At 61.7% G+C, this 57,026-nt stretch carries 51 protein-coding genes; 32 read left to right on the forward strand and 19 right to left on the reverse strand.

Annotated elements, in window-relative coordinates:
• Positions 1-29: 29 nt before the first annotated feature.
• The 3 genes from dgcA to J3P76_RS23460 form a co-directional block, all read right to left on the reverse strand.
• Positions 30-2,090 (reverse strand): dimethylglycine demethylation protein DgcA, encoded by a 2,061-nt coding sequence (gene dgcA / locus J3P76_RS23450; RefSeq protein ID WP_434649814.1) that lies wholly within the window; start codon positions 2,088-2,090, stop codon positions 30-32.
• 15 nt (positions 2,091-2,105) lie between these two features.
• Positions 2,106-2,636 carry a DUF5943 domain-containing protein gene (locus tag J3P76_RS23455; RefSeq protein WP_018612374.1) on the reverse strand — a complete coding sequence of 177 codons (531 nt, stop codon included), beginning with the start codon at positions 2,634-2,636 and terminating at the stop codon, positions 2,106-2,108.
• A 79-nt stretch (positions 2,637-2,715) separates the two neighbouring features.
• The gene (locus tag J3P76_RS23460; RefSeq protein WP_305501166.1) at positions 2,716-3,693 is read right to left on the reverse strand and encodes a dipeptidase; all 978 of its coding nucleotides are present in this window, start codon (positions 3,691-3,693) and stop codon (positions 2,716-2,718) included.
• Positions 3,694-3,926: 233 nt separating this feature from the next.
• Here J3P76_RS23460 and J3P76_RS23465 point away from each other — a divergent pair, with 233 nt between their 5' ends.
• The 3 genes from J3P76_RS23465 to J3P76_RS23475 all read left to right on the forward strand — a co-directional run bounded on the left by J3P76_RS23465 (position 3,927) and on the right by J3P76_RS23475 (position 5,680).
• Positions 3,927-4,328: a lysozyme inhibitor LprI family protein gene (locus J3P76_RS23465; protein ID WP_434701296.1), complete on the forward strand. Its 402-nt coding sequence runs from the start codon at positions 3,927-3,929 to the stop codon at positions 4,326-4,328.
• Between the two features lie 109 nt (positions 4,329-4,437).
• Positions 4,438-5,214, forward strand: a complete 777-nt coding sequence (locus tag J3P76_RS23470; protein ID WP_434561901.1) for a DUF4239 domain-containing protein — start codon at positions 4,438-4,440, stop codon at positions 5,212-5,214.
• Positions 5,215-5,263: 49 nt separating this feature from the next.
• A complete protein-coding gene (locus J3P76_RS23475) occupies positions 5,264-5,680 on the forward strand; it encodes a DUF3010 family protein (protein ID WP_420764951.1) in 417 nt (138 codons plus the stop codon).
• A 130-nt stretch (positions 5,681-5,810) separates the two neighbouring features.
• Here J3P76_RS23475 and J3P76_RS23480 read toward each other — a convergent pair whose 3' ends face one another.
• The gene (locus tag J3P76_RS23480; RefSeq protein ID WP_434701297.1) at positions 5,811-6,770 is read right to left on the reverse strand and encodes a GlxA family transcriptional regulator; all 960 of its coding nucleotides are present in this window, start codon (positions 6,768-6,770) and stop codon (positions 5,811-5,813) included.
• Between the two features lie 187 nt (positions 6,771-6,957).
• On the opposite strand from J3P76_RS23480, the gene choX reads away from it, so the two are divergent.
• The 6 genes from choX (at position 6,958) to J3P76_RS23510 (ending at position 12,425) form a co-directional block, all read left to right on the forward strand.
• Entirely contained in the window at positions 6,958-7,902 is a 945-nt protein-coding gene (gene choX, locus J3P76_RS23485) for a choline ABC transporter substrate-binding protein (protein ID WP_420764953.1), read from the forward strand.
• A 71-nt stretch (positions 7,903-7,973) separates the two neighbouring features.
• Positions 7,974-8,861, forward strand: coding sequence for a 3-keto-5-aminohexanoate cleavage protein (locus J3P76_RS23490; RefSeq protein WP_045157164.1), 888 nt, complete (start codon positions 7,974-7,976; stop codon positions 8,859-8,861).
• A 143-nt stretch (positions 8,862-9,004) separates the two neighbouring features.
• The gene (locus J3P76_RS23495; RefSeq protein WP_420764954.1) at positions 9,005-9,970 is read left to right on the forward strand and encodes an L-carnitine dehydrogenase; all 966 of its coding nucleotides are present in this window, start codon (positions 9,005-9,007) and stop codon (positions 9,968-9,970) included.
• Positions 9,971-10,130: 160 nt separating this feature from the next.
• Entirely contained in the window at positions 10,131-10,607 is a 477-nt protein-coding gene (locus tag J3P76_RS23500) for a thioesterase family protein (protein WP_434609112.1), read from the forward strand.
• Between the two features lie 20 nt (positions 10,608-10,627).
• The gene (locus J3P76_RS23505; RefSeq protein WP_434649807.1) at positions 10,628-11,791 is read left to right on the forward strand and encodes a gamma-butyrobetaine dioxygenase; all 1,164 of its coding nucleotides are present in this window, start codon (positions 10,628-10,630) and stop codon (positions 11,789-11,791) included.
• Positions 11,792-12,161: 370 nt separating this feature from the next.
• A complete protein-coding gene (locus tag J3P76_RS23510; protein ID WP_434561889.1) occupies positions 12,162-12,425 on the forward strand; it encodes a hypothetical protein in 264 nt (87 codons plus the stop codon).
• Positions 12,426-12,519: 94 nt separating this feature from the next.
• Here J3P76_RS23510 and J3P76_RS23515 read toward each other — a convergent pair whose 3' ends face one another.
• Both J3P76_RS23515 and J3P76_RS23520 read right to left on the reverse strand, forming a co-directional pair.
• The gene (locus tag J3P76_RS23515) at positions 12,520-13,623 is read right to left on the reverse strand and encodes a GlxA family transcriptional regulator (RefSeq protein ID WP_013694424.1); all 1,104 of its coding nucleotides are present in this window, start codon (positions 13,621-13,623) and stop codon (positions 12,520-12,522) included.
• A 477-nt stretch (positions 13,624-14,100) separates the two neighbouring features.
• Positions 14,101-15,477, reverse strand: a complete 1,377-nt coding sequence (locus J3P76_RS23520) for an L-serine ammonia-lyase (RefSeq protein WP_434701298.1) — start codon at positions 15,475-15,477, stop codon at positions 14,101-14,103.
• 433 nt (positions 15,478-15,910) lie between these two features.
• Here J3P76_RS23520 and J3P76_RS23525 point away from each other — a divergent pair, with 433 nt between their 5' ends.
• The 3 genes from J3P76_RS23525 (at position 15,911) to choV (ending at position 18,945) form a co-directional block, all read left to right on the forward strand.
• Entirely contained in the window at positions 15,911-16,858 is a 948-nt protein-coding gene (locus J3P76_RS23525) for a choline ABC transporter substrate-binding protein (RefSeq protein ID WP_434701299.1), read from the forward strand.
• A gap of 66 nt (positions 16,859-16,924) precedes the next feature.
• Positions 16,925-17,770, forward strand: coding sequence for a choline ABC transporter permease subunit (gene choW, locus J3P76_RS23530; protein ID WP_420764960.1), 846 nt, complete (start codon positions 16,925-16,927; stop codon positions 17,768-17,770).
• On the forward strand, positions 17,767-18,945 hold the full coding sequence (gene choV / locus J3P76_RS23535; protein ID WP_420764961.1) for a choline ABC transporter ATP-binding protein: 1,179 nt from the start codon (positions 17,767-17,769) through the stop codon (positions 18,943-18,945). The genes choW and choV overlap by 4 nt, the downstream gene beginning before the upstream one ends.
• 130 nt (positions 18,946-19,075) lie before the next feature.
• On the opposite strand, the gene J3P76_RS23540 is transcribed toward choV, so the two are convergent.
• Positions 19,076-20,611, reverse strand: coding sequence for a BCCT family transporter (locus J3P76_RS23540; RefSeq protein ID WP_434564071.1), 1,536 nt, complete (start codon positions 20,609-20,611; stop codon positions 19,076-19,078).
• Between the two features lie 365 nt (positions 20,612-20,976).
• On the opposite strand from J3P76_RS23540, the gene betI reads away from it, so the two are divergent.
• The 9 genes from betI (at position 20,977) to yccS (ending at position 35,062) form a co-directional block, all read left to right on the forward strand.
• The gene (gene betI, locus J3P76_RS23545; RefSeq protein ID WP_434561885.1) at positions 20,977-21,597 is read left to right on the forward strand and encodes a transcriptional regulator BetI; all 621 of its coding nucleotides are present in this window, start codon (positions 20,977-20,979) and stop codon (positions 21,595-21,597) included.
• Positions 21,598-21,676: 79 nt separating this feature from the next.
• Entirely contained in the window at positions 21,677-23,149 is a 1,473-nt protein-coding gene (gene betB, locus J3P76_RS23550; protein WP_434701300.1) for a betaine-aldehyde dehydrogenase, read from the forward strand.
• A 218-nt stretch (positions 23,150-23,367) separates the two neighbouring features.
• Entirely contained in the window at positions 23,368-25,071 is a 1,704-nt protein-coding gene (gene betA, locus J3P76_RS23555) for a choline dehydrogenase (protein ID WP_434701301.1), read from the forward strand.
• Positions 25,072-25,326: 255 nt separating this feature from the next.
• Positions 25,327-26,769: a TldD/PmbA family protein gene (locus J3P76_RS23560; RefSeq protein ID WP_434701302.1), complete on the forward strand. Its 1,443-nt coding sequence runs from the start codon at positions 25,327-25,329 to the stop codon at positions 26,767-26,769.
• Positions 26,769-28,106, forward strand: a complete 1,338-nt coding sequence (locus J3P76_RS23565; protein WP_434701304.1) for a TldD/PmbA family protein — start codon at positions 26,769-26,771, stop codon at positions 28,104-28,106. The genes J3P76_RS23560 and J3P76_RS23565 overlap by 1 nt, the downstream gene beginning before the upstream one ends.
• A 174-nt stretch (positions 28,107-28,280) precedes the next feature.
• Positions 28,281-29,708: a multidrug transporter subunit MdtD gene (mdtD, locus tag J3P76_RS23570; protein ID WP_434701305.1), complete on the forward strand. Its 1,428-nt coding sequence runs from the start codon at positions 28,281-28,283 to the stop codon at positions 29,706-29,708.
• Positions 29,709-30,039: 331 nt separating this feature from the next.
• Entirely contained in the window at positions 30,040-31,377 is a 1,338-nt protein-coding gene (dbpA, locus tag J3P76_RS23575; RefSeq protein ID WP_420765169.1) for an ATP-dependent RNA helicase DbpA, read from the forward strand.
• Positions 31,378-31,523: 146 nt separating this feature from the next.
• Entirely contained in the window at positions 31,524-32,702 is a 1,179-nt protein-coding gene (locus J3P76_RS23580; protein WP_420764968.1) for an NAD(P)/FAD-dependent oxidoreductase, read from the forward strand.
• A 176-nt stretch (positions 32,703-32,878) separates the two neighbouring features.
• Positions 32,879-35,062 carry a YccS family putative transporter gene (gene yccS, locus J3P76_RS23585; protein WP_434701306.1) on the forward strand — a complete coding sequence of 728 codons (2,184 nt, stop codon included), beginning with the start codon at positions 32,879-32,881 and terminating at the stop codon, positions 35,060-35,062.
• Positions 35,063-35,129: 67 nt separating this feature from the next.
• Here yccS and J3P76_RS23590 read toward each other — a convergent pair whose 3' ends face one another.
• A complete protein-coding gene (locus J3P76_RS23590) occupies positions 35,130-35,867 on the reverse strand; it encodes a substrate-binding periplasmic protein (RefSeq protein ID WP_434561875.1) in 738 nt (245 codons plus the stop codon).
• 260 nt (positions 35,868-36,127) lie between these two features.
• Between J3P76_RS23590 and J3P76_RS23595 the strand changes: the two genes are divergently transcribed.
• Positions 36,128-36,580 (forward strand): GNAT family N-acetyltransferase, encoded by a 453-nt coding sequence (locus J3P76_RS23595; protein ID WP_420764971.1) that lies wholly within the window; start codon positions 36,128-36,130, stop codon positions 36,578-36,580.
• A gap of 99 nt (positions 36,581-36,679) precedes the next feature.
• Here J3P76_RS23595 and J3P76_RS23600 read toward each other — a convergent pair whose 3' ends face one another.
• The 3 genes from J3P76_RS23600 to J3P76_RS23610 are packed head-to-tail and all read right to left on the reverse strand — an operon-like array spanning position 36,680 to position 39,650.
• On the reverse strand, positions 36,680-36,976 hold the full coding sequence (locus tag J3P76_RS23600; RefSeq protein ID WP_420764972.1) for a winged helix-turn-helix domain-containing protein: 297 nt from the start codon (positions 36,974-36,976) through the stop codon (positions 36,680-36,682).
• A gap of 4 nt (positions 36,977-36,980) precedes the next feature.
• The gene (locus J3P76_RS23605; RefSeq protein ID WP_420764973.1) at positions 36,981-37,484 is read right to left on the reverse strand and encodes a M48 metallopeptidase family protein; all 504 of its coding nucleotides are present in this window, start codon (positions 37,482-37,484) and stop codon (positions 36,981-36,983) included.
• Positions 37,485-37,526: 42 nt separating this feature from the next.
• Positions 37,527-39,650, reverse strand: a complete 2,124-nt coding sequence (locus tag J3P76_RS23610) for a putative bifunctional diguanylate cyclase/phosphodiesterase (protein ID WP_420764974.1) — start codon at positions 39,648-39,650, stop codon at positions 37,527-37,529.
• Between the two features lie 323 nt (positions 39,651-39,973).
• On the opposite strand from J3P76_RS23610, the gene J3P76_RS23615 reads away from it, so the two are divergent.
• The 5 genes from J3P76_RS23615 to J3P76_RS23635 all read left to right on the forward strand — a co-directional run bounded on the left by J3P76_RS23615 (position 39,974) and on the right by J3P76_RS23635 (position 43,164).
• Positions 39,974-40,645 (forward strand): polysaccharide lyase family 7 protein, encoded by a 672-nt coding sequence (locus J3P76_RS23615; RefSeq protein WP_434561871.1) that lies wholly within the window; start codon positions 39,974-39,976, stop codon positions 40,643-40,645.
• 334 nt (positions 40,646-40,979) lie between these two features.
• Complete coding sequence (locus tag J3P76_RS23620; RefSeq protein WP_420764976.1) at positions 40,980-41,648, forward strand: polysaccharide lyase family 7 protein; 669 nt, start codon at positions 40,980-40,982, stop codon at positions 41,646-41,648.
• Positions 41,649-42,108: 460 nt separating this feature from the next.
• On the forward strand, positions 42,109-42,393 hold the full coding sequence (locus J3P76_RS23625; RefSeq protein WP_434609089.1) for a fructose-bisphosphate aldolase: 285 nt from the start codon (positions 42,109-42,111) through the stop codon (positions 42,391-42,393).
• Positions 42,394-42,570: 177 nt separating this feature from the next.
• Positions 42,571-42,849 carry a ribbon-helix-helix domain-containing protein gene (locus J3P76_RS23630; protein ID WP_420764978.1) on the forward strand — a complete coding sequence of 93 codons (279 nt, stop codon included), beginning with the start codon at positions 42,571-42,573 and terminating at the stop codon, positions 42,847-42,849.
• Positions 42,850-43,164, forward strand: a complete 315-nt coding sequence (locus J3P76_RS23635) for a type II toxin-antitoxin system RelE/ParE family toxin (RefSeq protein WP_434609084.1) — start codon at positions 42,850-42,852, stop codon at positions 43,162-43,164. It begins immediately after the preceding gene.
• A 106-nt stretch (positions 43,165-43,270) separates the two neighbouring features.
• On the opposite strand, the gene fba is transcribed toward J3P76_RS23635, so the two are convergent.
• The 6 genes from fba to tkt all read right to left on the reverse strand — a co-directional run bounded on the left by fba (position 43,271) and on the right by tkt (position 49,619).
• Positions 43,271-44,335 (reverse strand): class II fructose-bisphosphate aldolase, encoded by a 1,065-nt coding sequence (gene fba / locus J3P76_RS23640; protein WP_003177554.1) that lies wholly within the window; start codon positions 44,333-44,335, stop codon positions 43,271-43,273.
• A gap of 245 nt (positions 44,336-44,580) precedes the next feature.
• Positions 44,581-44,916, reverse strand: a complete 336-nt coding sequence (locus J3P76_RS23645) for an MliC family protein (RefSeq protein ID WP_434609082.1) — start codon at positions 44,914-44,916, stop codon at positions 44,581-44,583.
• Between the two features lie 56 nt (positions 44,917-44,972).
• Positions 44,973-45,197, reverse strand: a complete 225-nt coding sequence (locus J3P76_RS23650) for a hypothetical protein (protein ID WP_420764981.1) — start codon at positions 45,195-45,197, stop codon at positions 44,973-44,975.
• 31 nt (positions 45,198-45,228) lie between these two features.
• Complete coding sequence (locus J3P76_RS23655; RefSeq protein ID WP_420764982.1) at positions 45,229-46,392, reverse strand: phosphoglycerate kinase; 1,164 nt, start codon at positions 46,390-46,392, stop codon at positions 45,229-45,231.
• 24 nt (positions 46,393-46,416) lie between these two features.
• On the reverse strand, positions 46,417-47,472 hold the full coding sequence (epd, locus tag J3P76_RS23660; RefSeq protein WP_420764983.1) for an erythrose-4-phosphate dehydrogenase: 1,056 nt from the start codon (positions 47,470-47,472) through the stop codon (positions 46,417-46,419).
• 149 nt (positions 47,473-47,621) lie between these two features.
• Entirely contained in the window at positions 47,622-49,619 is a 1,998-nt protein-coding gene (gene tkt, locus J3P76_RS23665; RefSeq protein ID WP_420764984.1) for a transketolase, read from the reverse strand.
• Between the two features lie 254 nt (positions 49,620-49,873).
• Between tkt and J3P76_RS23670 the strand changes: the two genes are divergently transcribed.
• Both J3P76_RS23670 and metK read left to right on the forward strand, forming a co-directional pair.
• Entirely contained in the window at positions 49,874-50,869 is a 996-nt protein-coding gene (locus tag J3P76_RS23670; RefSeq protein ID WP_420764985.1) for an ArsR/SmtB family transcription factor, read from the forward strand.
• A 19-nt stretch (positions 50,870-50,888) separates the two neighbouring features.
• A complete protein-coding gene (gene metK / locus J3P76_RS23675; RefSeq protein ID WP_030137860.1) occupies positions 50,889-52,079 on the forward strand; it encodes a methionine adenosyltransferase in 1,191 nt (396 codons plus the stop codon).
• A 75-nt stretch (positions 52,080-52,154) separates the two neighbouring features.
• Here the strand turns inward: metK and J3P76_RS23680 are convergent, their stop codons facing one another.
• Positions 52,155-52,775 (reverse strand): LysE family translocator, encoded by a 621-nt coding sequence (locus J3P76_RS23680; RefSeq protein ID WP_434561859.1) that lies wholly within the window; start codon positions 52,773-52,775, stop codon positions 52,155-52,157.
• 207 nt (positions 52,776-52,982) lie between these two features.
• Between J3P76_RS23680 and ligB the strand changes: the two genes are divergently transcribed.
• Positions 52,983-54,656 (forward strand): NAD-dependent DNA ligase LigB, encoded by a 1,674-nt coding sequence (ligB, locus tag J3P76_RS23685; protein ID WP_434701307.1) that lies wholly within the window; start codon positions 52,983-52,985, stop codon positions 54,654-54,656.
• Positions 54,657-54,747: 91 nt separating this feature from the next.
• Positions 54,748-55,143, forward strand: coding sequence for a DUF1090 domain-containing protein (locus J3P76_RS23690; RefSeq protein WP_420764988.1), 396 nt, complete (start codon positions 54,748-54,750; stop codon positions 55,141-55,143).
• Between the two features lie 69 nt (positions 55,144-55,212).
• Here J3P76_RS23690 and J3P76_RS23695 read toward each other — a convergent pair whose 3' ends face one another.
• Complete coding sequence (locus J3P76_RS23695; RefSeq protein ID WP_420764989.1) at positions 55,213-55,662, reverse strand: c-type cytochrome; 450 nt, start codon at positions 55,660-55,662, stop codon at positions 55,213-55,215.
• Between the two features lie 123 nt (positions 55,663-55,785).
• Between J3P76_RS23695 and mltA the strand changes: the two genes are divergently transcribed.
• Positions 55,786-56,973, forward strand: a complete 1,188-nt coding sequence (mltA, locus tag J3P76_RS23700) for a murein transglycosylase A (RefSeq protein ID WP_434561853.1) — start codon at positions 55,786-55,788, stop codon at positions 56,971-56,973.
• Positions 56,974-57,026: the final 53 nt, after the last annotated feature.

A 57,026-nucleotide genomic window follows, 5' to 3' on the forward strand; every position in this document is an offset into this window, starting at 1 on the left:
CTCGCTCCCACAGGGTTATCCACAAGCCGTTAGAAATCCTTGCACAACCGCAGGGCGTCGTAGATGGCCGCGTGGGTATTACGCTGGGCCACGCAGTCGCCGATGCGGAACAGCAGGTAACCGTCGCCGCTCTGCTCCAGGCACGGCTGGGGTTTGATCGCGAACAGGGCTTCGACGTCGATCTGGCCCTTGTTGCGCGAACCTTCCTTGAGCGCGTAGTAGATTTCTTCGTCCGGCCGCACGCCGTTCTCCACCACCACTTGGTCGACCACGCGTTCTTCCTTGGCGCCGGTGTATTCGTTCTCCAGCACCGCCACCAGCTTGTCGCCTTCGCGGTAGACCTTTTCCAGCATCATGTCCCCGGTCATGATCACTTCCTTGGGGTACATGCTGCGGTAGTAGGTGGGGAACGAAGTCCCGCCAATGGCCACGCCCGGCTTGATGTCGTCGGTGACGATCTCGACCTGGCTGCCCTTGTCGGCGAGGAAGTCGGCCACCGACATGCCGGTGAATTCGCAAATGGTGTCGTAGACCAGCACGTTCTTGCCCGGCGCGACCTTGCCGTCGAGCACGTCCCAGCTGCTGACCACCAGCCCTTCGGCGGCGCCCCAGTGTTCGTTCTGCTCCACGTTCGGATGACCGCCGACGGCGAGCACCACCACGTCCGGACGCAGGTCCATGATGGTCGGCGCGTCCGCCGCCACGCCCAGGCGCAGGTCGACTTTCAACCGCGCGAGTTCCAGTTGGAACCAGCGGGTGATACCGGCGATCTGGTCCCTTTGCGGCGCTTTCGAGGCGGTGGTGATCTGTCCGCCGATGAATTCCTTCTTCTCGAACAGGGTCACGTCGTGTCCACGTTCGGCGGCCACGCGCGCCGCTTCCATCCCGGCCGGGCCGGCACCGACCACCACGACTTTGCGCTTGGGCCCGGTGGACTTCTCGATGATGTGCGGCACGCCCATGTATTCACGGGACGTCGCGGCGTTCTGGATGCACAGCACGTCCAGGCCCTGGTACTGGCGGTCGATGCAATAGTTGGCGCCGACGCACTGCTTGATCTGGTCGACCTGGCCCATTTTGATCTTGGCGATCAGGTGTGGGTCGGCAATGTGGGCGCGAGTCATGCCGACCATGTCGACGTAGCCGCCCTCCAGGATCCGCGTGGCCTGGTTCGGGTCCTTGATGTTCTGCGCGTGCAGCACCGGGACTTTGACCACTTCCTTGATACCGGCGGCCAGGTGCAGGAACGGCTCCGGTGGATAACTCATGTTCGGAATGACGTTCGCCAGGGTGTTGTGGGTGTCGCAACCCGAACCCACGACGCCGATGAAGTCGAGCATGCCGGTGTCGTCGTAGTACTTGGCGATCTGCTTCATGTCCTCGTGGGATAAGCCGTCCGGGTGGAACTCGTCACCGCACAGGCGCATGCCCACGCAGAAGTCGTCGCCCACTTCGGCGCGCACGGCCTTCAACACTTCCAGGCCGAACTTCATGCGGCCTTCGAAGCTGCCGCCCCATTCGTCGGTACGCTTGTTGACCCGCGGGCTCCAGAACTGGTCGATCATGTGCTGGTGCACGGCCGACAGCTCGACGCCGTCCAGGCCCCCGGCCTTGGCACGCCGCGCGGCCTGGGCGTAGTTGCCGATCACCCGCCAGATTTCTTCCGGCTCGATGGTCTTGCAGGTGGCACGGTGCACCGGCTCACGCACGCCGGACGGCGACATCAGGGTCGGCCAGTTGAAGCCGTCCCAACGCGAGCGACGGCCCATGTGGGTAATCTGGATCATGATCTTGGCGCCATGCTTGTGCATGGCGTCGGCCAGGTTCTGGAAATGCGGGATGATACGGTCGGTGGACAGGTTCACCGAGCTCCACCATTCCTGCGGGCTGTCGATGGCAACTACCGACGAGCCACCGCAAATCGCCAGGCCGATGCCGCCCTTGGCCTTCTCTTCGTAATATTTCACGTACCGGTCGGTGGTCATGCCGCCGTCGGTGGCGTAGACCTCCGCGTGCGCGGTGCTGAGCACGCGGTTGCGGATGGTCAGCTTGCCGATCTGGATCGGCTGGAACATTGCTTCAAAAGCCATGGCGCGATCCTCGACTTACAACGGCTTGACGATGAACAGGCCGTCGTCGTGGCCTTCTTCGGAACCGCCGTAGACCTGCTCGGCCACGGTGCGGATCTGGCTGCCGCGCGCGGCGAGGATCTGGTCCATGGCCCCGGCGAACCAGCCGGTGAACATGTAGTCGACCTTGCGCCCGACCTTGCCGTACACATAGACGAACGCCGAGTGTTCGAGCTTGACGCTGGCGGTGCCTTTGTCCAGGTCAATGTCCTGGATCTTGAACAGGCCCCAGCCACGCTGCGACAGGCGCTTCATGTAGTGCTCGAACACCGCGACGCCTTCCAGGCCGTGGCATTCGGCTTCTTTTTCACACCAGTGCCAGGCGGATTTGTAGCCAGCCTTGTAGAGAATCTCGGCGTAGGCGTCGGCGCCCAGCACTTCCTCGATGCCCATGTGGTTGTTGACGAAAAAGTGGCGCGGCACGTACAGCATCGGCAGGGCGTCGGAGGTCCAGACACCGGTTTCGCTGTCGACTTCGATAGGCAGTTGCGGGGCGATCTTGGCCATGAAAACTTGACTCCGGAAATTCGTGATGTGCCTGCGGCGCGAGTGGCCGCAGGTAAAGGATTCAGTGACGCGACGGCGTTTATTCGCCCCAGACATCTTTCAAAATGTTGACCCAGTTCTCGCCCATGATCTTGCGCACCACCCGCTCCGGGTGACCGCGCTTGAGCAGCGTTTCGGTGAGGTTCGGAAACTCGCCCACGGTGCGGATGCCCAGGGGGTTGATGATCTTGCCGAAGCTGGTCAGACGACGGGCGTAGCCCTTGTCGTGGGTCAGCATTTCGAAGAAGTCCTGGCCGTGACCCTGGGTGAAGTCGGTGCCGATGCCGATGGCGTCCTCGCCGACGATGTTCATGGTGTACTCGATGGCTTCGGCGTAGTCGTCGATGGTCGAATCGATGCCCTTGGCCAGGAACGGCGCGAACATGGTCACGCCGACGAAACCGCCGTGATCGGCGATGAACTTCAGCTCTTCATCGGATTTGTTGCGCGGGTGTTCTTTGAGGCCGGACGGCAGGCAGTGGGAGTAGCAGACCGGTTTCTTCGATTCGAGGATGACTTCCTCGGAGGTCTTGGAGCCAACGTGGGACAGGTCGCACATGATGCCGACGCGGTTCATCTCGGCGACGATTTCGCGACCGAAGCCCGACAGGCCGCCGTCGCGCTCGTAGCAACCGGTGCCCACCAGGTTCTGGGTGTTGTAGCACATCTGCACCACACCGACGCCGAGCTGCTTGAAGATCTCGACGTAGCCGAGCTGGTCTTCGAAGGCATGGGCGTTCTGGAAGCCAAAGATAATGCCGGTCTTGCCCTGTTCCTTGGCGCGGCGGATGTCGGCGGTGGTTTTCACCGGGATCACCAGGTCGCTGTTCTCGCGGATCAGTTTCTGGCTGGCAACGATGTTGTTGATGGTGGCCTGGAAACCTTCCCACACCGACACCGTGCAGTTGGCTGCGGTCAGGCCGCCCTTGCGCATGTCTTCGAACAGGTCGCGGTTCCACTTGGCAATGATCAGCCCGTCGATAACGATGCTGTCGGCGTGCAATTCGGCTGGGCTCATCAGGCAGTCCCCTTGTTGGCGATTCATGCGCCGAATCGTGTGCCGGCGCTTTGGGGCCAGCATATGCCGGAGGGCCGTGGCGACCGGGTGCAAAAACGACAGGGGAATTGCCGAAAGCGTCAATCCACGATAATGGGCTGCGACGAGCCCCCTCTGTCCATCTGTTATTTACCCGGCGCTTGGGCCAGAATCCGCGGCACCACTGGCTTTCACTGGATTTGAGCGACAACCCGATGAAATCGATCTTCCTTGCCCTGGCACTGATCAGCACCGTCGCCCACGCGACCGAAGACACCGAGCCCAACCCCTGCGACGAAGTTGAAAACGACGTCCAGACCCTTGCCTGTTCCGCCTATGGCAAAGCCGCCGCCGAGCAGTTGCTCAGCGAAAACCTGCAGAGCCTCAACGAACGCCTGCAAACCCGCTACGCCAGCGACAAGGCCCAGCTCAACGACATCACCGCCAAGATCAAGGCCGCTCAACAACTCTGGCAAAAACAGCGCGAAGCCGACTGCGCCATCGCCGCCTTCCCGGCCAAGCCCGGCAGCGACGCCTACAAAATCGCCGAAAACGACTGCATGGCCCAGGTGAGCGATGACCGGTCGGAGTTCTTGGAATCGATTGGGCAGGAGTGAACGAACAGCGGTTATAGGAAGAACTGCGCAACGCCGTCTACACTGGTTGCATACCCGTCCGAGCCGGGCTGTACAGACGAGTCACACACGACGATCAGTGGATTTTCGTATGCACTCTCTTACAGCCTTGCCCTTCTACGGGTTAGCCATCTTTATCGCCATCGTGCTGGGCATCGAGGCCGGTCGCCAAGTCGGCAACCGTCACCTGGCCCAGGACCCGGACGGCGCTCGCCAGGGCATCGGGGCCATCGAAGGCGCGGTGTTTGGCCTGCTAGCACTGCTGATTGCCTTCACCTTTTCCGGGGCGGCCTCGCGCCTGGACCAGCGCCGCGCGTTGATCGTTGCCGAAACCAATGCCATGGGCACCGCCTGGTTGCGCCTGGACCTTCTGCCCGCCAGCGAACAACCGGACATCCGCCAGGCATTCCGAGAGTATGTCGACGCCCGTATCGAGTATTACCGCGACTTGCGCGAAGACGAAGTCGACGAAGCGGCCCATGACCGAGCCAATGATCTGCAGCAAACCATCTGGAAACGTACCGTCGCCGCCCTGCAACAGATGCCCACCCCAACCTTGGGAACGCCTGTGCTGCAGGCGCAAAACGAAATGATCGACATCACCACGACGCGCGCCGTGGCTCACGAAACCCACCCACCCCTGACCATTTACCTGATGCTCGTGACCATGACCCTGATCAGCGCCATGCTGATCGGCTACGGCATGGCCGGCACCCGGCAGCGCAACTGGCTGCACAGCCTGGGCTATGCGGCGGTGATGGTCTGCGTGTTGTATGTGATCCTGGATTTCGAGTACCCGCGCTTTGGGGTGATCCGGGTCGACTATTTCGACAAGATCATGCTGGACCTGCGGGCGAGCATGAATTGAGCAAGGCGGATAGACTGGCGTTCCAGACCTCCGGAATCCAAGGCCAAGCATGATCATCTGCGGCATCGAAATCAAAGGCAGCGAAGCGATCATCGCCGTTGCCTCGCTGGACCAGCAGGCGTTGAGCCACGTCGCGCTGAACACCAAGAAAATCGCCCTGGACGATGACGACGAAGCCGCCAACGTCAAAGCCTTCGCCGCGCAAGTGCGGGCTTTCGTGGCGGACAATGGCATCGACCGCATCGCCATCAAGAAGCGCAGCAAGAAAGGTGAGTTCGCGGGCGGCCCGACCACCTTCAAGATCGAAGGCGTTTTCCAATTGCTCGAAGGCTGCGAAGTGACACTGCTGTCGCCACAGACCATCAACGCACAGAGCAAAAAACATGACTTCGCCCTGCCGACGACGCTGAACAAGTATCAGCATGAGGCATACAAGGCGGCGTGCTCGGCGTTGATGAAGAAGTAGCCCTTTCCAAACACAGTAACCGTGGCGAGGGAGCTTGCTCCCGCTCGGCTGCGCAGCAGTCGTGAACCGGTTTACAGAGGTTACCTGTTGCACCGCGGTGTCTGGTTTTGGGGGCGGCCGGGCCAGCCTGTCAAACCACTTCCCGCTCATCCCCCTGCCGCCGCCGGTCTTCCCGCGGACACCGGGCAAACCGTGCCCTGTAGCTGCGGGTGAAATACGACGGCGATTCGAATCCACAGGCAATGCTGACTTCCAGCACACTCATGTCGGTCTGGCGCAGCAGTTGCCGGGCCTTTTCCAAGCGCAGGCGCAGGTAGAAATTACTCGGCGTGTCGTTCAGGTGCAGGCGGAACAGGCGTTCAAGCTGGCGGCGCGTGACGTTGATCGATTCGGCCAGCGCCAGGGTGCTCAGTGGCGGTTCGCTGTTGGCTTCCATTTCTCCAATCACATGCACCAGCTTCTTGTTGCGAATGCCGTAGCGGGTGGCGATTTCCATGCGCTGGTGATCTTTGCGTGGACGAATGCGACCGAGCACGAACTGCTCGCTGACCTGGATTGCGAGTTCCGGGCCGTGGGCCTGCGCGATCAGGTCGAGCATGAGGTCAATCGAGGCAGTGCCGCCGGCGCAAGTGATGCGGCGGCGGTCGATTTCGAAGAGCTCCTGGGTCACGGCGAGCTGGGAATAGGACTCCTTGAACGCCTCGATCGCCTCCCAGTGCAGGGTGACGCGATGGCCATCCAGCAATCCCGCTTCCGCGAGCACCACGCTGCCGGTGTCGATTCCGCCGAGGATGACACCGTCGTTATCCAGCCGGTGCAACCACCTCTCAAGCACCGGGCTGACGAACTTCAACGGCTCGAAGCCCGCCACGATCCAGAGCGTCGCGCCCTTCTTCAGCGGCTCCAGCGCAGCATCGGCGTTGACCGACATGCCATTGCTCGCCAGCACCGCTCCGCCATCGGCACTCAGGACATGCCAGCGGTAAAGCTCGCCACGAAACCGATTGGCGACCCGTAACGGCTCGATGGCCGAAATGAAACCGATGGCCGAGAAACCCGGCATCAACAAGAAATAGAAATCCTGGGACATGAAACGCTCTCGGTTGGCGGGCAGCGTGCGGACCTTGATACGCCAGTTGCAACAACCGTTCAAGAGTCGCTGTAGTGCAAGAGCACGTCGCCGCTGTGCGTTTTGCCCCGCCCGGGCCTGCGTAACGTGGCATCACCGGCGCACAGACACCGGGCCCCATAACAATAAGCTGCCGAGGAACCCGACAATGAAACGACTGATCAGCTGCTGCGTTATTGCACTCAGCACCACTTCTTTACTGAACCAGGCCGCCCTCGCAGCCGAACCCGCCGCCTGCCAGAATGTGCGCCTGGGCGTGGTCAACTGGACGGACGTCATTGCCACCAGCGCCCTGACCCAAGTGATGCTCGACGGCCTCGGCTACAAGACCAAGCAGACCAGCGCCTCCCAGCAGATCATTTTCGCCGGCATCCGCGATCAGCGCCTGGACATGTTCCTGGGCTACTGGAACCCGCTGATGACCCAGACCATCACCCCGTTCGTCGAAGCCAAGCAGGTCAAGGTGCTTGAGCAGCCCAGCCTGAAGGACGCCCGCGCCACCCTGGCCGTGCCGACTTACCTGGCCGACAAGGGTCTGAAGACGTTCGCCGACATCGCCAAATTCGAGAAGGAGCTGGGCGGCAAGATCTACGGCATCGAGCCCGGCTCCGGCGCCAACACCCAGATCAAGGCGATGATTGCCAAGAATCAGTTCGGCCTGGGCAAATTTCAACTGGTCGAGTCCAGCGAGGCCGGCATGCTCGCCGCCGTGGACCGCGCCGTGCGACGCAAGGAAGCCGTGGTGTTCTTCGGCTGGGCGCCGCACCCGATGAACGTCAACGTGCAAATGACCTACCTCACCGGCAGCGAAGACGCCCTCGGTCCGAACGAAGGCATGGCCACCGTGTGGACCGTCACCGCGCCGAACTACGCCGAGCAATGCCCGAACGTCAGCCGTCTGCTGAGCAACCTGACCTTCACCGCCGAAGACGAGAGCCGGATGATGCAGCCGCTGCTTGATCACAAGGATCCGCTCGAATCAGCCCGGCAATGGCTCAAGGACCATCCACAGGACAAACAGCGCTGGCTCGAAGGCGTGACCACCTTCGATGGCAAGCCGGCCGCCGACAACCTGAAACTCACCAGTAACTGACTGAACGTTATCCCTCTGCGCGATCTTCAAGGGCTGCGCAGTGACTCACCACGCCTGAAGGAATCCGCACCATGAACCACGACGTCATCATCACCTGCGCACTCACCGGTGCTGGCGACACGACCGCCAAGAGCCCTCACGTGCCGGTCACTCCGAAACAGATCGCCGCCGCTGCCGTCGAGGCCGCCAAGGCCGGCGCCACCGTTGTCCACTGCCACGTTCGCGATCCGCAAACCGGCAAGTTCAGCCGTGATGTGGCGCTGTATCGCGAAGTGATGGAGCGCATCCGTGAGGCGGACGTCGACATCATCGTCAACCTCACCGCTGGCATGGGCGGCGACCTGGAGATCGGTGCCGGCGAACGTCCGATGGAGTTCGGCCCCAACACTGACCTGGTGGGTCCACTGACCCGCCTGGCCCACGTTGAAGAGCTGCTGCCGGAAATCTGCACCCTGGATTGCGGCACCCTGAACTTCGGCGACGGCGACACCATTTACGTCTCCACTCCGGCGCAACTGCGGGCCGGCGCCAAGCGCATCACCGAGCTCGGCGTGAAGGCCGAGCTGGAGATCTTCGACACCGGCCACCTGTGGTTCGCCAAGCAACTGATCAAGGAAGGCCTGCTGGACAATCCGCTGTTCCAACTCTGCCTGGGCATTCCATGGGGCGCGCCGGCCGACACCACCACAATGAAAGCCATGGTCGACAACCTGCCCGCCGACGCGGTGTGGGCCGGCTTCGGCATCGGCCGCATGCAAATGCCAATGGCGGCCCAAGCCGTGCTGCTGGGTGGCAACGTACGGGTCGGGCTGGAAGACAACCTCTGGCTGGACAAAGGCGTGCTCGCCACCAATGGCCAACTGGTGGAGCGCGCCGGCGAAATCCTCAGCCGCCTCGGCGCACGGGTGCTTACGCCTGCCGAAGGTCGCAAGAAAATGGGCCTGGTCCAGCGCGGCTAAACCCGAGTCCACATCTTCCCCTTGTGGGAGCGAGCCTGCTCGCGATAGCGGTGCAAGAGCCTACACATTCGTCGACTGACACTCCGTCATCGCGAGCAGGCTCGCTCCCACATTTGGATCACCGCACTATTCAGGAAACCACCATGAGCTTTATCACCGACATCAAGACCTTCGCCGCCCTGGGCAGTGGCGTCATCGGCAGCGGCTGGGTCAGCCGCGCCCTGGCCCATGGCCTCGACGTGGTCGCCTGGGACCCGGCGCCCGGCGCCGAAGCCGCGTTGCGCAAGCGCGTCGCCAATGCTTGGGGCGCCCTGGAGAAACAAGGCCTGGCCCCTGGCGCTTCGCAGGATCGGCTGCGTTTTGTCGCGACCATCGAGGAATGCGTGCGCGACGCCGACTTCATCCAGGAAAGTGCCCCCGAGCGCCTGGAGCTCAAATTGCAGCTGCACAGCCAGATCAGCGCCGCCGCCAAGCCGAACGCATTGATCGGGTCGAGCACCTCCGGGCTGCTGCCGAGCGAATTCTATGAAAGCTCGACCCATCCGGAACGGTGCGTGGTCGGTCACCCGTTCAATCCGGTCTACCTGCTGCCCCTGGTGGAAGTGGTCGGCGGCAAAAACACCGCACCCGAGGCCGTGCAAGCGGCGATTCAAGTCTACGAATCCCTCGGCATGCGGCCGCTGCACGTGCGCAAGGAAGTGCCCGGTTTCATTGCCGACCGCTTGCTTGAAGCGCTCTGGCGCGAGGCGTTGCACCTGGTCAATGACGGCGTGGCAACCACCGGCGAAATCGACGATGCCATCCGTTTTGGCGCCGGCCTGCGCTGGTCATTCATGGGCACATTCCTGACCTACACCCTGGCCGGCGGCGACGCTGGGATGCGTCACTTCATGGCTCAGTTCGGCCCGGCGTTGCAACTGCCCTGGACCTACCTGCCGGCACCGGAACTGACCGAGAAACTGATCGACGATGTGGTGGACGGGACGAGCGAACAGTTGGGGCAGCACAGCATTTCAGCTTTGGAACGCTATCGTGATGATTGCCTGTTGGCGGTGCTGGAGGCGGTGAAGGCCACCAAGCAAAAGCACGGAATGATTTTTAGCGAATAACACCATTCCTGTGGCGAGGGAGCTTGCTCCCGCTCGGCCGCGCAGCGGTCGCAAAACCAGCGAATGCCATTTGGCTGATACACCGCGTACAACCGGTTTGGGGCTGCTTCACAGCCCAGCGGGAGCAAGCTCCCTCGCCACGATTGCATTGGAGTCCAACATGCCCACCCTCACTACCTACCAAACCCGCATCCTCCCAGAATGGGTCGACTACAACGGCCACCTGCGCGACGCCTTCTACTTGCTGATCTTCAGCTACGCCACCGATGCGTTGATGGACCGGCTCGGCCTTGACAGCCAGAGCCGCGAAGCCAGCGGCCATTCGCTGTTCACCCTCGAGCTGCACCTGAACTACCTGCACGAAGTGAAGCTCGGCGCCGATGTCGAGGTGCATACGCACATCATCGGCAACGATGCCAAACGCCTGCACCTCTACCACAGCCTGCACTTGGCGGGCGGCGACAAAGAGCTGGCCGGCAATGAGCAGATGCTACTGCACGTCGATCTGGCGGGGCCACGTTCGGCGCCGTTTAGCGAACAGACCCTGGGCCAACTCAAAGCCCTGCTCGACAGCCAGTCCGACCTGCCGGCGCCATCCTGCATCGGGCGTGTCATCGCCCTGCCACCCGCCCGATAAGCCTCCTATAGGAGACCGACATGCACACCGCCGCCGCAATTGCCGACTTCCGCAGCTACCCTCTGGTCCACGCCTTGACTGCCGCAATCCCCTTGGCCGACCGGGTTCACGTCACGTGGGCCGATGGTCGGATCAGTCCTTTTCATCACCAGTGGCTGCGGGACAACTGCCCTTGCCAGGCATGCGTCTACAGCGTGACCCGTGAGCAGGTCCTGGAGATTGTCGATGTGCCCGAAGATCTGGCGCCGGATGAAATCCGCGTTGATGGTGAAGGCCGCCTGCGCGTTGCCTGGCGGGACGGCCACCAAAGCCAATTCGACCCGGGCTGGCTGCGCGCTCACGCCTATGACGAAGTCTCCAGGGCCGAACGACTCGACGGCAGGCCGCAACGCCAGCTATGGCAGTGCGACTTGCAGCTGCCAGTGTTCGAATACCAGGCGCTGATGGAGGATGCCGACGCGCTGCTGCAATGGCTGCTGGCGGTACGCGACATCGGCCTGACCCAAGTGCGGGGCGTGCCCACCGAGCCCGGCTCGCTGAAACAGATTGCCCAACGCATTTCCTTCGTTCGCGAGAGCAATTTCGGCGTGCTCTTCAACGTGCAATCCAAGGCCGACGCCGACAGCAACGCCTACACCGCTTTTAACCTGCCGTTGCACAGCGACTTGCCGACGCGGGAATTGCAGCCGGGGTTGCAGTTCCTGCATTGCCTGGTGAACGAGGCCGTGGGTGGCGAGAGTATCTTCGTCGACGGTTTCGCCATTGCCCAGGCGCTGCGCCAGGAAGATCCCGATGCCTTCGAGGCGCTGTGCCAGATCCCGGTGGAATTTCGCAACAAGGACCGCCACAGCGACTACCGCTGCCTGGCGCCGATCATTGCGTTGGACGCCCTTGGGCAAGTCTCGGAGATCCGCATGGCGAACTTTCTGCGCGGCCCCTTTGATACCTCGGTGGAGCAGATGCCCAGGCTCTACCGCGCCTACCGCCGCTTCATCGCGCTGACCCGCGAGCCTCGCTTTCGCCTGGTGCAACGACTCGAACCCGGGCAGCTCTGGTGCTTCGACAACCGCCGCACGCTCCACGCGCGCAACGCCTTCGACCCTGCTACCGGGGCGCGGCATTTCCAAGGGTGTTATGTGGATCGGGATGAATTGCTGTCGCGCATTCTGGTGTTGCAACGTTAGACCGCGTCATCGTTCATCGCGAGCAAGCTCGCTGCCACAGGTGAAAGCATTTCCCTGTGGGAGCGAGCTTGCTCGCGATAGCGGCCTGCCAGACAACCGATTATTTGCGGATTCACACAGGCAAAAAAATCCCCGATCAAGCCGTGACAGGATCGGGGCAGGAGCGTTACTGGAGGAGCTGTGGCGCGAGGGTGACCAAACCATCGTGATGCAGCTTGGGGCCAGTGTGCCCAGTCCCGGACCCAGCGAGTTAGCCGAAAACGACGCGTTCATAGTCAATCATGACAGAACGACGATTTGCCCTTGCCGCCGATTCGGGTGGCTACCAGAATCCAGGCACGACCCCAATCCCTGAACAAGGAAAAGCGTCATGATGTACGCCGATTTGATCGACCAGGAAGACCTGCTGGGCCATCTGAAGGCCCTGGGGTTGCAGATACCCAGTGGCGCGACTGCCGAGCAGGCGTGCGAGTGCGCCGTACGAGGCCTGGACAGGGCTCGCGCCAATGAGCTGCGCAGGCTGGTCAAGGAAATGTACACCAGCAGCGCGACCATCCTGCCGGCGGTGCGCCAGGCAATCGATCAGCAACTGTTGCCGGCGTTGGCGCAGTACCAGCAGAACCATAACGCCTGATAAAACCCATCGCGAGCAAGCTCGCTCCCACAGGATTTGTGAACGACACAAAACCTGTGGGAGCGAGCCTGCTCGCGATGAACGCGCTGAAGTCTTAGAGCCTCACACTCGCAAACGTCGACTCATTGCGCGCCTGGCTCAGCGCCGACAGCGGGCCGGACAGCGGCGACAGCACCAACGCCTGCGGCAGCGGCATCATCGCCACTTGTTGCGTGGTGTTGGAGCCGACGCGCTCGTCCCGTGGCGGAATGCCGAAGTATTCGCGGTAGCACTTGGAGAAATGCGGCGTGGAGACGAAGCCGCACACCGAGGCCACTTCGATGATCGACATCGGCGTCTGCTTGAGCAGTTGCCGCGCACGAATCAGTCGCAGCTTGAGGTAATAGCGCGACGGCGAACAATGCAGGTATTTCTGGAACAGGCGCTCCAGCTGACGGCGGGACACAGCGACGTACACCGCCAACTCGTCCAGGTCGATCGGCTCCTCGAGATTGGCCTCCATCAGCGCGACGATTTCCTGCAACTTCGGCTGGTTGGTGCCAAGCATGTGCTTGAGCGGCACACGTTGGTGATCCTGCTCGTTGCGGATACGCTCGTAGACAAACATTTCCGAAATCGCCGCCGACAACTCGCGACCGTGATCACGGCTGATCAAGTGCAGCATCATGTCCAGCGGCGCGGTGCCGCCGGAGCTTGTGAAGCGGTTGCGGTCAAGCGTGAACAGGCGCGTGCTCATCGAAACCCGTGGGAAAGCTTCCTGCATCGCGGCCAGGCATTCCCAGTGCACGCTGCAATCGAAACCGTCCAGCAGGCCGGCGCACGCCAGGGCCCAACTGCCGGTGCAGACTGCGCCAAGACGACGGGATTGACGGGCCTGGCCTTGCAGCCATGAGACATGTTCGCGGGTTACGGTGCGCTGGATGCCGATGCCGCCGCACACGATGACGGTGTCCAGGGCCGGGGCTTTGTGCATGGAGGCGTCCGGGGTGATCTGCAAACCGTCACTGGCCCAGACCTGGCCGCCATCGACGGTCAGGGTGGTCCAGCGGTACAGCTCGCGCCCCGACAGCTGGTTGGCCATGCGTAGCGGTTCCACCGCGGACGCCAGGGAAATCAGCGTGAAATTGTCCAGCAGCAGAAAGCCGATGGATTGAGGCGCACGGTTCTGGGGTTGGGCCCCGGAGTTGGACGTCGTCATCGCGGTATCTCCTCACACAAAGCGGGTGATGGCCTCAGGCGGAGGCTCTTGTTATTGCCCTCATTCTCTTGCGTGAGAGGGGCTTTATCGGGACAGAGCAATTGCCATGCCTAAATTTGAATGCGCGTTCAATAACTCCTGAAAACGACATGCCGGCGTGTCTATATAAGGGCCCCGTCGAGGCCGGGTTCCAAGTGCCATCATGGGCTGCGGGCGAACGCCAGGGCGGGCTGTGAGCAGATCGGTAGCACTTGTGGTCACTGGCCCGCGCCGTTTGCGCGATGGTTGTCACCGCAAGCGCGGGGACGGACGGTAGGGCGGCGTACAAAGGCGTGACCGCCAAGTCACGCCTTATCTGTTTGCGACGCGCCAAAACGTGGCGTGTTTTTCCTGCGGTGTGCGTTTTACGAGCGATTTTTCAACACCCGTGGCGAGGGAGCCTGCTCCCTCGCCACGGGATTATCTTGCAGTGCTGAATCAGCATTCCACCGCGCTTACCGCCAGCCCGCCCCGTGAAGTCTCTTTATATTTGTCGTGCATGTCGGCGCCGGTATCGCGCATGGTGCGGATCACACGGTCCAGGGAGATGAAATGCTGACCATCACCCCGAAGGGCCATCTGCGCGGCATTGATTGCTTTCACCGCGGCGATGGCGTTGCGCTCGATACACGGCACCTGGACCAGGCCGCCCACCGGATCGCAGGTCAGGCCGAGGTTGTGCTCCAGGCCGATTTCCGCCGCGTTGCACAGTTGCTCCGGCGTGGCTCCGAGGATTTCCGCCAGGCCTGCCGCCGCCATGGCGCAGGCCGAGCCGACTTCACCCTGGCAGCCGACTTCGGCGCCCGAGATCGAGGCGTTCTTCTTGCACAGGATGCCCACCGCCGCCGCGCCGAGGAAATAATCCACGACGTTGGCGTCAGTAACGGCCTCGCTGAATTTCATGAAGTAATGCAGCACCGCCGGAATGATCCCCGCCGCGCCGTTGGTCGGCGCCGTGACCATGCGCCCGCCAGCGGCGTTTTCCTCGTTGACGGCCAAGGCGTACAAGTTGACCCACTCCATGGCGCTCAGGGTCGAGCCGATCACGTTCGGTTTGTTCAGCTCTTGCAGGCTGCGGTACAACTTGGCCGCGCGCCGACGGACATTCAAGCCACCGGGCAGAATGCCTTCGTGCTTGAGGCCCTGCTCGACGCAGTCCTGCATGGCCCGCCAGAGTCTCATCAGGCCGCTGCGAATCTCTTCTTCCGAACGCCAGACCTTCTCGTTGGCCATCATCAGCTCAGCCACTCGCAGGTTATGCGTGCGACACAGCCCGAGCAGTTCCTCGGCGCTGGAGAAATCGTAAGGCAACTCGGTGGTGTCCAGGTCCATCACGCCGCTGGACGCCTGGGCCTGGTCGACGACAAAGCCGCCACCGACCGAATAATAGGTGTCGCGGTGCAGGTCGCCGTTTTCACCCTCCGCCACCAGCGTCATCGCGTTGGGGTGGAACGGCAGGTTTTCGTCGAGCAGGCGCATATCGCGGGACCAGACGAAAGGCACCGGCAGGCGGCTATCGAGCAGCAGGGTCTGGGTCTCGCGCAGCAGCTCGATGCGCGTACCGATTTGCGACGGATCGATCAAGTCAGGCCATTCGCCCATCAAGCCCATGATCGTGGCGGTATCGCTGCCGTGACCGATGCCGGTGGCCGACAGCGAACCAAACAATTGCACCTCGACCCGCCGCACGTCATTTAAAAGCGACTTGGCCCGCAACGCTTCGACAAACAGCGCCGCTGCGCGCATGGGCCCCACGGTGTGGGAACTGGACGGGCCGATACCAATCTTGAACAGGTCGAACACGCTGATGGCCATTGCCTTGACTCTCCAGAACGGACACATCCGGGCGCGGGAGCGTCCGGTGGCGCAGCTGCTACGCTCAACGCCGGGATGGCCGCATCATCCGGCTTTTGAATGGGCTTTCGACGTCTGACACCGACGCAATCATGCCCACCAACGCCGCGTCTTTGTCGCCCAGGTTTTACGACGTTTTTTACGTATCAGAAGCCAGCCGAGGGCCGAAAAAATCTGTAAACGACGTCACCAACACTGGATGCGACCCTCCCTGTACTGGATACGACGCGCCCTGTAGGCGTCGGATTTGCACTGGTACATGATCGGTTACGGCTCGTTTGCAAGGCCGCGTGCCACGAAGAGTGCCCACGCGCCGCCAACCGCAACTTAAAAAAAGCAAAAAAGCGCGGTTGTCCCGACCGGACACTGCCGATAAAACACCAGGAGTCCACCCATGAAAGGTTCCACGCCGTTGTTGTTGGCCGCCATGCTGAGTCTTCCGATGCTGGCCAACGCTGCAGAACCCGCCCAATGCAGTACCGTCAACTTCTCCGATGTCGGCTGGACGGACATCACCGTGACCACCGCCACCACCAGCGTCGTGCTCGACGCCCTCGGCTACAAGACCAAGACCACGATGATCTCCGTGCCGGTGACCTACAAGTCCCTGGCCGATGGCAAGAACATGGACGTGTTCCTCGGCAACTGGATGCCGACCATGGAAAACGACATCAAGGCCTATCGTGAAGCGGGCACCGTGGAAACCGTGCGCGCCAACCTGGAAAACGCCAAGTACACCCTGGCGGTCCCCGAAGAGCTGTACAACAAAGGCCTCAAGGATTTTGCCGACATCGCCAAGTTCAAGAAGGAACTGGACGGCAAGATCTACGGCATCGAACCGGGCAACGACGGCAACCGCTTGATCCAGAGCATGATCGACAAGAACGCCTTCGGCCTCAAGGACGCCGGCTTCAAGGTGGTCGAATCCAGCGAAGCCGGCATGCTGTCGCAGGTCGATCGCGCCCAGCGCCGTAACACCGCCGTGGTGTTCCTGGGCTGGGAACCGCACCCGATGAACACCCGCTTCAAGATGAAATACCTCACCGGTGGCGATGAATTCTTCGGTCCGAACTTCGGCCAGGCAACCATCTACACCAACACGCGCAAGGGCTATGTCCAGGAATGCGGCAACGTCGGCCAACTGTTGAAAAACCTGGTCTTCACCCTCGACATGGAAAGCACGCTGATGGGCAACGTGCTGGACGACAAGATGAAGCCTGAAGCCGCCGCCAAGGCCTGGTTGAAGAAAAACCCACAAGTACTCGATACCTGGCTCGCCGGCGTCACCACCGTTGACGGTAAACCTGGCCTGGAGGCCGTGAAAGCCAAGCTCGCGCAGTAAAAAGCTTATGCCGGGCGAGTTCGCTCGCCCGGGCTGTTTATTCCTTGCATGCGGACGTTCACTACCATGCTTATTGATCAGAAAATACCCTTGGGCCAGTACATCGCGGGCTTTGTCGAATGGTTGACGCAAAACGGCGCCGACACCTTCGATGCAATCGCAATGTTTCTGGAAACGATGATTCACGGCGTGACGTTTGCGCTGACCTGGTTCAATCCCCTGGTGCTTATCGGCCTCATCGCGCTACTGGCGCACTTCATCCAGCGCAAATGGGGCCTGACCGTTTTTGTTATCGCGTCCTTCTTGTTGATCCTCAACCTGGGTTACTGGCAAGAGACCATGGAAACCCTCGCCCAGGTGCTGTTCGCGACCCTGGTCTGCGTGCTTATCGGTGTGCCGCTGGGCATTGTTGCCGCGCACAAGCCGATGTTCTACACCATGATGCGTCCGGTGCTCGATCTGATGCAGACCGTACCGACCTTCGTCTACCTCATTCCTACCCTGACCCTGTTCGGTCTGGGTGTGGTCCCGGGCCTGATCTCCACGGTGGTATTCGCGATCGCCGCGCCCATCCGCCTGACCTACCTGGGCATCCGCGACGTTCCGGACGAACTGATGGACGCCGGTAAAGCCTTCGGCTGCTCCCGGCGCCAGCTCCTGTCGCGCATCGAACTGCCTCACGCCATGCCGAGCATCGCCGCCGGAATCACCCAATGCATCATGTTGTCGCTGTCGATGGTGGTCATCGCGGCACTGGTCGGTGCCGACGGCCTGGGCAAACCCGTGGTCAACGCATTGAACACCGCTGATATCGCCCTGGGCTTCGAAGCCGGCCTGGCGATCGTATTGCTGGCGATCATGCTCGACCGAATCTGCAAACAACCCGACGCCAAAGTAGGGGGTGACGCATGAGCATAATCCGCTTCGAAGAGGTCGACGTGATCTTCTCCAAAGATCCACGCGAAGCCCTCAAATTGCTCGACAAGGGCATGACGCGCAACGAAATCCTGAAGAAGACCGGGCAGATCGTCGGCGTGGAAAAAGCCAGCCTCGACATCGAAAAAGGCGAGATCTGCGTGCTGATGGGCCTTTCCGGCTCCGGCAAATCCAGCTTGCTGCGTTGCATCAACGGTTTGAACACCGTGAGTCGCGGCAAATTGTTCGTCGAGCACGAAGGCCGGCAGATCGATATCGCCTCCTGCACTCCCGCCGAACTGAAGATGATGCGCACCAAGCGCATCGCCATGGTGTTCCAGAAGTTCGCCCTGATGCCTTGGCTGACGGTGCGCGAAAACATCAGCTTCGGCCTGGAAATGCAGGGCCGGCCGGAGAAGGAACGCAAGAAGCTGGTGGATGAAAAACTCGAGCTGGTGGGCCTGACGCAGTGGCGCAACAAGAAGCCCGACGAGCTGTCTGGCGGCATGCAGCAACGGGTCGGCCTGGCCCGGGCCCTGGCGATGGACGCCGACATCCTGTTGATGGACGAACCATTCTCTGCCCTCGACCCGCTGATCCGCCAAGGCCTGCAGGACGAACTGCTGGAACTGCAACGCAAGCTGAGCAAGACCATCGTGTTCGTCAGCCACGACCTGGACGAAGCCCTGAAGCTGGGCAGCCGTATCGCGATCATGAAAGACGGCCGCATCATCCAGTACAGCAAGCCGGAACAGATCGTGTTGAACCCGGCGGACGACTATGTGCGCACGTTCGTCGCCCATACCAATCCGCTCAATGTGCTCTGCGGCCGCAGCCTGATGCGCACCCTGGACAACTGCAAGCGCATCAACGGCTCGGTGTGCCTGGATCCGGGCGGCGACTCCTGGCTTGACCTGGCCGAAGGCAACACCATCAAGGGCGCCCGGCAGAACGGCGCCGCCTTGGACCTGCAGAACTGGGCGCCAGGGCAGTCCGTCGAAGGCTTGGGGCGTTTCCCGACCTTGGTCGACTCCAGCATCGGCATGCGCGACGCGTTGCAGATCCGCTACCAGACCGGCAACAAACTGGTGCTTCACGATAATCAGCAAGTCGTCGGCATCCTCGGCGACAGCGAGCTGTATCACGCCCTGCTCGGCAAGAACCTGGGCTAAAGCCAATGCACACAAAAACGCCGCGAGATGATCGCGGCGTTTTTGTGTGCGCAGAAACAAGAATTGGAATGCTGTTGTGGCGAGGGGATTTATCCCCTCGCCACAACAGTGTTCACAACTATCGAACGGGTCAGCTAAAGACCCGACCCAGCGCCGCCAACTCCGCCCGTTCCTGCTCAACCCGCACATCCTCGCGCATGGCCTTGTGCAGCCCGAACATGAAGCATACCAGCACCACCGAGAACGGCAGGCCAGCCAACACCACCATGGTTTGCATCGCCTCGAAGTTGCCCGCGAACAACAGGCCGATGGTCACCAGCGTGATCACCACCGACCAGAAGATCCGCAGCCAATGCGGCGCGTCTTCGTCAACGTTGCCGCCCTGGCACGAAAGGTTCGCCATCATCACCGCGCCGGAGTCAGCCGGGGTCAGGAACAGGACGAAACCAACGAAGATCGACACGCCGATCACGACCTTCGACGCCGGATAGTATTCGAGCAGCTGATAGATCGACATCGACGGCTGCGTCAACGCCGTCTTGCCCAGCTCGACCGCGCCGTGGTTCATCACCAGGTCCAGGGCCGAGTTACCGAAGATCGACAACCAGGCCAGGGTGAAGCCCAGGGGAATCAGCAACACGCCCGCCACCAACTCACGCACGGTGCGGCCACGGGAAATGCGCGCGATGAACATGCCGACAAAAGGCGCCCAGGAGATCCACCAGGCCCAGTAGAACAGGGTCCACAAGCCCATCCAACGGCCCGATTTCGCGGTGTCGTCGGCATAGACGTACAGGTCGAATGTCTTGAGCACCACGCCGTTGAGGTAGTCGCCGATGTTCTGCACGAAACCGTTGAGCAGGTGCAGGGTCGGACCGAACAGCAACACGAAAATCAGCAAGCCGCTGAACAACACGATGTTCAGGTTGGACAACCGGCGGATGCCGTTTTCCACGCCGGACACGGCGGCGATAGTCGCCACGGTGCTCATCACGATGATCACGATCAGCAAATTGGTGTTGCTGTGCTCGATGCCAAACAGGTTTTCCAAACCGGACGCGACTTGCAGCGAACCGATCCCCAGGTTGGTCACCAGCCCCAGCAACGTCACGAACATGCCGAAACCGTCCACCGCATGGCCGGCCGCGCCCTTGACCCAGCGCTCGCCCACCAATGGATACAGGGCCGAGCGCAGCGCCAGCGGCTGGTTGTGCCGATAGGCGAAATACGCCACGGCCAAGCCCACCAGGGCATAGATCGCCCAACCATGCAGGCCCCAGTGCAAGAACGTCAATTGCACGGCCTGGCGCGCGGCCATCTGGCTGCCGGCCACGCCTTCAGGGGGGTTGAAGAAATGGTCCAGCGGCTCGGATGCGCCGAAGTACAGCAATGAAATGCCGATGCCCGACGAAAACAGCATCCCGGCCCAGGCGCCGTAGCTGAAGTCCGGCGTATCGTCCTTGCCGCCCAGCTTGAGCTTGCCATAGGAGGAAAATGCCAGGCCGACCACAAACACCAGATAGGCAGCGATGACCACCATGTAGTACCAGCCGAAGCTGCGGGACAACCACGCCTGGGCAATGCCGAGCAGACGGCCGGCCTCCTGCGGGGCGATGATCAGAATGGCGGTCAGCAACAGAATCAGCGCGGTGGAGGTGTAGAACACCCAACCGTTGACCGTCACCTTCTGCGGCGGGGTCTTTATTAGCAAGGCAGAACTCATTGCACGGATGCTCCAGGCAGTGCGAGAGAAGGACAAGGCAACGCGATACCCGGCCAATCGGTGGGTTGGCAGCCGACCGGCGGGTGTTATAAAGACACCCGGAAAGCCCTTGCCCCGCGATTGCGCGGGTCTCTGGGCTCTTGATGTCTCGTTTCTGCGCCATTTACCCCGTAGGAAAACCGGTAAATCGCGACGAATTGTCGCAGAGCTTATTCTTTGTTGATTGAACGTTCAATCAAAACAAAATAGACTGGCCCTCATGACGGCGGACCTTACTCATCCGCCCGATGGCCTAAGGAGATTTGCAGATGCCCAAGGTCGGTATGCAACCCATCCGCCGCCAGCAATTGATCGAAGCCACTTTGCAGGCTGTCGATCAGGTCGGGATGGGGGACGCCAGCATTGCGCTGATCGCCCGTTTGGCCGGTGTTTCGAACGGCATCATCAGTCACTACTTTCAGGACAAGAATGGCCTGATCGCGGCTACGGCCCAGTACCTGATGACTGTCCTGAGCGAGAACGTCACCGCGCGTCGTCAAGCGCTGACGGACCCGAGCCCGCGAGCTCACCTGAAGGTGATCATCGAGGGCAACTTCGACGCCAGCCAGGTCAACGGCCCGGCAATGAAAACCTGGCTGGCCTTCTGGGCCACCAGCATGCATCACCCGTCATTGCACAGGTTGCAGCGGATCAACGATCACCGTCTGTATTCCAACCTGTGTTGCCAGTTCCGCCGCGTGTTGCCTGTCGACCAGGCACGCAGCGCGGCCCGGGGCCTGGCCGCTCTGATTGACGGTTTGTGGCTGCGCGGAGCGCTGTCGGGAGACGCGTTCGACACCGCCCAGGCACATCGGATCGCGTACGAATACATGGATTTCCAACTGGCCAAGGCAGGAGCGCCAGAGCACACAGAACCGCTCGACTCCTGAACCCCCACCGCAGCGCGTAGTCAGCTGTAAACGACACGCTCGGTGGTCAGCCAACCACTTATGCACTTGCGAGGACTTTATGGCCCGTTTCGAACTGCAAAAACTCTACATCGATGGCGCGTACAGCGATGCCAGCGGCGACGCCACTTTCGAAGCCATCAACCCGGCGAACGGTGAAGTACTCGCCCTGGTGCAGCGCGCAACGAAAGAAGACGTCGAGCGTGCCGTGGTCAGCGCCGAAAAAGGCCAGAAAGTCTGGGCGGCGATGACCGCCATGCAGCGCTCGCGCATCCTGCGTCGCGCCGTGGACATCCTGCGCGAACGCAACGATGAGCTCGCGGCCCTGGAAACCCTGGACACCGGCAAGGCCTATTCCGAAACCCGCTACGTCGACATCGTCACCGGCGCCGACGTGCTGGAATATTACGCAGGCCTGGTGCCCGCTATCGAAGGCGAACAGGTTCCGCTGCGCACCACGTCGTTCGTCTACACCCGCCGCGAGCCCCTGGGCGTCGTCGCCGGTATCGGCGCATGGAACTACCCGATCCAGATCGCCCTGTGGAAATCTGCCCCGGCCCTGGCCGCTGGCAACGCGATGATCTTCAAGCCCAGCGAAGTCACCTCGCTGACCACCCTGAAACTGGCCGAGATCTACACCGAAGCCGGCGTTCCAGCAGGCGTGTTCAACGTGCTGACCGGCAGCGGCCTTGAAGTCGGCACCTGGCTGACCGAGCACCCGCGCATCGAGAAAATCTCCTTCACCGGCGGCACCGACACCGGCAAGAAGGTCATGGCCAGTGCCTCGAGCTCTTCGCTCAAGGACGTGACCATGGAGCTGGGCGGCAAGTCGCCGCTGATCATCTTCGACGACGCCGACCTGGACCGCGCCGCCGACACCGCGATGATGGCCAACTTCTACAGCTCCGGCCAAGTCTGCACCAACGGCACCCGGGTGTTCGTGCCGAGCCACCTGAAGGCTGCCTTCGAAGCCAAGATCGCCGAGCGCGTGGCGCGCATCCGCATCGGCAACCCGGAAGACGAGAACACCAACTTCGGCCCGCTGGTGAGCTTCGCCCACATGGAAAACGTGCTGGGCTACATCGATAAAGGCAAGGCCGAAGGCGCGCGCCTGCTGTGCGGCGGCGGTCGCCTGACGGAAGGCGAACTGGCCAAGGGCGCGTTCGTGGCCCCGACCGTGTTCACCGATTGCACCGATGACATGACCATCGTGCGTGAAGAAATCTTCGGCCCGGTGATGAGCATCCTCACCTTTGATACCGAAGAAGAAGTGATCCGCCGCGCCAACGACACCGACTTCGGCCTGGCCGCCGGTGTCGTGACCCGCGACCTGAACCGTGCGCACCGCGTGATCCACCAGCTCGAAGCGGGCATCTGCTGGATCAACGCCTGGGGCGAATCGGCGGCCGAAATGCCGGTCGGTGGCTACAAGCAATCGGGCGTGGGCCGGGAGAATGGGATCAGCTCGCTGACCAACTACACGCGCATCAAGTCGGTGCAGGTCGAAATGGGCGATTACACGTCGGTGTTCTGATCTGAGACCGAGCCTGAGGCCGGGGCCCTTGTGGCGAGGGAGCTTGCTCCCGCTGGGCCGCGAAGCGGCCTCGACCCAGCTCCCAGGTTCATCCAGACAGAACACGGTCGCCCTGTTTGCGACTGCTGCGCAGCCGAGCGGGAGCAAGCTCCCTCGCCACAGAGAATGTGGCACTCGATGACCGCGACCTGAACCAACTCCAAAAGAGGGTGCATTTCATGTCCCAAGAATTCGATTACATCATCATCGGTGCCGGCTCGGCCGGTAACACCCTGGCCACCCGCCTGACCGAAGACGAAGGCGTTACCGTCTTGCTGCTCGAAGCCGGCGGCCCGGACTATCGCCTCGACTTCCGTACCCAGATGCCCGCCGCCCTGGCATTTCCTCTCCAGGGTCGCCGCTACAACTGGGCCTACCAGACCGATCCGGAGCCGCACATGAACGGCCGTCGCATGGAATGCGGTCGCGGCAAGGGCCTGGGTGGTTCTTCGCTGATCAACGGCATGTGCTACATCCGCGGTAACGCGCTGGACTACGACAACTGGGCCAAGCTGCCCGGCCTGGAAGACTGGACCTACCTCGATTGCCTACCGTATTTCCGTAAAGCCGAAACCCGAGACATCGGCCCGAACGACTACCATGGCGGCGACGGCCCGGTCAGTGTGACCACGCCCAAGCCTGGCAACAATCCGCTGTTCCACGCCATGGTCGAAGCCGGCGTTCAGGCCGGTTACCCGCGTACCGAGGACCTCAACGGCTTCCAGCAGGAAGGTTTCGGCCCGATGGACCGTACCGTCACGCCCAATGGCCGTCGCGCCAGTACCGCGCGCGGTTACCTGGACGTCGCCAAGAAGCGCTCGACGCTGACCATCGTCAGCCACGCGCTGGCCGACAAGATCCTCTTCGAAGGCAAACGCGCGGTCGGCGTGCGTTACCTGGTGGGCGCCGCCGAAGAACGCGTCGAGGCCCGGGCGCGCAAGGAAGTGCTGCTGTGCTCCGGCGCCATCGCCTCGCCGCAGATCCTGCAACGCTCCGGCGTCGGCCCTGCCAAGCTGCTGGAAAACCTCGACATCCCGGTGGTCCACGACCTGCCTGGCGTCGGTGAAAACCTGCAGGACCACCTTGAGCTGTACCTGCAGTACGCCTGCACTCAACCGGTCTCGCTGTACCCGTCGCTGCTCTGGTACAACCAGCCGGCGATCGGTGCCGAGTGGCTGTTCAACGGCACTGGTATCGGCGCCAGCAACCAGTTCGAGGCCGGCGGCTTCATTCGTACGCGCCCCGAGTTCGATTGGCCGAACATCCAGTACCACTTCCTGCCGGTGGCGATTAACTACAACGGCAGCAACGGCGTGAAAGAGCACGGTTTCCAGGCGCACATGGGCTCCATGCGTTCGCCAAGCCGTGGCCGGATCCAGGCCAAGTCCAAGGACCCGCGCCAGCACCCGAGCATCCTGTTCAACTACATGGCCACCGAGCAGGACTGGCAGGAATTTCGCGACGGCATCCGCCTGACCCGCGAGATCATGCAGCAGCCGGCGCTCGATCCGTTCCGTGGTCGCGAAATCAGCCCGGGCATCGAGGTGCAGACGGACGAGCAATTGGACCAGTTCATCCGTGAGCACGCCGAAACCGCGTTCCACCCATCCTGCTCGTGCAAGATGGGCACCGATGATATGGCCGTGGTGGATGGCGAAGGCCGCGTGCACGGCATGGAAGGGTTGCGCGTGGTCGACGCCTCGATCATGCCGATCATCACCACCGGCAACCTGAACGCGCCGACGATCATGATCGCCGAGAAAATCGCCGACAAGATCCGTGGCCGCAAGCCTTTGCCGCGCAGCACCGCACCTTACTACGTCGCCGGCGACGCGCCGGTGCGCGGCAAGCCGTTGCGTGAAGTGGCGACGGCCGCGCAGTAAGACTCCAGATCGCGGCGCGGCCTTCGTCGGATCGCCGCCCGGAGCAAGCTCGCTCCCACAGGGGATTGGCGGTGAACACAGATTTTGTGACTACCAAAGATCCACTGTGGGAGCGAGCTTGCTCGCGATGACGTCCGACCTGACACCGCAAATCCCCATCTGCCTTGATCCCTCCCCCGCCCCAGGCCTACTCTAGAGCCGCCCGCGCCAATGCGCCGCACCTCGCTGCATCGCCACTCCAGACAAGGAGGTTCCATGTTCGACTTCCAACCCCAGCTCAAGCAGCGTTTCGCTGCCTTGCGCACGGGCGCTGAGTTCTTTTCCCTGCGTTACGTACGCGAGTCCGGCCAACATTTGTCGGTGCGCAAGAACGTCGCCGAACCTCCGAGCCTGAGCCACGACGAAGGCGCCATGCTCACCGTGCGGGTCAATGGCGTCGAAACCTATGCGGCCACTAACGACCTTTCCCTGGCCGGCCTGCAAGCGGCGCTGGAGCGGGCCGAGCAATACGCTCGCCAGCTCAAGCCCCACGCCCTGCTGGACCTGCGCGACCAACCGGTGTCCAGCGACCGCGCCGACTACTTCTCGCCGCATTTCGACCAGGCCTTCCCGCCCCTGAGCGATTGCTACCAATTGCTCGGCGACGAATCGGCCGCGGTGCCCGCCGACGAGCGCCTGGTGAACTGGCAGGCCAGCATCGGCCTGACCCAGGTCGAGCAGATCTACCTCAACAGCGCCGGCGCTGAACTGCGCCAGGCCCAACGCTTCATCTACCCGGCCCTGGACGTCACCGCCTTCGACGGCAACGACAGCCAGACCCGCACCCTGGGCCGGGAAAATTTCGGCCAGCAAGGCGGTTTCGATGTGATCAGCCGTTGCGGCCTGATCGGCGCCGGTCCAAGGATCGCCGACCAGGCCCTGCAATTGCTCATGGCGCCCAACACGCCCCAAGGTCCCCGCGACCTGCTGCTGATGCCCGACCAGATGATGTTGCAGATCCACGAGTCCATCGGCCATCCGCTGGAACTGGACCGCATCCTCGGCGACGAGCGCAATTACGCCGGCACCAGCTTCGTCAAGACCGAGGATTTCGGCCACCTGCAGTACGGCTCCAGCCTGTTGAACGTGACCTTCGATCCGGACATTCCCGAGGAGTTGGCCAGTTACAGCCATGACGACGACGGCACGGCCGCCAGCAAGCAGTTCCTGATTCGCGAAGGCCTGTTGCTGCGCCCATTGGGCGGCGCGCTGTCGCAGTTCCGCGCCGGCCTCGACGGTGTTGCCAACAGCCGCGCCTGCGGTTGGAATCGTCCGCCCATCGACCGCATGGCAAACCTGAACATCGAGCCCGGCGACCAATCCCTGGAGCAGTTGATCCAAGGCATCGAGCATGGCGTGCTGATGCGCACCAACCGCTCCTGGTCCATTGACGACGCCCGCAACAAATTCCAGTTCGGCTGCGAATGGGGCCAGTTGATCGAGAACGGTGAGCTCAAGGGCGTAGTGAAGAACCCCAACTACCGGGGCATCTCCGCGCAGTTCTGGAAGAGCCTGCGGGCCGTGGGCGACGCCAGCACGTCCCAAGTGCTTGGCACACCGAATTGCGGCAAGGGCGAACCGAACCAGGTCATCCGCGTTGGCCATGCGTCGCCGGCCTGTGTGTTCAGCAAAGTGGATGTGTTTGGGGGAGACGCCTGATGAGCACCGTCGATAATCAAGCTGGAGCGTTCAAGGCGCTGGTCGATTGGCTGCGCGACGCGTTGCGCGAACCTGAGCAATTCACCCTCGGCTACGCCGCCGAGTCGTCGGCCTTCGTGCGCTTCAACCACGGCAAGGTCCGTCAGGCCGGCCAGGTGCAACAGGCCAACGTCAGTTTCAAGTTGATCAATGACGGCCGTCATGCCGATCTGCAGATCACCTTGTCCGGCGACACCGAGACCGACCTGCGACGCTTGGCCGACGGGTTGCAACAGTTGCGCGAGACGTTGCCGCTGCTGCCAGCCGATCCCTACCTGCTGCTCAACCACAACCATTGGCAGAGCAGCAACGTGCAGGACCATCCCCTGCCGGACACCGAGCAAGCCGTCGCTGAAATCAGCCGTGCCGCCGAGGGCCTGGACTTGGTCGGCTTTTACGCCGCAGGCCCCATCAGCCGTGGCTTCGCCAGTTCCTCGGGAGCGTTCGGCTGGCATCAGGCCAACAGTTTCAACTTCGACTTCAGCTTGTTCCATGAAAACGGCCAGGCCGTGAAGGCCAGCTACGCGGGACACGCCTGGAGCAGCGAAGGATTCGCCCAACGTTTCGAGCAGGCACGCCAGCAGCTGCAATTCCTCGGCCTGCCCCTACGTACGCTGCCGCCGGGCGAATACCGCGCCTACCTGGCGCCGGCCGCGCTGGAAGAAATCATGGGCATGCTCAGTTGGGGCGGATTCTCGGCCCGGGCGATCGCCAGCAAGCAAAGCCCGTTGCAGAAATTCTACGCCGGCGAAGCCCACTTCAGTCCCAACGTGTGGTTGACGGAGCAGGTCAGCGGCTCATTGAGCCCGGCATTTTCCGACGAAGGTTATCCCCGCGATGACCTGGGGCTGATCGCCAAGGGCATGGCCAACGCGCAACTGGTCAACTCCCGCAGCGCCGCCGAATACGGCCTCGCCGCCAACGGCGCCAGCAGCTATGAATACCCCACGGCGCTGGACATGCAGGGCGGGCAATTGGAACAGAAGTACATCCTCGAGCAGCTCGGCACCGGGCTGTACATCAGCAATCTCTGGTACCTGAACTACTCCGACCAACCGGCGGCGCGTCTGACCGGCATGACCCGCTTCGCCACGTTCTGGGTCGAGAACGGTCAGATCCAGGCGCCGGTGAGCACGATGCGCTTCGACGACAGCGTCTACAGTTTGCTCGGCTCGCAACTCGAAGCGCTGACCCGGGAGCGGGAACTTCTGCTTTCGGCCAGCACCTACAGCCAGCGGGCCACGGCCTCGATGTTGCTGCCGGGGGCGTTGGTCAAGAAGCTCACGTTGACGCTATAACACGCAGTGCCCCGTGGCGAGGGAGCTTGCTCCCGCTCGACTGCGAAGCAGTCGTAATCCAGGCGACGCTATCTGTCAGGCACACCGTGTTCACCGGTTTGGGGGTGCTCCGCACCCCAGCGGGAGCAAGCTCCCTCGCCACAGGTAATTGTTTTATTTCACACAAGAGGTCCCATGCCCAACCGCGCTCCCCTCGACGCCGTCACCGCCCGCTGGCTTCCGTGGGTGGTGGCGATTGCCTTCTTCATGCAGTCCCTGGATGGCACCATCCTCAACACCGCCCTGCCCGCCATGGCCAGCGACCTGGCGGAAAACCCGCTGCGCATGCAAGGCGTGATCATTGCCTACATGCTCACCGTGGCCTTGCTGATCCCGGCCTCGGGCTGGATCGCCGACCGCTTCGGCACCAAGAAGATTTTCTTCGGCGCGATCCTGCTGTTCAGCTTCGGCTCGCTGCTGTGCGCCTTGTCTAACTCGTTGAGCATGTTGATCGGCGCACGGGTCGTCCAAGGCTTGGGCGGTGCGCTGATGTTGCCGGTGGGCCGGCTGGTGGTACTGCGGGCTTACCCGCGCTCGGAGTTGGTGCGAATCATGGGCTTCATCACCATCCCCGGGCTGCTCGGCCCGCTGATCGGCCCGACCATGGGCGGCTGGATGGTGGAGTACATGACCTGGCACTGGATTTTCCTCATCAATCTGCCGGTGGGCGTGGTCGGTTGTTACGCGGTATGGAAATTCATCCCGGACCTGCGCGGCACTGAGCGCACGCGCTTCGATGGCGTGGGCTTTCTGTTGTTCGGCGCGGCGATGGTGCTGATCACCGTCGCCATGGAGGGGCTGGGTGAACTGCACCTGCCGCACCTGCGGGTGATGCTGCTGCTGTTTGGCGGCATGGCTTGCCTGGCGGCTTACTGGGTGCGCGCCGGGCACGTCGAGAACGCGCTGTTTCCACCGTCGCTGTTCAAGACCCGGACCTTCGCGGTGGGCATCCTCGGCAACCTGTTCGCGCGCCTGGGCAGCGGTGCCCTGCCGTTCCTGGTGCCGTTGCTGTTGCAAGTCGCCCTGGGTTATTCACCGTCCCAGGCGGGGATGAGCATGCTGCCCCTGGCGGCCGCCGCGATGGTCGCGAAGTCCGTGGCCCGACCGCTGATCGAACGCTTTGGCTACCGCGCCGTGTTGACCAGCAACACCCTGGCCCTGGGCCTGATGCTGGCGAGCATGGGCTTGGTCAGCGAACAGACGCCGTACTGGCTGCTGCTGGCGCACCTGGCAATGCTGGGAGCGATCAACTCGCTGCAATTCACCGCGATGAACACCGTGACCCTGATCGACCTGGACGACGCCAGCGCCAGCAGTGGCAACAGCCTGCTGTCGGTGGTGGCGCAACTGTCCCTGAGCCTGGGCGTGGCTTGTGCAGGTGCCCTGCTGGGAGGTTTTACCGCCCAGGTCGGCAACGACGGCGTGGACACGGTGCTGGGCGCGTTTCAATTGACTTTTGTGACGGTGGGGATCATGGCGATGCTGGCGGCGACGATCTTTTCCCAGCTGTCGAAGCAGGATGGGCGACGGGTCAAGCGGCCGGATGAGCATATCGAGCACTAGATAGGACTCGAACGGTTTTAAGGCTTCAGGGCTTTTGTGGCGAGGGAGCTTGCTCCCGCTCGGCTGCGCAGCAGTCGCAATCCAGGCAATGCGAACTTTCAGGTGCACCGTGTTGGCCGGTTTGGGGCCGGTTTGGGGCCGCTTCGCGCCCCAGCGGGAGCAAGCTCCCTCGCCACGGGGAATTCGCCCACTTCAGAACTGCGCCACAGCTCGTCCAGATCTTTCGAAGAAAGTGGCACGAGGCTGCTACACTGCGCGACATTTTGTTTTGCAGGCCCGTCCCGTGACCACCATCGCCACCGCTTTTAATACTTTGCCGTTGTCCGCCGCCATGCTGGCTAACCTCGAATCACTCGGTTATGCCCAGATGACGCCGATCCAGGCGCAAAGCTTGCCGGTGATCCTCAAGGGCATGGACCTGATCGCCCAGGCCAAGACCGGCAGCGGCAAGACCGCGGCCTTCGGCATCGGCCTGCTGAACCCGATCAACCCACGCTATTTCGGCTGCCAGGCCCTGGTGATGTGCCCGACCCGCGAGCTGGCCGACCAGGTCGCCAAGGAAATCCGCCGCCTGGCCCGCGCCGAAGATAACATCAAGGTCCTGACTCTGTGCGGCGGCGTGTCCTTCGGCCCGCAGATCGCCTCCCTCGAACACGGCGCCCACATCATCGTCGGCACGCCAGGGCGTATCCAACAGCACCTGCGCAAGGGTTCGCTGGTGCTCGATGGCCTCAACACACTGATTCTCGACGAAGCCGACCGCATGCTCGACATGGGCTTCTACGACGCCATCGAAGACATCATCCAGCAGACCCCGGAACGCCGCCAGACGCTGTTGTTCTCCGCGACCTACCCGGTGGGCATCAAGCAACTTGCTTCCAAATTCATGCGCGACCCGCAGCAGGTGAAGGCCGAAGCGCTGCACTCCGACGCGCAGATCGAACAGCGGTTCTACGAGATTTCTCCCGAGGAGCGCATGGACGCGGTGGTCAAGGTCCTGGCGCATTTCCGTCCGGCGTCTTGCGTGGCGTTCTGCTTCACCAAGCAGCAGGTCCAGGAAACCGTCGACCATCTGACGGCCAAGGGCATCTCCGCCGTCGGCCTGCACGGCGACCTGGAACAGCGCGACCGCGACCAGGTGTTGGCAATGTTCGCCAACCGCAGCACCTCGGTGCTGGTGGCCACCGACGTCGCGGCCCGCGGCCTGGACATCGATGCCCTGGACATGGTGATCAACGTCGAACTGGCAAGGGATTCGGAAATCCATATCCACCGCGTCGGCCGCACCGGTCGCGCCGGTGAGAAAGGCATCGCCATCAGCCTCGTGGCGCCCTCCGAAGCCCATCGCGCCCAGGCCATCGAGCAACTGCAGAAATCGCCGTTGAACTGGGACCAACTGGACAACCTCAAGCCTCAGGGAGGCGGCCCGTTGCTGCCGGCCATGAGCACCCTGTGCATCGGCGCCGGGCGCAAGGACAAAGTCCGCCCCGGTGACATCCTAGGCGCCCTGACCGGCGAGGCCGGCATCCCCGGCGCCCAGGTCGGCAAGATCGCAATCTTCGATTTCCAGGCCTATGTGGCCGTGGAACGCGGGATCGCCAAACAGGCGCTGCAACGCCTGAACGATGGCAAGATCAAGGGTCGGTCGTTGCGGGTGCGGATCCTCTGACCGATAGACAGAGATCAAACTGTGGGAGCGAGCTTGCTCGCGATGAGGCCGGTACATTCAACAGTGATGTTGTCTGACAGTCCGCCATCGCGAGCAAGCTCGCTCCCACACTGGGTTTTGTGGCGACACATTTAGAGGACACCGTTTTGCGCTCTACCGAAGTCGTGATCATTGGCGCTGGCGCCGCGGGGTTGATGTGTGCGCTCACCGCTGCCGCGCGCGGGCGCCAAGTGATGTTGCTGGACCACGCCAACAAGGCTGGCAAGAAAATCCTCATGTCGGGCGGTGGACGCTGCAATTTCACCAACATGTATACCGAGCCGGGCAATTTCCTTTCGCAGAACCCGCACTTCTGCAAGTCGGCCCTGGCCCGCTACACCCAGTGGGATTTCATCGCCCTGGTGGCCAAGCACGGCGTGCCCTATCACGAAAAAAAACTCGGTCAGTTGTTCTGCGACAACAAGTCCAGCGACATCCTTGGCCTGCTGCTGGATGAATGCGACCAGGCGGGCGTCAATCTGCACCTGGACACTTCCATCGAGCAGATCGAAAAGACCGACGGCGGCTACCAGTTGCAGACCACCCTCGGACCGATCGCCTGCCAGTCCCTGGTGATCGCCACCGGCGGGCTATCGATCCCGACCCTGGGCGCGACCGGTTTCGGTTATCAAGTCGCGAAGCAGTTCGGCCATCAACTGCTGCCGACCCGCGCCGGGTTGGTGCCGTTCACCATTACCGATCAACTCAAGGCCCTGTGTACCGAACTGTCGGGCACCTCGGTGGATTGCCTGGTGAGCTGCAACGACCAGAGTTTTCGCGAAAACATCCTGTTCACCCACCGCGGCCTGAGCGGTCCGGCGATCCTGCAGATTTCATCATTCTGGGAGCCAGGGGACACGGTGCAGATCAACTTGCTGCCCGACCATGACGTGCCGCAATGGCTGCAGCAGCAACAAGCCGAACGCCCCAACAGCGAGCTGAAGACCTTGCTGGGCGAGCTGTTCACCAAGAAAATGGCCAACCTGCTGGCGGACACCTGGTTCGTCTCCAAACCCATGAAGCAATACACCCACGCGGAGCTCGCCGACATCGCCGAAAAACTGGCGAGCTGGAACGTGGTGCCCGCCGGCACCGAAGGCTACCGCACCGCCGAAGTCACCCTGGGTGGCGTCGATACGCGGGAAGTCTCGTCCAAGACCATGGAATCGTTGAAAAGCCCTGGCCTGTATTTCATTGGCGAAGTGCTGGACGTCACCGGGCACCTGGGCGGGTTCAACTTCCAGTGGGCATGGGCGTCAGGGTATGCGGCGGCGCAGTACGTCTGATTCTCACCGAGGTGGAGCCTGCTTTTGTGGCGAGGGAGCAAACTCCCTCGCCACAGGGTAAAGGTGTGTCCTTGGCATGCAGGAACACTTTTTGCTGCCAGATGTGATCGCCGCCATTGCATCGGCGTCATTACTGCCTCAATTTAGCGTCATTGCCCGTCAGGCCCTTGCACTTCATGTCATCGACCTCGTTTAGCCAGTCACTGCGTCGCCTTTGGGCGCTGGACAAGTTCAGTTATAGCGTGCGGGTGTTCATCGCCCTGACCGGCAGCATGGGGCTGTGCTGGTACCTGGACGAGATGGCGCTGCTGATTCCCCTGTTTTTGGGCATCATCGCCAGCGCCCTGGCCGAAACCGACGACAGCTGGCAAGGCCGCCTCAACGCACTCGCGGTGACGCTCGTGTGCTTCAGCGTCGCCGCGCTGTCGGTGGAATTGCTGTTCCCCTACCCCATCCTGTTCATCGTTGCCCTGGCCCTGGCGGCATTCGGCCTGACCATGCTCGGCGCACTGGGCGAGCGGTATGGCGCCATTGCTTCGGCGACTCTGATCCTGTCGGTCTATACCATGATCGGCGTGGACCAACGCGGTGGCGCGGTCACGGATTTCTGGCATGAACCCTTGCTTCTGGTGGCGGGCGCCGCATGGTACGGCCTGCTCTCGGTGGTGTGGCACGCGCTGTTTTCGAACCAGCCGGTGCAGCAGAGCCTGGCGCGACTTTTCCGTGAACTGGGGCGTTACCTCAAGCTCAAGTCGTCGTTGCTCGAACCGGTCCGACAATTGGACGTCGAGGCACGACGCCTGGAACTGGCCCAGCAGAACGGCCGGGTGGTCGCTGCGCTCAACAGCGCGAAGGAAATCATCCTGCACCGCGTCGGCAATGGCCGGCCGGGCTCGAAAGTCAGCCGCTACCTGAAACTCTATTTCCTCGCCCAGGACATCCACGAACGCGCGAGCTCGTCCCACTACCCCTATAACGCCCTGGCCGAGGCCTTCTTCCACAGCGATGTGCTGTTCCGTTGCCAGCGTCTGCTGCGCCAGCAAGGCAAGGCCTGCCAGGCATTGGCCGAGTCGATCCAGCTACGCCAACCGTTCGTCTACGACGACAGCTTCGCCGAAGCCTTGAATGACCTGCATGCGTCCCTTGAACACCTGCGCATCCAGAGCAACCCAGCCTGGCGTGGCTTGCTGCGCTCGCTGCGGGCGCTGTCGGTGAACCTGGGCACGATGGACCGCCTGCTCAGTGATGCGAGCAACCCCGACGCCCTGGCCGATGCCTCCGACAGCACCCTCCTCGACCGCTCGCCGCGCAACCTCAAGGACGTCTGGCTGCGCCTGCGCACACAGCTCACGCCCACTTCGCTGTTGTTTCGTCACGCCCTGCGCTTGCCCCTGGCCCTGAGCGTCGGCTACGCCATGGTGCATCTGATCCACCCTTCCCAGGGCTACTGGATCATCCTCACCACGTTGTTCGTCTGCCAACCCAATTACGGTGCCACCCGGCGCAAGCTCGGCCAGCGGATCATCGGCACCGCCATCGGCCTGACGGTGGCCTGGGCGCTGTTCGACCTGTTTCCCAACCCGCTGGTGCAATCGTGCTTCGCCATCGTCGCCGGAGTGGTGTTCTTCACCAACCGCACCACCCGCTACACCCTGGCCACCGCCGCCATCACGATCATGGTGCTGTTCTGCTTCAACCAGGTCGGGGACGGCTATGGACTGCTTCTGCCACGGTTGTTCGATACCCTGCTGGGCAGCCTGATCGCCGGGCTGGCGGTTTTCCTGTTCCTGCCCGACTGGCAAGGGCGGCGGCTGAACAAAGTCCTCGCCAATACGCTGACCTGCAACAGCATCTATCTGCGCCAGATCATGCAGCAATACGCGGCCGGCAAGCGCGACGACCTGGCCTATCGCCTGGCCCGACGCAACGCCCATAACGCCGACGCCGCGCTGTCCACGACGCTGGCGAACATGCTGATGGAGCCCGGGCACTTCCGTAAGGAAGCCGATGTCGGGTTCCGCTTCCTGGTGCTCTCCCATACCCTGCTCAGCTACCTGTCGGGCCTGGGCGCCCACCGGGGCACGGAATTGCCCACGGACGTGCGCGAGTACCTGATCGACGGCGCGGGGGTGAAACTGGCCACCAGCATCGACGAAATCGCCCAAGGCCTGGCGAGCAAGCAGCCGATTGCAATCCAGAGCGACGAGGAAGAAACCCTCGCCAGCGAGCTTGAGCAGATGCCCGATGAAATCGACGAAGGCCAGCGCCTGGTGCAGACGCAACTGGCATTGATCTGCCGCCAGCTGGGGCCGTTGCGCACCTTGGCGGCGCATTTGATCAAGGACACCAGTGAGGCTTGAGTGTTGCGGTGGCCAAACCAGCCCCTTCGCGAGCCTGCTCGAGAAGGAGATCAGCCACGCTGCGGTCTCACATCCCGTGCGCCTTCAATAGCCGCTGATAACTCCCATCGGCCTTCATCGCCGCAATCTCGCGATCGAAACCGGCCACGATCCGCTCATGCTCGGGGGTCTTCAGGCTGACCAGGATGTGCAGGCTGTTCTCGCTCAGGGGCTTGGGCAGGAATTCCACGGCATTGCGCACCTTGGGGGATTCTCGAGCCAGGTAGTAACGGGCGACGTATTCGTCTTCCAGGGTCAGCTTCACCCGGTCGGCGGCCACCATGCGCACGGCCATCGCGAAGTTATGCACAGGGACCTTCTGCATCTGCCCGTCCTCGTCGAACGCCTTGGCATAGGCGTAGCCGCGCACCACGGCGACAGGAAAAGCGTAAAGCTGTTGCAGATTGTCGAATTCGATGGCCGCGTCCTTGCGCTTGATGAAGCGCACGCGATTGAGCAGGTATTCGGCCGAAAACTGGCCCACATGGGTGCGCTCTTCGGCATACCAAGCGTTGATCAACACGTCGTAGCGCCCTTCACTGATACCCAGCATCGCCCGGGCCCAGGGCACCTGCTCGAAGTCGCTGGCATAACCGGCCCGTGCCAGTGCAGTGGTGACGATATCGGTGGCCAAGCCGCCATTGATCAACGTCGAATCGGTGAAGGGCGGCCAGGCATCCGCGACCAGGCGCAACTTCTGCGCGCAGGCGTGGTGGCTCAGCAACAGCAGTCCGACCAAAGCAAGAGCTCGATGCAATCGCGGCATGCCAAACATCCTTGACGGGTTCAAAGCCCGGTTTGTTTTTAGCCGAAACTCAAGGGAAGTCCTGAGACATCCGGTCCTAACGTTAGCTCATCGAAACCGCTGCGCAGTGCTCGAATAAAGATTACACAAAGAAGACGGGACCGCGACACATCCATGATGGCATTTTGGCCTTTATCACAGTTTTTTCGTCTGATCGCAGAAGAGACTTCCGACGCAAGGGCGCCTAATATCGGCATCAGGTTCTCAAGGAAATTCAAAAAATGGATATCGACTGGGTCTGCAAACATCACAACGACCTGAACAAGGAACAGCTGTACGCCATCCTCAAACTGCGCGCCGAGGTGTTCGTCGTAGAGCAGAACTGTGCCTATCCGGATGTCGACGGACTGGACCTTGAGGGCGACACGTGCCACCTGATGGCTTGGCGCGACAACCATCTGGTCGCCTACCTGCGCTTGCTCGATCCACATTCGCAAAACAGCGATGTGGTGATTGGTCGGGTGGTCATCGCGCCCGAAGCACGAGGCCAGGGGTTGGGACACGCGCTGATGGAACACGCCCTCAAGCAGGCGGAAAAACACTGGCCAGGTACGTCGATTTCATTGTCGGCCCAGGCGCATCTGCAAGGTTATTACGGGCGATATGGGTTTGAGGCGGTGGGCGTGGAGTACCTGGAAGATGGGATTCCACATATCGGTATGCATCGTCCCTGAGGTCCGCTTCGCGAGCAGGCTCGCTTCCACCAAGGTTGCATTCAAATACGGGAGCGAGCTAGCTCCGGGCGGCGGTCCGACGATGGGGCCAGTAAAACTTCAGGGATACCCAAGCACCGCCTTGATCCGCTCGAGGTTCTGCTCGATCCACCGCCGATCAATCGCCCCCCAATCACGAATTCGATACTGCCCGGCATGGTTGCGCGCGCCTTGCTGCTGTTCGAACTCACAGATGATGTCCAGGTCCGCCAATGCCGCGACAGTATCCTGCGCGGTACGCCGTGGCATGCCGGTGGCCTCGGTGAGCGCGGGAATGTTGCTGGCCAGGTCGCTGTCGATCAGGTAAGCCACATACAGGCGACGATAGAAGCTGCTCTTGGTCTTGCTGACGTCCATCCACTCATTCCTTGTCTTGTTGCAGGTCGCGCCAGGTCAGGTACACGCGCAAGTCGAATTCCAGCTGGTGGTAGCCCGGCAGCATGTGTTCGCAAAGGTTATAGAACGCCTTGTTGTGGTCCGACTCCTTGAAGTGGGCGAGCTCGTGAACCACGATCATCTTCAGAAACTCAGGCGCCGCGTCCTTGAACAACGAGGCAATGCGGATTTCCTTCTTGGCCTTGAGCTTGCCGCCCTGCACCCGCGAGACCGCCGTGTGCAGGCCGAGCGCGCGGTGGGTCAGGTCGAGACGGTTGTCGAACAGCACCTTGTCGATCGCCGGTGCGTTGCGCAGGTATTGCTGCTTGATTTGCAGCGCATAACCATACAACGCCTTGTCGCTCTGGATCGGATGGCGGCCGGGATAGCGCTGGTGCAGGTAGTCGCCCAGCCGATCCTGGGCAATCAATTGCTGCACCTGGGCTTGCAGGGCGGCGGGGTACGCCTGGAGGTACTTGAGCGTGGTCATCGGCCGGCAACAAATCACAAAAAGGTTGCCAGTGTAGCGAATTCAGGCCTGCACCGCGCTCCAGTCGAAGGGCCGGGCAAAGGCATCGGTATCCTCGGCCATCAAGGGCCGGGCCACCAGGAAACCTTGTACATATTCACAACCGTGATCCCTGAGCCACTGGTACTGCGCCGCGGTTTCAACCCCCTCGGCGATCACCCGCAACCCCAGTTGACCGCACAGATCGATCACCGAGGCGGCCAACGCGGCGTCCCGTGGCGAGTCCGGCAAGCGGGCAATCAAATGCCGATCAAGCTTGAGGGTATCGAGCTCAAGATCGCGCAGATGCGCCAGCGAGCAAGGGCCCGAACCGAAATCGTCCAATGCCACCCGCACGCCCAGGTGACGCAGCAGCCGCAACTGCTTATGGGTTTCGTCGGGGTTGCGCATCAACGCATCTTCCGTCACTTCAACCTCCAGTTGCCGGGGCTTCAAGGCATGGCGCTCCAGCACCTGGCGTAATTCGGTGACCAGGTTCGGCATGCCGAACTGCGTACTGCTAAGGCTCACACCCAGCACCAGGTCATCCGCGAACATGCGTTCCCAGACTTTGCGCTGGGCCGCGCTGCGATGATAAATCCAGCTGCCCAGCCGGCTGATCAACCGTACCTCCTCAAGCAACGGCAGGAACAAGCCTGGCGGCACGTCGCCGACGCTCGGATGCTGCCAGCGCAACAGCGCTTCGAAGCCGCGAGTGCGCCCATCGCGAATGCTGACCTGCGGCTGATAGACCATGTTGAAATCACGGTTCTCGATTGCCGAACGCACGCTCTCTTCGAGCATGAGCCGTGAACGGGCTCGACCGTTCATTTCATGGTCGTAGAAACGGTATTGCTGGCGGCCGGCACGCTTGGCTTCGTACATGGCGATGTCGGAGGCGCGCAGCAAACCGTCGAGGTTGGAGCCGCAGTCCGGATAGGTCGCGATACCAATGCTCGCCCCCAGCGTCACGTCCATGCCGTCGATCTGCTGGCAGACCGAGACCCGCTCGATGAGCTTTTCGGCAATCTTCGCCGCCTGCTCAGGCAGTTCCAGATCCAGCAGCGCGGTGAATTCGTCGCCCCCCAGGCGCGCCAGGATGTCGAACGGACGCAGGCACGTCTTCAATTGCTCCGAGACCCAGCGCAGCACCCGGTCACCGGCATCGTGGCCCAGGGAATCGTTGACCCGCTTGAATCCATCCAGATCCAGGTACAGCAACACCCAGTTGCTTTCCAGCCGCTCGCTGCGCATCAGCAGGTTTTCCGCCGTCTGATAGAACCCCCTGCGGTTGAGCAGGCCGGTCAAGGGGTCGGTGACAGCCTGGAATTCGAGTTGCTGATGCAGATGACGAACCACCGACATGTCCTGAAGCGTGACCACCATCGCCCTCTGCTCCGCAGGCAATGGCGCGCAGGACAAGGCTACCGACACCTGCTGGCCAGGCGCCGTACGCAACACGGCATCGTGCAAGCGCCAGGTTTCGCCGCGCATATAGGCGGTATGGATGTCGGAATCAAGCCATTCGGGAATGTGGGGTTTTTGCAGGAAATCGAGGAACGCCATGCCTTGCAACCGGTCGGCGGTGGCGTTGAGCAAGCGGCAGGTGGAAGGGTTGGCGAACCGGATGCATCCGTTCTCATCCACCACGAGGATTCCCTCGGCGGCGTTGTCCAGCACCGAGGCATTGAAGGCCCGGGCAGCCTCGAGATCCTGGCTCAGACGCTGCAACGCGCGCCGGTTGCGCTGGTGCTCCAGCAAGGCATGCACCTTGGGCTTGAGGATCTGTGGATCGAATGGCTTGAACAGGTAATCCACCGCGCCACTGGCGTATCCCTTGATGACCGCGTCCTGGGATTGCTCATTGGCCGTCAGGAAGATGATGGGCGTAAGCCGCGTGCGCTGGCTGCCACGCATCAGGCGCGCCACTTCGAAGCCGTCCATGTCCGGCATCTGCACATCCAGCAGCACCAGGTCGATGTCGTGTTCCAGGAGCATGTTGAGCGCCTCGACACCAGAGGCGGCGGTCATCACCCGCCAATCCGGACGCTGCAACAACGCTCGCATGCTGAGCAGGTTTTCAGGGTAGTCATCAACGATCAAAAGGACGGAGCTGTCTTCGCCAAACGGGGGTTGCGCGCATTCCATGCTGCTTCTCTTATCGGGGCGCCATGTCCGTCTTATGGAACAAGGCGGACAACATACAGTGATCTCACTCTAGACCGGGATTTTGAAAAGCAGTAGGTGTCATCGCGCCATCATCCAGACAAAGCCCGAAATAGCCGACTAACGGTCACCCTCTCCAGGCACAGAAACTGCAATGACCTACTCGACGAACAATTGACGTCAAACATTCGCCGACCGGTCAACAACAAAAAGCCCCATCCAGCGTTTCGAGACGCTTCAAAGGGCGGTTTAAAGCCTCCCGACACGGCGTGCACCTTTTACATCAGATACGTAGGAACCTGGACATGATCGATCTCGCAACCTGGAACTTGAGCATCCCCGAAGGCAGCCCGGCGATGACCATCGACACCCCTCGCCTGGCCCAAGGGTTCAAGGACCAATATTTCAACGCCGAAACCGGCACCGTATTCTTTTGGGCGCCAGTGACCGGCACCAAAACGGCCAACGCGAGTTACCCGCGGAGCGAGCTGCGGGAAACCTTTCCCGACGGACGATTGCGCAACTGGCTCTACCCTGCGGCAGATAACACCTTACGCGCGACCGTGGCGGTCAACCAGGTGCCCAGCACCGGCAAGATCGTGATCGGCCAGATTCACACAAAGGACAGCAACAGCCCGATGGTGAAGCTGGAATACCAATACAAGACTAAAAGTTCGACCGGCAACATCGTCGCCAAAGTGCGCATGCGCCCGGATGACAAGGAGGGCCAGGTCATCACCGTCGCTACCGGTGTGACGCTCAACCGCAACTTTTCCTACATGATCCACCTGAGCCCCAAGGGCGCGTTGGGCATTTCCGCGGCGGGTTACAACTGGCGCACCACCGTTGACCCAAGCTGGAAAGTCAAACCGCTCTACTTCAAGGCAGGCGCGTACGTGCAAGACAACACCGGTTATGTCACTGAAGGCGGGAAAGTGACGTTCAGCAAGTTGGAAATCAAGCACACCACGCTTTGATCGCCGACCCGCTCCGCCGCCATTGCAGCAGGGACGCTGCGATGGGTTCCCGCCTTCATCCCTCGGTTTCAACAGGCCCATGATGTCTTCACGCAACAAGCGTCAAAAGGCCATCGTGTAATCGTTCCATCGAAAATCCAATTTTTCGACCAGCGGTCCCTTCTCTCGGGCACAAAACCGCAAAACGCCACTCTGACGGTCTGCTGACGCCAACCCTTCGCCGGACGAACGTGCCAATTTTTCGTCCGCGCCTGCGTCTGGCCTCAGCAAAAGCGCGTCTTAGAGCCTCCGGCTGTGGCGTAAATCATTTCTTTTTCTCAGAAAGGATCCGAACATGGTCGATCTTGCAACCTGGAACCTGAGCATTCCCGAAGGCAGCCCGCCGAAAACCATCGAAACGCCGCGCCTGGTGGACGGGTTCAAGGATAAGTATTTCAATTCCCAAGGCAGCACGGTGTATTTCTGGTCGCCGGTGACGGGCTCCAAGACTGAAAATGCGATCTACCCGCGCAGTGAACTGCGCGAAACCTATAAAGACGGAAGGTTGCGCAATTGGGTCTACCCAGACGCCGACAACTTCCTGAGGGCAACGCTCGCCGTCAATCAAGTACCTAGCAGCGGCAAGATCGTCATCGGTCAGATCCATGCCAAGGACAGCAGCAAACCCATGGTCAAGCTGGAATACCAATACAAGGACGACAGCGACACCGGGAACATCGTCGCCAAGGTCCGCATGCGCCCCGATGACAGCGAAGGCAGGGTTATCACCGTCGCCACGGGGGTGAAGCTCAATCGGTCCTTCTCCTACCGGATTCACCTCGATCGTACCGGTGACCTGGGCATCACCGCGGCCGGCAACAGTTGGTACACCACCGTCGGCCGCGCCTGGCGCGACAAGCCGTTGTACTTCAAGGCCGGGGTATATGTGCAGGACAACTCGGGCTACACCAGCGAAGGCGGGAAGGTGACGTTCAGCGTGCTGGATATCGATCACAACACCTGAGTTTTCACGTCCTAAAATCTCGTAGGAATTTACACCATGTGGCGAGGGAGCTTGCTCCCGCTGGGCTGCGAAGCGGCCCCTTCTTTCCGCCAGCCCCATCTCATGCACCGGTTTTGCGGGGGCTGCGCCCCCGAGCGGGAGCAAGCTCCCTCGCCACAGGGGGCCGGTGCGTCCTACAGGGCCGATTTTGGCCTTGGGAATCTGCTCTATAGTTCGGTGGGTCTGCTGGCTTTGGTTGGTGGACAAGGGTTTCGCAGCCCGTGTGAGTTAGAATCACGACCGTCAGAAATCGACATAGGCACTCCTGTCTATGCTCGGCTTTTCATGGCGGCTGTGTGTGGGAGATCTTCGGGTCTGCCGGGTTTCTCTAACTCCTCGGTCTGCGAACCCGCACATGGCTGCCACCCAATTTGTTTCGCAGCGAACGGTGGCAAATACCTATTTGAGTTAGAGGTTTGTCATGAAAGCCGAACAATTGCCCACTCGCTTCACTCCGCTCACCCCGATCGCCACCACCCAGCCCGTCCTGTTCATCGATAAAACCGTCCCACTGACCGAGCTCCACGCCTGCGCCAGCGAACGCTTGCATGCCACGCTCGACTACCTGACGCTCATGGCCTGCGCCACCTTGCGCGACTCGGCTGCTGGCGACTTCAACACCCTAACGAACGTCGCCCGGATCCTCGACCAAGACGTGACGGACGTGTTCGGTGTCATTGAACAGCGCGGCCTCGAAGACCAATAGAGGTCCCCTGTGTGCGAGCCTGTTCGCGAATCGGCAAAGCAGTGATATCCACTGACACACCGCGAGCGCGAGCAAGCTCACCTAATCCGCAGGCAAAGTCATCGGACGATAGGAGGTCATGTGCATATTCTTTTGAGCAGAGTAGGATTAAATCCCATCTTACCCAGGAGGCTCATCATGCGTAGCACTCAACAGTTCAGCATCACGCTGCCTAACCAGATGGCTGACGTAGTGAAAGCCAAGGTGGCTGCCGGTGAGTACGCCACTGAAAGCGAAGTCATTCGGGATGGCCTCCGAGCACTGCTAGCTCGTGATCGTGCGTTGGAAAACTGGCTCGTAGGCCAAGTGGCCCCAGCTTATGACGCGTTGAAAACCGATCCCTCGCGAGCATTGAACGTGGACCAGGTGCGCTCCCGATTGGCGGCAGAGCACGAAAATTCCACTGTGAAACCGTGAATGGCTTACACCGTCGAGTTTGCACCGGAAGCCCTTGAGCAATTAGCTGCCCTCTACCGCTACATTGCCACAGCGGCTTCGCCGGAAATGGCCCGTCGGTATACCGACGCCATCGTGACCTACTGTGAAGAACTACAGACGTTCCCGCACCGAGGGAACCAAAGGCACGAGATACGCCCGGGTTTGCATATCACAAACTACCGTAAACGGACCGTGATCGCCTTTGCTGTTGAAGCCGAGCTGGTTTCCATTCTGGGCGTGTTTTATGGCGGACAAGACTTTGAGGGCGCTTTGCAGAGTGGACTGGACGATTAAAACCAGCTCACTCTCGAAGCGGCCAACCCAAGCACCGGCTATACACACAAATCCGCCCCATTAAAAAACCCGCATCACTGCGGGTTTTTCTCACAACGTTGAAGCCTCAGTTGACCTTAGCGTTCAACTCACCCTTCAAATACCGCTGATACATGGCTTCCAACGAGATCGGCTTAATCTTCGAAGCATTACCCGCAGTACCAAACGCCTCATAACGCGCGATACACACATCCCGCATAGCGGTCACGGTCGCGCCAAAGAATTTACGCGGGTCGAACTCGCTCGGATTGGTCGCCATCAACCGACGCATGGCACCGGTAGAAGCCAGGCGCAAATCGGTATCGATGTTGACCTTGCGCACGCCGTACTTGATGCCTTCGACGATTTCTTCAACCGGCACGCCGTAGGTTTCCTTGATGTCGCCGCCGTACTGGTTGATGATCGCCAGCCACTCTTGCGGTACCGAGGACGAGCCGTGCATCACCAGGTGGGTGTTGGGGATGCGCTTGTGGATTTCCTTGATGCGGTCGATCGCCAGTACATCGCCGGTAGGCGGCTTGGTGAACTTGTAGGCGCCGTGGCTGGTGCCGATGGCGATGGCCAGGGCATCGACCTGGGTTTTCTTGACGAAGTCCGCGGCTTCTTCCGGGTCGGTCAGCATCTGGCTGTGATCCAGCACGCCTTCGGCGCCGATGCCGTCTTCTTCGCCGGCCATGCCGGTTTCCAGCGAGCCCAGGCAACCCAGTTCGCCTTCCACCGAAACGCCGCAGGCGTGGGCCATGGCGACGGTCTGCTGGGTGACCCGCACGTTGTATTCGTAGTCGGTCGGGGTCTTGCCGTCTTCGCCGAGGGAGCCGTCCATCATCACCGAGCTGAAGCCCAGTTGGATGGAGCGCTGGCAGACGTCAGGGCTGGTGCCGTGGTCCTGGTGCATGCACACCGGGATGTGCGGGAATTCTTCGATCGCTGCCAGGATCAGGTGGCGCAGGAACGGCGCGCCGGCGTATTTGCGGGCACCGGCCGAGGCCTGGACGATTACCGGGGAGTCAGTCTTGTCAGCGGCTTCCATGATGGCGCGCATCTGCTCAAGGTTGTTGACGTTAAAGGCTGGGACGCCGTAGCCGAACTCGGCTGCGTGGTCCAGCATCTGACGCATGCTGATAAGTGCCATTGTGTGTATCTCTCCCGGTCGAGGGTCGTTAATCGTGCCAGCCTGCCGGAGCGGCGGCGGCTATTCAAGTCATTGCGGATCGGGGGTTGACCCGATCTGCATGTCCAATGAAACAAAATCTCACTACAAACAAGAAACCCTGTGGGAGCGAGCCTGCTCGCGATGAGGGCCTAGCAGTCAACATCTCTGTTGCCTGAGGCATCGCTTTCGCGAGCATCCTCGCTCCAACATTGGGTTTCGGCAGATCAGTCAGCCTTGCAGCCACGCCCAATCAAGTCATTGGTGGCGACCCAATACGCCAGGCCTTCCTCACCCTTGACGTGCAGCGCCAGCATGTCATCGCTGTACAGCGATCCTTCAGCGCCCGGCTCAAGCTTGAGACGGTAGACCTTGTCTGCGCCGCCCAGGCGAACATCCACTTCCTTGCGCGTTGCATCGGTATAACGCCAGAGCACCTTGGCCCCGCTATCACATGTCCAACTCGTCCAGCCTTCTGCAACGGGCTCGGACGATTGTAGAAAACCCAGTTGCGAGCAACCGGCCAACAATGCCAACGCCACAACGGCGACAAAGCCTTTCATCCGTGTTCCTCGGCTGACGGCCGAGCCGCCCGCCATGAGCTAATGAGTCTGACCCGTCAAGGGCAACCATGTTCCTTGACCGGCGCTTGCGTCTCGTATTTATCCAGGCCGTCCGGTCCTGAGCGCTTGTTCAGCACCGGATTGGTCTCGGCCTGCCAGTCAGCCTGGTAACAGCCTTTTTCGGGCGCCGGCACCGTATTATCTGGCGCCGTGCCTTGCGGGCTGCTGGAGCAGGCTACCAGCAACGTCGCGGCCATCAGCGCCATGAACGTCTTGACCATCGGAACACTCCTTTGCCTGGTCAACGTCGCCTCAGGCCTTGGCCCGGCTTTCCAGGACTTCCACGGCAGGCAGCACTTTGCCCTCGACGAACTCGAGGAACGCGCCACCGCCGGTAGAAATGTAGGAGATCTGCTCGGCGACGCCATATTTATCGATGGCGGCCAGGGTGTCGCCGCCGCCCGCGATGGAAAACGCAGCGCTTTCGGCAATGGCCTGGGCCAGTACCTTGGTGCCGTTGCCGAACTGATCGAATTCGAATACGCCAACCGGGCCGTTCCACAGGATGGTCTGGGAGGATTTCAGCAGTTCGGCGAAATTGGCTGCGGTTTGCGGGCCAATGTCGAGGATCATGTCGTCTTCGGCCACATCAGCGATCAGCTTCACCGTCGCGGCGGCGCTCTCGGCGAACTCCTTGGCGACCACCACGTCCACCGGCAGCGGCACGCTGACCTTGGCGGCGATTTCACGGGCGGTTTCCAGCAGGTCCGGCTCGTACAGCGACTTGCCGACGGGATGTCCAGCGGCGGCGAGGAAGGTGTTGGCAATGCCGCCACCGACGATCAATTGGTTGCAGACCTGGCTCAGGCTGTTGAGTACATCCAGCTTGGTCGACACCTTGGAGCCAGCAACGATCGCGGCCATCGGTTGAGCTGGAGAGCCCAGGGCCTTGCCCAGCGCATCAAGCTCGGCAGCCAGCAACGGGCCAGCAGCGGCGACCTTGGCGAATTTCGCCACGCCGTGGGTCGAGCCCTCGGCACGGTGTGCGGTGCCGAAGGCGTCCATCACGAACACGTCGCAGAGGGCGGCGTATTGCTGGGCCAGTTCATCGGCGTTCTTTTTCTCGCCTTTGTTGAAGCGCACGTTTTCGAACAACACGACGTCGCCAGCCTTGACGTCGACACCACCCAGATAATCAGCCACCAGGGGCACGTCACGGCCCAGGGCCTTGCTCAGGTAGTCGGCGACAGGCTTGAGGCTGTTTTCCGCCGAGAACTCGCCTTCGGTCGGACGGCCCAGGTGCGAGCAGACCATCACCGCAGCGCCTTTTTCCAGGGCCAGCTTGATGGTCGGCAGCGAGGCCAGGATGCGCGCGTCGCTGGTGACGACACCGTCCTTGACGGGGACGTTGAGGTCTTCGCGGATCAGTACGCGCTTACCTTGCAGATCGAGGTCGGACATCTTCAACACGGTCATGGGTCGCAATTCCTGGGTAACTGTTTAGAGAGCAGGTTTATTGGAAGCTGTTTGCAGGTAGTGCTCGGCAACGTCCAGCATTCGATTGGCAAAACCCCATTCGTTGTCGAACCACGCCAGGATGTTCACAAGCCTCGGCCCGGAAACACGTGTCTGGCTGGCATCGACGATGGCCGAATGCGGGTCGTGGTTAAAATCACAGCTGGCATGAGGCAACTCGGTATAGGCCAGAAGGCCTTTGAGCGGGCCGCGGGTGGCGGCTTCGCGCAGGATCCGGTTGACCTCGGTGGCGTCGGTATCGCTCACGGTCTGCATCGTGATGTCGAGGCAGGACACGTTGACCGTCGGCACCCGCACGGCTTTGGCCTGAATTCGTCCGGCAAGTTCCGGCAACAGCCGTTCGATGCCGCGCGCCAGACCAGTGGACACGGGGATCACCGACTGGAAGGCCGAGCGGGTACGGCGCAGGTCCTCGTGGTGATAGGCGTCGATCACCGGCTGATCGTTCATTGCCGAGTGGATCGTAGTGATGGACACGTATTCCAGGCCAATGGCCTGGTCCAGCAGGCGCAACAGCGGCACGCCGCAGTTGGTGGTGCATGAGGCGTTGGACACCAGCAACTCTTCGCCGGTCAGGCAATCCTGGTTGACGCCAAAGACGATGGTGGCGTCGACGTCCGCCTCGCTGGCCATCGGCTGAGAAAACAGCACCCTTGGCGCGCCCGCAGCGATGAAACGCTGGCCATCGTCGCGAGTGTTGTAGGCGCCGGAGCATTCAAGCACCAGGTCGACACCCAGGGACGCCCAATCGATGCCTTCGGGGGTGGCACTGCGCAGGACCTTCACGCAATCGCCATTGATATGCAGACAGTCGCCCTCGACCCGCACTTCGCCGGGGAACCGGCCATGGGTGGAGTCAAAGCGTGTCAGGTATTCGATGCTGGCCATGTCGGCCAGATCGTTGATGGCCACGATCTCGAACCCAGCCTTCGCTCCTCGCTCGAACAACGCACGCAAGACGCAACGACCAATGCGGCCGTAGCCGTTGAGTGCAACTTTGTAGGGACGAGGTTGGGGCATGGGGGTTCTCTGATCGGGTGAGCCTGTTAAGACTGCATTGCCTGAACCACCGCTTTCGCGAGCAGGCTCGCTCCCACATTAGAAACGCAATCTCATGTGGGAGCGAGCCTGCTCGCGAAAGCGATAGCCCAGGCGACACAATTAGTGGATCAGTCTTCCAGCAGCTCTTCAGCCTGCCCCAGGATATTGTCCAGGGTGAAGCCGAATTCCTCGAACAGCGCCGAGGCAGGCGCCGATTCGCCATAGGTGGTCATGCCGATCACGCGACCTTCCAGGCCCACGTACTTGTACCAGTAATCAGCGTGAGCGGCTTCGATGGCAATCCGCGCGCTGACTTGCAGTGGCAACACCGCTTGCTTGTAGCCGGCGTCCTGGGCATCGAACACGCTGGTGCATGGCATGGAAACCACGCGCACGTTGCGGCCCTGCTCGGTCAGCTTGTCGTAGGCCTGGACGGCCAGGCCAACTTCCGAACCGGTGGCGATCAGGATCAGCTCAGGCTCGCCGATACAGTCCTTGAGCACATAGCCGCCACGGCTGATATCGCCGATCTGGCCGGCATCGCGGACCTGGTGTTGCAGGTTCTGGCGAGAGAAGATCAACGCCGACGGGCCGTCGTTGCGCTCGATGGCGTGTTTCCAGGCCACGGCCGACTCCACGGCGTCGCATGGGCGCCAGGTGTCCAGGTTCGGCGTGCAGCGCAGGCTCGCCAGTTGCTCGATCGGCTGGTGGGTCGGGCCGTCTTCGCCCAGGCCGATGGAGTCGTGGGTGAACACATACAGCACCCGCTTTTTCATCAGTGCCGACATGCGCACGGCGTTGCGAGCGTATTCCATGAACATCAGGAAGGTCGCGCCGTAAGGCACCAGGCCGCCATGCAAGGCAACACCGTTCATGATCGCGCTCATGCCGAATTCACGAACGCCGTAGTACATGTAGTTGCCGCTGGCGTCCTCAGCCGTCACGCCTTTGCAGCCTTTCCACAGGGTCAGGTTGGAACCAGCCAGGTCGGCCGAACCGCCCAGCAACTCCGGCAACAGCGGGCCGAAGGCATTCAGGGTGTTCTGGCTGGCCTTGCGGCTGGCGACGGTTTCGCCCTTGGCCGCGATTTCGGCGATGTACGCCGAAGCTTTTTCGGCGAAATCGGCCGGCAGCTCGCCGCTGAGGCGACGCACCAGTTCGTTGGCGAGTTCAGGGAATTCGGCGGAATAGGCCGCAAAACGCTGGTCCCACTCGGCTTCGGCCGCGCGGCCTTTTTCCTTGGCGTCCCATTCGGCATAGATGTCGGCCGGGATTTCGAACGGGCCGTGTTCCCACTTCAGCGCGGCACGGGTCAAGGCGATTTCCTCGGCCCCCAATGGCGCGCCGTGGCAGTCTTCCTTGCCCTGCTTGTTCGGCGAACCGAAACCGATGGTGGTCTTGCAGCAGATCAGGGTTGGCTGAGCGCTCTTGCGGGCCGTCTCGATGGCGATCTTGATTTCTTCCGGGTCGTGACCGTCGACGTTACGGATCACCAACCAGTTGTAGGCTTCGAAACGCTTGGGCGTGTCATCGGTGAACCAGCCTTCGACTTCGCCGTCGATGGAGATGCCGTTGTCATCGTAGAAAGCGATCAGCTTGTCCAGGCCGAGAGTGCCAGCCAGGGAAGCGACTTCGTGGGAAATGCCTTCCATCATGCAGCCATCACCCAGGAATACGTAGGTGTGATGGTCGACGACGTTGTGGCCGGGACGGTTGAACTGCGCCGCCAGGACTTTTTCCGCCAGGGCGAAGCCCACGGCGTTGGCCAGGCCTTGGCCCAGTGGACCGGTGGTGGTTTCCACGCCTGGCGTGTAGCCGTATTCCGGGTGGCCCGGGGTGCGGCTGTGCAGTTGGCGGAAGTTCTTCAGGTCATCGATCGACAGGTCATAACCGGTCAGGTGCAGCAACGAGTAAATCAACATCGAGCCGTGGCCGTTGGACAGCACGAAGCGGTCACGGTCAGCGAACGATGGGTTGCTCGGGCTGTGCTTGAGGTAATCGCGCCAAAGCACCTCGGCGATATCCGCCATACCCATGGGGGCGCCGGGATGGCCGCTGTTGGCTTTTTGCACGGCATCCATGCTGAGGGCACGAATGGCATTGGCACGCTCACGACGGCTGGGCATCGCTGATCTCCTGGGTTTTGAATAACGAAACTGAAAAAGGCGAGCATTTTCCCTCACCCACCCGCCCCGGGGCAATCAGATACTCGTCCAAAGGCGATATTTGCGGCGGATAAAGTCGCATCGGGCAGGTGAAACCTTTCCGCTGATGGTGGGTAGAGTCAAGCACACGCAAGGAAGTGCCATTTATCGAGCAATATCAAAACTTTTTGATATTGGCCTTGCGATGGACCAGGCCCGTCACTAGACTGCCGCCCATGAACTTACGCGTGCCTTCCATTCGCCATGATGACAGCGATGAGCTGGCGGCCCTTTGCAAGGCCGGCGGCGATCCGTTGCGGCTCAATGTATTGCGCGCCCTGGCGAACGACTCGTTCGGTGTATTGGAGCTGGCGCAGATCTTCGGCATTGGCCAGTCCGGCATGAGCCATCATCTCAAGGTCCTGGCCCAGGCCGACCTGGTGGCGACGCGGCGCGAAGGCAACGCGATCTTCTATCGGCGCGCCCTGCCCCACACCGAGCTTCTGGGTGGCAAGCTGCACGCCGCGCTGCTCGAAGAAGTGGACGAGCTGGACCTGCCGATGGAGGTACAGGACCGCATTGCCCAGGTCCACGGGCAACGCGCCGCCGCCAGCCAGGATTTTTTCGCACGAGTAGCAGAGAAATTTCGCGCCCAGCAGGACCTGATCGCCGGGCTGCCGCAATACCGTGACAGCGTCGTGGCACTGCTCGACAAGCTGAGCTTCGGCCCCTGTGCCACGGCGATGGAAGTCGGCCCCGGCGACGGCGCTTTCCTGCCGGAACTGGCGCGTCGCTTCAGCCAGGTGACAGCGTTGGACAACAGCCCGGCGATGCTCGAACTGGCCCGCCAGGTATGTGAGCGCGAGTCCCTGGCTAATGTCAGCCTGCAATTGGCCGATGCCCTGAACGGCGTGAGCCTGCGGGCCGATTGCGTTGTATTGAACATGGTGCTCCACCACTTTGCCGCACCGGCCGACGCGCTCAAGCACATGGCCAACCTGCTGCAACCGGGCGGTAGCCTGTTGGTGACAGAGTTATGCAGCCACAACCAGAGTTGGGCCAAGGAGGCCTGCGGTGATCTCTGGCTGGGGTTTGAACAGGACGATCTGGCCCGTTGGGCCACCGCTGCGGGCCTCGTGCCCGGGGAAAGCCTCTATGTAGGCTTACGTAATGGTTTCCAGATACAGGTCCGCCATTTTCAGCGGCCGGCTGGCGACACTCACCATCGGTAACTTGTAGGAAAACATCGAGATGAGCGAATACTCCCTTTTCACCTCCGAGTCCGTGTCTGAAGGGCATCCGGACAAAATCGCCGACCAGATTTCTGATGCGGTGCTGGACGCCATCATTGCTGAAGACAAGTTCGCCCGCGTGGCGTGCGAGACTCTGGTGAAAACGGGCGTGGCGATCATCGCCGGCGAAGTCACCACCTCGGCCTGGGTCGACCTGGAACAGATCGTTCGCGACGTGATCCTCGGCATTGGCTACAACAGCTCCGACGTCGGCTTCGACGGCGCGACCTGCGGCGTGATGAACATCATCGGCAAGCAGTCCCCGGACATCAACCAGGGCGTTGACCGCGCCAAGCCAGAAGACCAGGGCGCCGGCGACCAGGGCCTGATGTTCGGCTATGCCAGCAACGAAACCGACGTGTTGATGCCGGCTCCGATCACCTTCTCGCACCAGTTGGTCCAGCGTCAGGCCGAAGCCCGCAAATCCGGCCTGCTGCCTTGGCTGCGCCCGGATGCCAAGTCGCAAGTGACCTGCCGCTACGAAGGCGGCAAGGTCGTCGGCATCGATGCCGTCGTGCTGTCGACCCAGCACAACCCGGAAGTGTCCTACAAGGACCTGCGCGAAGGCGTGATGGAACTGATCGTCAAGCACGTGCTGCCTGCCGAACTGCTGTCCAAGGACACCCAGTTCCATATCAACCCGACCGGCCAGTTCATCATTGGCGGCCCGGTGGGCGACTGCGGCCTGACCGGTCGCAAGATCATCGTCGACAGCTACGGCGGCATGGCGCGTCACGGCGGTGGCGCGTTCTCCGGCAAGGACCCATCCAAGGTTGACCGTTCGGCGGCGTACGCCGGTCGTTATGTCGCCAAGAACATCGTCGCCGCCGGCCTGGCCGAGCGTTGCGAGATTCAGGTTTCCTACGCCATCGGCGTAGCCCAACCTACGTCCATCTCGCTGAATACCTTCGGCACCGGCAAGATCGGCGACGACAAGATCATCCAGCTGGTGCGTGAAGTGTTCGACCTGCGTCCATACGCGATCACCACTATGCTCGACCTGCTGCACCCGATGTACCAGGACACCGCAGCCTACGGCCACTTCGGTCGCACGCCGCAGACCAAGACCGTGGGCGACGACACCTTCACCACGTTCACCTGGGAAAAAACCGACCGCGCCGACGCCCTGCGCGCCGCTGCTGGCCTGTAATACGCGCTGCAATGAAAAAGCCCCTGGCGACTCGGTCGCCAGGGGCTTTTTTTGCGTTTTGACAAAGGGGTATTGCTACGTCCGCCGCGCCACCAGCAAGAACGAAGCAGCACTCGCCAGCAACGCCGCACACATCCGGTTGAACAAGCGCTTGCCGCTAGGCCGGGCAAACAATCGCCGCGCATAAATGCCCATGTAGCAATACAAGCCGATCGCCACGCATTCCAGGGCGAGGAACAGCCCGCCCAATACGGCGAACTGTTGAGTGACAGTGCCAGTACGATCAACGAACTGCGGCAGGAAAGCGGTAAATAAAAGAATCGCCTTGGGATTGCCGATTGCCACCAGAAATTCCTGGCGCGCCAGGCTGGCCATGCTCATCAAGTTGGTCGCCGCCTCGCTGCCGGCGTCAGGCTGCGCGCGCCATAACTGCACGGCGAGGTAAAAAAGATAGCCGGCGCCGACAAGCTTGATGCCCAGGAACAACAATTCCGAGGTGTGCAACACAGCCGTCAGCCCCACCGCCGCCAGGGCAATCATGATGGCAAAGGCCACCAATCGACCCACTCCGCCGCTGCACGCTCGGACGAAACCATAACGCGAGGCGTTACTGATCGATAGCAGGTTGTTCGGGCCCGGCGCCATGTTCAGCGCGAAGCAGGCAGGGATGAAGACAGCGAGCGTCGTCAGGTCCATCGTTTGCACTCCTGGCAGATCGGATCGAGCGCCCATTCTGCACCGGCCACCGACGGGTTCAAGGGACAGTTGCGCAGCCAGATCGACCCGGACTGTACCGTCGGCGATTCGCCTTCATTTCTTCGTAAAACCCCGTAACGCTCCAGGCCTCGCGCCTTTCACGGCAGCGGCTAGCCTTCGAGTACCTCATTTAGCAAGGATGCTTCGATGCTGCCGTTATTGCGCGTCTTCGCCTGTTATCTATCACTCGTGGCCCCGGCCATTGCTGCGCCGTGCCCCGATTGGCCCAAGGAGCGCGCCCAGGCGCAGGTCGACATCCTCCAGCGACAGGTCGACGCCTGGGACGATGCCTATCATCGCCTCGGCCGCGCCCTGGTGGCCGACGAGCTGTACGACCAGTCCCGCATGCAGCTGGAGCAATGGCGCCGTTGCCAGGGCCTAGCCCCCCTAGCCTCGTCCTTGCGAACGGCGGGCGGAAAAGTACCGCACCCTGTCGCTCATACGGGCCTGGATAAACTCCAGGATGCCAAAGCCGTGGGGAACTGGCTTGAAGGGCGATCGGACGTCTGGGTCCAGCCAAAGGTCGATGGTGTCGCGGTGACCCTTATCTATCACGGTGGGCACCTGCAACAGGCAATCAGCCGCGGCGATGGCAACCACGGGCACGACTGGACTTCGAACGCCCACAAGATCGAGGCCATTCCCCGCCAGTTGCGTCAACCCACGGACCTGCTCGTTCAGGGCGAGTTGTATTGGCGGCTCGACGATCATGTACAAGCCACTCGTGGCGGACTCAATGCCCGATCGGCGGTGGCCGGGTTGATGGCCCGCAAAGACCTGCCCCCCGGCCAGGCATCAGGAATCGGCCTGTTTGTTTGGGACTGGCCCGAGGGCCCGGCGACCCTGCCCGAACGGATCGCCGCGCTGAACGAGCTGGGCTTTGCCGATACGACCGGCTACAGCCAGCCTGTCGAGGCATTGGCCGATGCCGAACACTGGCGCAACCACTGGTATCGCACGCCCCTGCCATTTGCCAGCGATGGAATCGTGCTGCGCCAGAGCCACCGCCCACCGGCCGACCGCTGGCAGGCCCGGGCGCCGTTCTGGAGCGTGGCCTGGAAGTACCCGTACGCCCAGGCCCTGGCGCAGGTACGCAAGGTGCGTTTCAAGATCGGCCGTACCGGGCGCATCACACCCGTGCTGGAGCTTGAGCCCGTGACGCTCGATGATCGCCAGATCCAGCGGGTAAGCGTCAGCTCGCTCAAGCGTTGGGAGCAGATGGACATCCGCCCCGGCGACCAGGTGGCCATCAGCCTGGCCGGGTTGACCATTCCACGGCTCGACAGCGTTGTACTGCGCAGCGTCGAGCGCCCGGACCTCGAGGTACCGATCGCCGCCAACTACCACTTCCTGAGTTGCTGGCAGCCGACGCCCGGTTGCGAAAGCCAGTTCCTTGCGCGCTTGAACTGGCTCAGTGGCAAACATGGGCTCGGCCTGCCCCATGTCGGCCCCGGCACCTGGGAAAAGCTGCTGGCCGCGGGTCGACTCGACGGATTACTGGATTGGTTGACCCTCGATGCCACGGAGCTTGCTAACATTGCCGGTTTCGGCGAGCGCAGCAGCGCCCGCCTGCTGGCCAGCCTGCACAGCGCACGGCAGCAGCCTTTTCGGCGATGGCTCAAGGCCCTTGGCCTGCCGCCCACTGCTGAGGCCAAGCTGGACGGATCGTGGCAGGCGCTGGCTGGGCGCAGCATTGAACAATGGCAAGCCGAAGCCGGTATCGGGCCGGGACGCGCCGCGCAACTGAGCGCTTTTTTTCGCGACCCGCAGGTGCTGGCCTTGAGAGAAACACTACACACCGCTGGCGTCGACGGTTTCTGATTCGACCCGGCGCGGTTGAACCCAAGGGGCGGACATGCGTTCCAACAGCGCATCTACACCGACCGCCCGAGAGCCTTTATACGGAGTTGCTATGAATTTCCTGTCCCCCGTTGCCCTGCTCGCCCTGTGCGGTGCCATGGCTTCGCCTTTGATGGCAACTGAGCAACCCCCGGAGCTGACCGGGTGCGCGGCAAAGCGCCAGGGCATCATCAACCAGATCGAACTGGCCAAGTCCCGAGGCAATTCGGCCCAGCAAGCCGGGCTCGAAACAGCGCTGAACGAAGTGACCACTCATTGCACGGACGCATCCTTGCGCAAGGAGCGGGAAAACAAGGTCCTCGAGGCCAAGCACGAGGTGAGTCGTCGCCAGGCCGACCTGGAAAAAGCCATGAAGAAAGGCGACGCGGAGCGAATCAACAAGCGTAAAGACAAACTGGCGGCTTCCCGCAAGGAATTGCAGGAAGCGGTGGATGAGTTGGATAAATAAGCGGCAAGCTGCAAGTTTCAAGCGGCAAGCTCAAAGCGCCATGCTTTGAAACTGCCCATTGCTTCACGATCAGTGATTGCGAAACTCTTTATGGCAGGCACTGCACGCATCTTCGACTTTCTGCACCGCCGGCCCCAGGTTGCTGGCCCTGTAAGGCTGGACCTTGCTGGCCGTCACCAATTCACCGGTGGCCGCCTCAAGATTGCGGGCCAGTTCCTGAAAGCGCGCCTGCTTTTGCCAAACCTCATCCGTGGCGCTGGTGTGGTCTTCTTCACGAACCGGCGGGAAGTGCTTCCAAGGTTCGTGAGACAGTTGGTCCAGCTTTACCGCGCCGTCGGCAAAACGCACGCCGTCGAACGGAACTCGGCCGCGCAGCATGCCGCCCAGTTCTTCACTGGTCTTGAGCATCTGTTTGAAAATCGCCTTGCGCTGGCCCAGGGGAGAGTTGGGATCGACGCCACCGCAGCCGGATAACATCAGGCAGGCCAGCACAGCCATGGAAAATCGTCTTACAAACATCTTTGCCTCGGGACAGGAAACGGCCGTTAGTATCCCCGGGTCGCCAGAAAAGACCAATGGCCCTATCAACAATACGGGTTGTCGAGTGCGCGAAGGCACCCGACGATTGCAAAGGAAACCTTCATGAATAGCCGCTTCAAGTCATGGCACAAAAACCTGGCGCTGACACTGCCGTTGATCGTGCTGCTGGCCGGCTGCAATCGCGGCGAAAAGGTCGAAGAACCCAAGACCCACGCCCTTGCCACTTACGTCAACGCACCTTGGGAAGCGTTGCCGCCGGTGTCCGATGAGGACCTGCTGGCCGGCTTCGGCTCCTGGCGCAGCGCGTGCGTCCGGCTCAAGGCGGACGCGAGCTGGGGCCCAACCTGCGCGGCAGCGGTGAATGTGCCGCAGACCCCACAGGATGTTCGCAACTTCCTCAAGCAGACCCTGGATGTCTATGGTCTGCGTTCGGGGGACAACAGCCCCAACGGCCTGATTACCGGCTACTACGAACCGGTCTATCCCGGCAGCCTCACCCAGACTGCCACCGCCAACGTGCCAGTCTACGGTGTACCGGAGGACATGATCATTGTGTCGCTGGACAGCATTTATCCCGAGCTCAAGGGCAAACGCCTGCGCGGCCGTCTCGAAGGCCGGGTGCTCAAGCCGTATGACGACGCCGCCACCATCGAGAACAGCGGGGTGAAGGCGCCTGTCATCGCCTGGCTGACAGATCCGATGAACCTGCAATTCCTGCAAATCCAGGGCTCGGGGCGCATCCGTCTCGATGATGGCCGCCAACTGCGCATCGGTTATGCCGACCAGAACGGCCACCCGTATCGCCCCATTGGCCGCTGGCTGGTTGAGCAGGGCGAGCTGAAAAAAGAAGACGTGACCATGGGCACCATCAGTGCCTGGGCCAAGGCCCACCCGAACCGTATTCCCGAATTGCTGGCCAGCAATCCGAGCTACGTATTCTTCAACCGCAACCCCGACAGCAATGAAGGCCCGCGAGGCTCGCTGAACGTCCCTTTGACCGCGGGCTACAGCGTGGCCGTGGACCGCAAGGTAATTCCCTTGGGCAGTCTGTTGTGGCTGTCCACGACTCGACCCGACGGCAGCGCTTTGAACCGCCCCGTTGCAGCACAGGACACGGGAGGTGCGATTACCGGCGAAGTGCGTGCGGACCTGTTCTGGGGCACGGGCGAGGCCGCCGGGCAATTGGCGGGGGATATGAAGCAACAAGGCCAGATCTGGATGCTGTGGCCCAAGGGGATGGCGTTGCCTCAGGTGCCGCAGGTGGCGAATGCGGTCAGCGCCAATCCTTGAAGGACGTGTTTATTGTCCTGGCCCCATCGCGAGCTTGCTCGCGAGAGGCCGGC

The organism is Pseudomonas sp. D1-36 (genome assembly GCF_051132205.1).
In the GTDB taxonomy this organism is placed as follows: Bacteria; Pseudomonadota; Gammaproteobacteria; order Pseudomonadales; family Pseudomonadaceae; genus Aquipseudomonas.

Bases quoted from the DNA above. Each gene is read 5' to 3' on its own strand.
- dgcA (WP_434649814.1), bottom strand. From the start codon at position 2,090: ATGGCTTTTGAAGCAATGTTCCAGCCGATCCAGATCGGCAAGCTGACC.
- J3P76_RS23455 (WP_018612374.1), bottom strand. From the start codon at position 2,636: ATGGCCAAGATCGCCCCGCAACTGCCTATCGAAGTCGACAGCGAAACC.
- J3P76_RS23460 (WP_305501166.1), bottom strand. From the start codon at position 3,693: ATGAGCCCAGCCGAATTGCACGCCGACAGCATCGTTATCGACGGGCTG.
- J3P76_RS23465 (WP_434701296.1), top strand. From the start codon at position 3,927: ATGAAATCGATCTTCCTTGCCCTGGCACTGATCAGCACCGTCGCCCAC.
- J3P76_RS23470 (WP_434561901.1), top strand. From the start codon at position 4,438: ATGCACTCTCTTACAGCCTTGCCCTTCTACGGGTTAGCCATCTTTATC.
- J3P76_RS23475 (WP_420764951.1), top strand. From the start codon at position 5,264: ATGATCATCTGCGGCATCGAAATCAAAGGCAGCGAAGCGATCATCGCC.
- J3P76_RS23480 (WP_434701297.1), bottom strand. From the start codon at position 6,770: ATGTCCCAGGATTTCTATTTCTTGTTGATGCCGGGTTTCTCGGCCATC.
- choX (WP_420764953.1), top strand. From the start codon at position 6,958: ATGAAACGACTGATCAGCTGCTGCGTTATTGCACTCAGCACCACTTCT.
- J3P76_RS23490 (WP_045157164.1), top strand. From the start codon at position 7,974: ATGAACCACGACGTCATCATCACCTGCGCACTCACCGGTGCTGGCGAC.
- J3P76_RS23495 (WP_420764954.1), top strand. From the start codon at position 9,005: ATGAGCTTTATCACCGACATCAAGACCTTCGCCGCCCTGGGCAGTGGC.
- J3P76_RS23500 (WP_434609112.1), top strand. From the start codon at position 10,131: ATGCCCACCCTCACTACCTACCAAACCCGCATCCTCCCAGAATGGGTC.
- J3P76_RS23505 (WP_434649807.1), top strand. From the start codon at position 10,628: ATGCACACCGCCGCCGCAATTGCCGACTTCCGCAGCTACCCTCTGGTC.
- J3P76_RS23510 (WP_434561889.1), top strand. From the start codon at position 12,162: ATGATGTACGCCGATTTGATCGACCAGGAAGACCTGCTGGGCCATCTG.
- J3P76_RS23515 (WP_013694424.1), bottom strand. From the start codon at position 13,623: ATGACGACGTCCAACTCCGGGGCCCAACCCCAGAACCGTGCGCCTCAA.
- J3P76_RS23520 (WP_434701298.1), bottom strand. From the start codon at position 15,477: ATGGCCATCAGCGTGTTCGACCTGTTCAAGATTGGTATCGGCCCGTCC.
- J3P76_RS23525 (WP_434701299.1), top strand. From the start codon at position 15,911: ATGAAAGGTTCCACGCCGTTGTTGTTGGCCGCCATGCTGAGTCTTCCG.
- choW (WP_420764960.1), top strand. From the start codon at position 16,925: ATGCTTATTGATCAGAAAATACCCTTGGGCCAGTACATCGCGGGCTTT.
- choV (WP_420764961.1), top strand. From the start codon at position 17,767: ATGAGCATAATCCGCTTCGAAGAGGTCGACGTGATCTTCTCCAAAGAT.
- betI (WP_434561885.1), top strand. From the start codon at position 20,977: ATGCCCAAGGTCGGTATGCAACCCATCCGCCGCCAGCAATTGATCGAA.
- betB (WP_434701300.1), top strand. From the start codon at position 21,677: ATGGCCCGTTTCGAACTGCAAAAACTCTACATCGATGGCGCGTACAGC.
- betA (WP_434701301.1), top strand. From the start codon at position 23,368: ATGTCCCAAGAATTCGATTACATCATCATCGGTGCCGGCTCGGCCGGT.
- J3P76_RS23560 (WP_434701302.1), top strand. From the start codon at position 25,327: ATGTTCGACTTCCAACCCCAGCTCAAGCAGCGTTTCGCTGCCTTGCGC.
- J3P76_RS23565 (WP_434701304.1), top strand. From the start codon at position 26,769: ATGAGCACCGTCGATAATCAAGCTGGAGCGTTCAAGGCGCTGGTCGAT.
- mdtD (WP_434701305.1), top strand. From the start codon at position 28,281: ATGCCCAACCGCGCTCCCCTCGACGCCGTCACCGCCCGCTGGCTTCCG.
- dbpA (WP_420765169.1), top strand. From the start codon at position 30,040: ATGCTGGCTAACCTCGAATCACTCGGTTATGCCCAGATGACGCCGATC.
- yccS (WP_434701306.1), top strand. From the start codon at position 32,879: ATGTCATCGACCTCGTTTAGCCAGTCACTGCGTCGCCTTTGGGCGCTG.
- J3P76_RS23590 (WP_434561875.1), bottom strand. From the start codon at position 35,867: ATGCCGCGATTGCATCGAGCTCTTGCTTTGGTCGGACTGCTGTTGCTG.
- J3P76_RS23595 (WP_420764971.1), top strand. From the start codon at position 36,128: ATGGATATCGACTGGGTCTGCAAACATCACAACGACCTGAACAAGGAA.
- J3P76_RS23600 (WP_420764972.1), bottom strand. From the start codon at position 36,976: ATGGACGTCAGCAAGACCAAGAGCAGCTTCTATCGTCGCCTGTATGTG.
- J3P76_RS23605 (WP_420764973.1), bottom strand. From the start codon at position 37,484: ATGACCACGCTCAAGTACCTCCAGGCGTACCCCGCCGCCCTGCAAGCC.
- J3P76_RS23610 (WP_420764974.1), bottom strand. From the start codon at position 39,650: ATGGAATGCGCGCAACCCCCGTTTGGCGAAGACAGCTCCGTCCTTTTG.
- J3P76_RS23615 (WP_434561871.1), top strand. From the start codon at position 39,974: ATGATCGATCTCGCAACCTGGAACTTGAGCATCCCCGAAGGCAGCCCG.
- J3P76_RS23620 (WP_420764976.1), top strand. From the start codon at position 40,980: ATGGTCGATCTTGCAACCTGGAACCTGAGCATTCCCGAAGGCAGCCCG.
- J3P76_RS23625 (WP_434609089.1), top strand. From the start codon at position 42,109: ATGAAAGCCGAACAATTGCCCACTCGCTTCACTCCGCTCACCCCGATC.
- J3P76_RS23630 (WP_420764978.1), top strand. From the start codon at position 42,571: ATGCGTAGCACTCAACAGTTCAGCATCACGCTGCCTAACCAGATGGCT.
- J3P76_RS23635 (WP_434609084.1), top strand. From the start codon at position 42,850: ATGGCTTACACCGTCGAGTTTGCACCGGAAGCCCTTGAGCAATTAGCT.
- fba (WP_003177554.1), bottom strand. From the start codon at position 44,335: ATGGCACTTATCAGCATGCGTCAGATGCTGGACCACGCAGCCGAGTTC.
- J3P76_RS23645 (WP_434609082.1), bottom strand. From the start codon at position 44,916: ATGAAAGGCTTTGTCGCCGTTGTGGCGTTGGCATTGTTGGCCGGTTGC.
- J3P76_RS23650 (WP_420764981.1), bottom strand. From the start codon at position 45,197: ATGGTCAAGACGTTCATGGCGCTGATGGCCGCGACGTTGCTGGTAGCC.
- J3P76_RS23655 (WP_420764982.1), bottom strand. From the start codon at position 46,392: ATGACCGTGTTGAAGATGTCCGACCTCGATCTGCAAGGTAAGCGCGTA.
- epd (WP_420764983.1), bottom strand. From the start codon at position 47,472: ATGCCCCAACCTCGTCCCTACAAAGTTGCACTCAACGGCTACGGCCGC.
- tkt (WP_420764984.1), bottom strand. From the start codon at position 49,619: ATGCCCAGCCGTCGTGAGCGTGCCAATGCCATTCGTGCCCTCAGCATG.
- J3P76_RS23670 (WP_420764985.1), top strand. From the start codon at position 49,874: ATGAACTTACGCGTGCCTTCCATTCGCCATGATGACAGCGATGAGCTG.
- metK (WP_030137860.1), top strand. From the start codon at position 50,889: ATGAGCGAATACTCCCTTTTCACCTCCGAGTCCGTGTCTGAAGGGCAT.
- J3P76_RS23680 (WP_434561859.1), bottom strand. From the start codon at position 52,775: ATGGACCTGACGACGCTCGCTGTCTTCATCCCTGCCTGCTTCGCGCTG.
- ligB (WP_434701307.1), top strand. From the start codon at position 52,983: ATGCTGCCGTTATTGCGCGTCTTCGCCTGTTATCTATCACTCGTGGCC.
- J3P76_RS23690 (WP_420764988.1), top strand. From the start codon at position 54,748: ATGAATTTCCTGTCCCCCGTTGCCCTGCTCGCCCTGTGCGGTGCCATG.
- J3P76_RS23695 (WP_420764989.1), bottom strand. From the start codon at position 55,662: ATGTTTGTAAGACGATTTTCCATGGCTGTGCTGGCCTGCCTGATGTTA.
- mltA (WP_434561853.1), top strand. From the start codon at position 55,786: ATGAATAGCCGCTTCAAGTCATGGCACAAAAACCTGGCGCTGACACTG.